This window comes from Leuconostoc fallax, from assembly GCF_004354645.1.
Classification (GTDB): domain Bacteria; phylum Bacillota; class Bacilli; order Lactobacillales; family Lactobacillaceae; genus Leuconostoc_B; species Leuconostoc_B fallax.
Genome location: NZ_PUFI01000014.1, coordinates 62672 through 120342, shown reverse-complemented (window position 1 = coordinate 120342; position 57671 = coordinate 62672). Strand labels below are relative to the sequence as shown.

Genomic DNA, 57671 nt, shown 5'->3' with positions numbered 1-57671 from the left:
ACACTTATCTCACTGCTGGTATTTCATCAAATAATAAGTAAAATAAAAAACGTTCAAATAATGAACGTTTTTTTACTGTTCTAAATTTGGTTTATAAAAATGACGATTGTCTAATCCAAAAATTCTGTCCGAAAAATGTCCAGTTTCTGTTTTATCCAATGCGGCGCTCATCATTTCAATACTAGCATCAAGCTCATCTAATCGATGCAATACTTCTGCTTCCATAATCATTGGCCTTACTGGTGAACCATATTCAAGTAAACCATGATGCGCTAAAATAACATGACGTAGCAGAATCATATTTTCGTCTTCTATATCAAAATTCAATTCTCGAGCTGCCAGGACAACTTGCTCATCTAATAATGTGATGTGCCCTATTAAATTACCTGGCACAGTGTATTGTGTCGCAACTGGTCCGCTCAACTCTAAAACTTTTCCTAAATCATGCAATAACGCTCCTGCTAATAATAATGATTTATTAATTTGCGGATATTGTGCAACAACACCATTTGCTAGTCGTGCAATTGAAAGAGAATGATACGATAACCCACCCGCAAACGCATGATGATTACTTTTAGCGGCCGGATAACGTAAAAATTGATCATGATAATCTGTAAAGAGCTTACGAATCAATCGATTCCACATTGGTTGTGTTACTGCTAAAACATAATCATTTAATTCATTTTGCAATTCAACTTCTTTAATAGGTGCATGTTGCATGAAATCACCAGGATTATCCGGTTCCCCCGGTTGATTGGCTAAACGTAAATGCGTAATTTGTATCTGAGGTTGTTCACGATAGCTACTCCGTTTCCCCTCTAATTTTACGATTTTACCAGGAATAAATTGTGCAACTTGATCGTCACTTGCATCCCATAAGTTACCTGAAATATTATCAGAACGATCTGAAAACACTAAACTCAAATAAGTTTTACCATTCTTTGTTAAACGCACATCAGCATTCTTGATTAGTACAAAACTATCAACAGTATCCCCATCCATATATTCTTGAATTAATTTAGCCATAAGTAACGTCCTTCGTTAAATTACAAATATTTTTGGTATCAAACATCGTAGCTTCTGTTGTCCAATACAGCACTTGTTGTCCATTAATCTCATGCATTAGCATGTTAAGAATGCTTGCCTTGCGTTGACCGTCAAAATTAACAAAACTATCATCAATCAATATTGGCATTTGTATAATATCATTAATGACGAATGCAAGTGCTAACCGTAATGCGACATATAGTTGTTCACGTGCACCAGTAGATAATTCAATCATCTCAAAAGCAACATTAGTCTGTTTTACCATTACCATAATTTTATGATCATCAAAAATAATTTTATTATATTTATGCTGTGTGAGTATCTCAAAAAAGTATGTTGCTTTCTCTAACATTTTTGGGAAACGATTCTGTGATGCTTTAGAAAGTGCTTGATCAATCCAATTTGAGCTTAATTTCAAGGCCAAATATTCCGTAAAATCATCTAAAATTGCGGTCTTTTGATTGGCTACTTCTTGCTGTAACGACATAAATTCATCATCACTCGTTAGTCTTGCTTGATTAGCTTGCTGCTGTGCAAGTTGTCGCTGTAAATCAGATAATATAGTTCGCTCTTTTTGTACCCCTTGCTTTAGATGATCAATATTTTGAGACAAAGCCATTTTATCATCATAGCGACTGAGTATCTGTTGTTCTTCAACCGTGATTTGACTATTTAAATCAACAAGACGTTGCTGTTGTTGTTGCTGTTCTTGAGACGCCTTATATTGCACTAATAGTTCGTTGACATCGACAAGTTTATATTGATGTAATAATTCTGATAAATCATCTTTTCTTTTTTGTAGCGTTGACTGTTGCAATTGTATGCTCATTAAGCGCTCATTTTCATGTGTTGCTGATAATGCCGCTTCATTTTGTTCTTCAATTTGACGTTTCTGCAATTCATTTAATAACTGGTTAATCAATATTTCAGGTCGTTCATTTTCATAATGCGTTTCAATACTATCTTGTACAGCATTCAACCTTTGTTCGATAGCAAAGCGCTGACTATCAATTAAATTATCACATTGATCAAGCTTTTCATCGAGCTGTGGCAGTTGCTTTAAATCGAGTTGTATATCTAATATTTGCTGTTGGTTTAACGGCGCATAGGCTTTTAGAATATGATTGATTTGCTGCTGGTGTTTCTTTTGTGTTTGCCAAAAATAACTGCCAGATCCCACTGCCAATACTAATAAAATTATGGCAAAGTATGGATTAAATATGAAGCTAGCTGCACCTAACACACCAAATATGCCAGTTAACCACCATAACTTACGATTATAGCCATGCGTCAATTGTTGTTGCTGTTCTGTTGACAATACACTAGGTACTTCATCTGAAAATTGACGTTCAATGTCTTCAATTGCTGTCAAAATTTCCTCTTGCTGTCTTTCAGTTTGATGATAATCTTGAACATCAGTCTGTATTTGTAATAACATCAAGCGTAATTGATCATAATCAAGATCACTATTTTTAGGCTTTTTCGTTATATTCAGTGCCTTCTTTTCTCGATCAATGCCTGCTTGTAAATGATTAATTTGTAAGTCCAACGATTGCGCTTGGCTGACATCATTCTGAGAAATAATCGGTATCGCTTTCAAACGTGCTATTTTTTGACGTAATTGCTGTAATTGATAAAATAAATCATATTTTTGTAACAATAAATATTGATTTTGATACTGTTGATCTGCCAATTTTACTTTATTTTGCTGTTTTTTGATTGCTTGATTCGTATCATCAATTTTATTTTGTAATGCTGTATAAGCTACCAAGTCCTCGCTTTTACTTTCAAGTGTTTTTTGCGTTGTACGATAATGTTGCATCTCTTGATTAATAGGTCGTTTAGTTGATCGCTTAGCAAATAATTTATCAGCTGCCTTATCTAAATTTTGTCCAACATCTATCCATTGTGTACTCCCCACAGCACCAATATTGAGTAATAATTTCTGAAAATCTAACTCTGTTAATGTTTCAATGCGGTTTAAATCACGTTGATCAAAATTAAAAATATGATCAAATGTTTCTCGTGTTAATGGTGAAAGTTGCTCTGACAGCCATTTTTCTGGGCTAACAACTTCCTGATTTGCTGTTAAATTTTGAATTTTCAATGTCGTTTTAGTACGACCAATCCTGGTGATACGGAAATCTTGATGATCAGCTTCAATAACTAAGCTACCGCCATATTGACTACCATCCTTTGGTGTATAAAGATTTTGATGCGCTTTCTTACTTGGATAACCAAATAAGACACCAACGATGAAGGCACGAATTGTTGATTTTCCCGATTCATTCGGACCAGTGAATACCTGTAATTGACGATCCACTAAAAAATTTTGCTTTGACCAACGTCCGAACCCAATAATTTCTATTGCTTTAATCCTCATGGTTTTGACGTCTTTCTTCAATTATTTGTTTCATTCTTATTTTGATACTATCCATCCCCACGCCATCAAGAAAAAATTCACGGATATCAGTTGGGACTTGATTTGAAAGATAATCATCAATTCGAAAATGATGATCAATTTCATTAAAAGCCTCTTGCCAATATTGCTGGTCAATATTATCTGTAAAAGATAATACGTCTTTTGGATTATAAATTAATTTCACAACCCAAATCCGATCCAGCTCTTCTTGTCTTAATTTATCTAAAATAATATGACTGTATAGTCGTTGTTTAAAGCTTTCTGGTAAATGATTGGCCTGAATGATGACAGATAATAATGTCATTTTTTCTCTAGGAAATGTTGCTAAATATTGAATGAGTTCATCTTCACTACTCATTTCATCAATGCACAGTGTATCCCATAAAATTGGTGCTACCGGTACAAAATGTGGTATTAATTGTTGATTGTTTTCTTCAACCAAATAATAACCTTTTTCACCGGTTTCTTTACGATTAAGGCCTTGCATGTTACCAGAATAGCCAATGAAAGGGACTTGATTTAAAGTTTGTCTAACATGAATATGCCCTAGGGCCCAATAATCATAACGTTTGGCTAACATATCACTCACATTAAATGGTGCATACGCATCACCTTCGGTACCAACCGTACCATGATACATACCAATATGATAATCAACCTGCCGATCGCGTATAGGAAAATCACCTGCTAATCCTTTGGTTTGTCTTTGCGTTTGATAACTAAAGCCAGTAATGGCAACTAATTTATCATCCTGGGTTGACAGTTGATAAGTATGGACATCCTGATTAAAAACATGAACATTATCTGGCCATGGTAAATGAGGCTGCGTATCAGCTGCAAAATCATGATTACCAAAACTAAGATAAACAGCAATTTTAGCTGTATTTAATCTCTCAAACTGAGTACTCACGACATCTTGAATAATCGGACTCGTTTGTGTTGAATTATATAAATCACCAGGCAATAAAATAAAGTCAACTGCTGAATTGATTGCTTGATCGATCATGGTTGTAAAAGCCGTAATTGTGGCATTTTGTATTTGTTTTTTTAATTCATATGGTAATTGTTGATCCAATCCAGAAAATGGATTACCTAAATGAACATCACCTGCATGTATAAATTTCATTTCACCCTCATCTTGAACAAATGTTCGTTAGTTAAATTATATCGATTTCAGGTTATTAGCTCAATAAAAAAACCGCGAATAATCGCAGTTTTTTACATTTTTTCTAATCGAGCTATCCGTTCTTCTAAAGGCGGATGTGTGTCAAATAAATGTTGCTTATTTTTAAGCGGATTACTAATATAAAGTGCCGCTGAAGCTGAATCGACATCTTTCATTGGCCGTGCGCGCCCTAATTTTTCTAAAGCACTAATTAGTCCCTGAGGGTTTCGTGTAAGCGCCACACTACTAGCATCTGCTAGGTATTCACGATTACGTGATATTGCCATTTGTACTGCAGCCGCTGCTAATGGTGCCAATATCATAATGACAATAGAGAACACAATAAGAATAATTTGCAAACCGCCGCCACCTTCTCGGTTATTATCACGACGATCGCCACTACCCCATAACCACCAGTTAGATCCCATGTTCACTAAAAAGGTAATAGCAGCTGATAAAGCCAACGCGATAGTTGATATTCTAATATCATAGTTTCGTATGTGGCTAATTTCATGTCCAATAACACCCTCTAATTCACTACGATTCATAGTGCTCAATAATCCTGTCGTTGCTGCAACAGCTGATTTTTGTGGGTTATTCCCCGTAGCAAAGGCATTAGGACTTTGGTCATCAATAATAAAGACACGCGGCATTGGCACCTGAGCAACCATCGCCATATCTTCAACTGTATGCCATAATTCGGGTGATTGATCAGAACTGGTAATCTCATGCGCATTATTCATCGCCATAACAACACTGGTTGAATTACTAATCATAATGGTCATATAAATAACAGCAATGATGATACCAGCAATAATACCAAATTCCAACGATCGCCAAAGGAGATAACCAACAGCAGCGCCAACAATTGCCACAAAAATAATGAAGGCCACTAACAAGACAATCGTTTTTCGCTTATTGGATTGTATTTGTTCAAATAACATTAAAATTCAACTTTAGGTACTTCTTTTTCAGCCTCAGGAACCTGCAAAAATTCACTAGGTTGAAAATGATGTACCTTCGCTACCATGTTACTTGGGAACGACTGTAATTTCGTATTATATGTGGCAGTTGTTGTATTGAAAAGTTGGCGAGAATAAGCAATCTTGTTTTCAGTATTGGTTAGCTCTTCTTGAAGCTTGTTAAAATTTGTATTGGCTTTTAAATCTGGATAAGCTTCTGCACGAGCAAAGAAGCCAGAAAGTACACCACTTAGCTCATTAGAAGCTGCCATTGCTTCTTGAGGGTTAGCAGCAGCCGCAACATCTTGACGAAGACGTGTGACCTTTTCTAAGGTTTCGCTTTCATGCTTGGCATATCCTTTGACGGTGTTGACCAAATTAGGAATTAAATCATTCCGGCGCTTAAGTTGGACATCAATTTGACTCCAAGCTTCTTGAGTGCGCATTCTTGCTGTAACTAATCCGTTATATGTGACAATCCATACAAAGGCTATGACAACAACAATGGCTATAATTATCCACAATGTCATAATTTACCTCTTTCTTAAATTACATTATATTATACGTGAAAATAAAGTTAACCGCTATAAAAAGAGTCAAAACTAGCGTTTCGACCCCTTTAATACTTACTTCTTAAGATTAGCGTATGCCTGTGAGATTGGCTTTGTTACCAAATCATTTAACTCACCAAGTAAACTATTCAATGCCTGTTCCTTTGACATCAACTCACTAATTAAAGTGTTCTTTTGCACTTGGTTGGCAACTGCATCCCATTCTTTTTCCTGATCAGCAGTTGGTTGTTCTTGAGACTGCATCATTTGTTGTACTGTCATTTGGATGTTTTGAAATTGTGCAAATAATACTTTTGATGTTTCATCATTTTGCACTGCTTTAAAAGCATCTTCCCATTCAGTATACTGGGTTGTTTTTTGTAATGCTGTTGCCATTTCATTAGCGTTATCATAAATATTAATCATATAATGCCTCTTTCTTGTTTTTAGCGATTAAATAATCCTTTAATAGTATCCCAAGCTTTGCCGGCTTCGTCAACTGCTTTATCGACACCATTATTAAAATTATCTTGGAATTTTTTCCAATTATTACTTGAACTACTACTATTGCTTTTTGTTGTCACATTCGGATTCGTCACATCAAAACTTGTTTGATCCGTATTGGGTAATATCTGTTCCATATAAGTTTTGGCTAGAGGCCCAATAGTTGATGTTAATCCAATTGGCAACCATTGCCCCTTCTTATCAGAATCAAATCCCATCCAACTGGCTGCAACAATATCTTTGGTATAGCCAATAACCCAAGAATCCTTTGATGTATACTCAGACTCTGTGTTCGTCGGATCTTCAGTTGTTCCCGTTTTACCAGCAATCGTATAGCCGGCTGGTGATGCGCCAACTCCTGTACCATTAGTATACGTCCCAAGCATCATTCGTGTCATATTATCTGCAACCTTCGAACTAATGACACGCTTTTGCGTTGCTTTAGTATTGTTAACAATGGTTTTACCTGTTGCATCTACAATCTTAGTAATATAGTGTGCCTCACTCATTACGCCATCATTAGCAAAAGCCGTATACGCTTGAGCCATCTGTTGTGGTGATACCCCACCCGACAAACCACCTAAGGCTAAGGCTAAGTTTTTATCTTTCTTGGTCACTGGTAATCCAAACTTTTGCGCGCTTTCATATCCAACATTCACACCCATCTTATTCAAAAGATAAACAGCAGGAATATTGTAGGAGTTTGCTAAAGCGGAATACATTGGCACCTCACCTGTTTCAACATTTAGCGCGTTATTAGGTGAATACTTATTCGTCCCAAAATTCATTTTGTGGTTTGGTAATTGAGAATTAATGGTATAGCCACGTTGCAATGCTGGTGCATAAACAACAATCGGTTTAATGGATGATCCTGGTTGACGACGCGATTGAACCGCACGATTGAAACCTCTAAATGTATGATTTTCTTCACGACCACCTATGACAGCTCGCACACCACCTGTCTGTGCATTTAAAATTACCGAAGCAGCCTGAGCATCATCCTGATTAGAAAATAGTGCATTCTGTTGATAATCGTCTTGCAGATTGGTTTGATCTGTTTGATTTAGGGTTGTATAAATTTTATAGCCCCGATTCATGACGTCTTTTTCACTTAAGCCATACATATTAATCGCTTCATCAATAACTGCATCAAAGAACCAAGGATACTTATAATTACCAGAATCATCATAAGTATCATTCAGAACAATTGCTGCTGATTTGGCCTGATTAGCTTGTGCCTGTGTTAATTTTTTATTCTCAACCATTGTTGACAATACCAAATTACGTCGTAATTTAGATCGTTGTGGATTATCAATCGGATTATAACCACTCGGATTCGTCAGCATGCCAGCAAGCGTAGCTGCTTGTGATGTCGTTAATTGACTAGCATGCACGCCAAAGTATTTTTGTGAAGCATCTTCAACACCCCAAACACCGTTTCCAAACCAAGCATTGTTCAGATACATTGTAAAAATTTCATTTTTAGAATAAATCTGTTCAACTTGCATGGATAAGAACAGTTCTTTGGCTTTTCGTTTAAACGTCTGATCTTGACTCAAGTAGGCGTTTTTAACTAACTGCTGCGTTAGTGTTGAGCCACCACCAGATATGGCTTGAGAACCTGTTAGTCGATTCTTAACAAGTGATACTGCCGCGCGTGCTAGTCCTCTAATTGAAAAACCGTGTTCGTGATAAAAATTACGATCTTCAACAGATAACACGGCATCTCTCATGTTTTGGGAAATATCATTATACTTCACATATGACCCTTTTTGAGAATATAATTCACCGGCTTTAGCACCATTATCATCATACACATTCGTGGTTTGCGATAATGTAGCTTGTAAATTTTCAACACGTGAGGTCTTGGCAATTGCAATTAGATAAACGCTAGCTGCCAGAAATACCGTCAAGAATAACGCAATTAAGGCTCGCCCAATTTGCCAGCGTCGCCAAATCGGTCTCAATCGTCGCCATCCACCTTGCATAACTGATTTAAATCCACGTCCCAACTGTTTCATAATACTCACTCATGTTGTGCCAAATAAGGCAACCACTTGTTGTAAAGTGTTTTCGCTTCTTGCTCATCGTGACTTGTCACATAGATTGTGTCAAATCCTGCTAATGTCCCAACTATTTCTGGTAAATGAGCATCATCCAATACACCGGCCAAAACATTACCACTAGAATCAGTTGTTTTAATAACAATCATAAATTGAATATGTGTCATTTTTACAGCATATTCACTAATTGCCGTTTCGATTGCTTCTGTTTCAATGACGTCAGGTGTTTCTACATCACTCTGGCGTAACACCTGATAACGTAGATTACCTAGACTATCTTTAGATCGTACAATATTTAGCGCACGGATATCACGCGAAATCGTTGTTTGCGTTGTTTTATATCCTTTTTCAATTAATGCAGTCAATAATTCTTCTTGACTACCAATACTTTGTTCATCAATTAATTGTAAAATCAATTGTTGTCGTTCTGATTTGGTCAAAATTTGAACCTCCTACATACCGCTTAATGCATGATTACATTTCTTCAGGTGCTTTAACACCTAATAAGCGTAAGCTTTCTTCCAGAACTATTGCCACACTGTTAACCAGTGCTAGACGTGCATTCAACTGATCATCCTCGTTTAAAATACGAGAATTAGCATAATACTTATTAAAAGCACGTGATAAATGCAAAGCGTATTTAGCAATAATACTTGGCTCTCGTCGTTGCCAGGCCTGACGAACAACTGTTGGGAATTGACCTAAACTCGTCACAACATCCCAAGTTGCTTGATCGTCTAGGCTCAACGATGCCATATCAACCTCTTGCTGTGCCTTACGCAAAATAGACAATGCACGTGCACGCGTATACTGAACATAAGGACCAGTGTCGCCTTCAAAACGCACAACTTCTTCTAAACTAAAGTCAAAATTATTTGTTCGATCATTCATTAAATCGTGGAATACCACTGCGCCTGCACCAACTTTTTCAGCTACTTCATCTTTATTAGCCAACGTTGGATTTTTTTCTTGAATTTGCTTCAAAGCTAACTCATGCGCATCATCTAATACATCTTTAAGTAAAACAACATCACCTTTTCGTGTTGACATCTTTTTACCGTTGAATGTAATCAAGCCAAACGCAATATGTTCAACATCATCTGCCCATTCAAATCCCAGCAATGACAAAACAGCTTTCATCTGACGGAAATGTTCACGCTGTTCGCCACCCACAACATATAAACTTTTAGCAAAATTGTATGTATTCTTACGGTATAATGCAGCAGCTAAATCACGTGTCATATATAGTGTTGCACCATCTGAACGTTTAATCATTGCTGGTGTTAGATTTTCATCAACTGTTGACAAATCAACAATTTGTGCACCTTGACTTTCAACTAACAACTGTTTTTCATTTAACAAATCTACGACTTGTGTCATTTTATCATTATAAAAAGCTTCGCCGTTAAAAGAATCAAATTGAATATCTAAACGATCATATATTTCCGTAAATTCCTTTAAAGATTCATTACGGAACCACTGCCACAATTCGTGGGCCTCAGCGTCACCATCTTCTAATTTTTTGAACCAAGCACGACCTTCATCATTTAATGATTCATCAGCCTTAGCTTTTTCATGAAATTCAACATAGTAACGTAGTAAAGTCGCAATTGGATCAGACTTCACTTCTTCTTCTGAACCCCATGTTTTATAAGCATAAATCAGCTTACCAAACTGTGTTCCCCAATCACCTAAATGATTAATTTTAACTGGTTGGTAGCCATTCTTCTGAGTGATATTAGCTAATGCATTCCCAATCACTGTTGAACGCAAGTGTCCCATAGACATTGGCTTTGCAATATTTGGTGATGACATATCAATTGTGATATTTGCTGTTTGTCCATCATTATTATCACCAAATGTGTTCTTTTTTGATAAAACATCACTTAAAATATCCTGAGATGTAGATACCTTATCCAAAAAGAAATTAACATATGGGCCTGTAGCAACAATCTTCTCAAAACCTTCTTGATTAATTGTTGCTACAATATCAGCCGCAATTTGTTGTGGTGCTTTGCGTAATGCTTTAGCTAATGTAAATGTCGGAAATGCTACATCTCCTAATTGAGATGATTTTGGTGCTTCCAATTTTTCAGCTATTGTTGCTGTGTTTAAATCGGGTAATACGTCTGCCAACGCAGCAATAATTTTTTGTTGTCCAATCATTCTATAAATCCTATTATTCTAATAAATTTCAATACATTATACACTTTTAAAAATTGACACACATTAAGATGCAAACAATAATCTATATCGTTTTAATAACCTAATAAAAATCGCTCCTTGTCCTTTACAAAACAAGAAGCGAGACAATGCTCAAGCGTCATTTCATTCAAATTATCTCAAAGCACGCTTCAGTGACGGTTACGTACGCATTGTTTGTTTCCTAGCATTGCATTTATTTAAAATACAAACTAATGATGACCTGATATTATTGATTATCATCAGCCTTTGGTTGAGTCGCCTCAGCAGGTGCTTTTTTAATCACTTCTACATCGCTCATCTTAACCACTGCACGATGATTCATCTCATTGACTGTGGGCTGATCTTCTGGATCATTTTCAGTGATAACCACAAGCAAAGAATTTTCGTAAATCTTCTCAACTTCACCAGTAAATGGCTTTTCTAAGTTACCATAGGCTGGCGCTAACAAGATGTCCCCGATATTAAATCCAGAGTTATTTTCTACTTCTTCTGACATGTCTGCCTCCAATTAAACTGTGCATTAACGACTAATTATAGCAATTTTAGTACAAAAAAGCAAAATTAGCGTGCTGATTTACCACGCTGCAATAATTCACCAACGACTGGGATTTGACCTAATGTTGCCATATCTTTACCATCTACAACAACCATATTAGTTGGTGCATTGGCTAAATCAGAGAACGCATTGATTGATTGGTTTTGGAAGTATTTGTCATCTGCATTACGTAAACCGGCCTGAACAGTATCAATACGATAACGTTCTGCATCGGCACGCGTCTTTGTTGCATCAGCTTCAGCTTTAGCAGTCGCAATTAAGGCATCATTCTTAGCCTTTACTGTCAAATCAATTGAGCGTGCTTCTCCTTGGGCTTTAGCAATCGCTGCAACACGTTCACGATCAGCTGTTAATTGTTTGTCCATTGCTTGTTGAATTTGTGGTGATGGTCGTAATTCATCAATATTGATTCGATCGACGTTAATACCATATGTATTCGTTAAATCACCAATCGCCTCAGCTAATTGGATATTAATTTTTGTCGTTGATCCCAACGCTTCATTCAGTTCCATACGTCCAATAATATCACGCAAGTGACCACGCACTAATTGTGCCATTGATTCAACAGAGTCCGTGTTTTCGTACATATACTTAACAGGTTCAGTCACGTGATAATTCAATGTCACACTCGCCTTGATATCTGCATTATCAGCTGTAATCACAGAATAATCAGGTAAACGCAACGGCCGCATAGCCAAACTAACATTGCGAATACGTTGAATAAACGGCACGTAAAAATGTAATCCCGCATCTTGGCGTAATTTGTACTTCCCCAGTTGTTCTCTTAATCCGACGTTGTTTTGAGGTACTATCTTAAAAAATAACATCAATTACTCTCCTTAATCTCCCGTAGTGTCAATATGTTACCGTTCGATTCAATAATGACATATTCAGCGTCATGCTTTGCCTCATCTGCATTATCGATTAAATAACGATAATAAATACCAGCTACCTTAACCAATCGACTTTCTAAATCAATATTTTCGCCATGCACTGCTTGCCCTACAAATTGCCGATCTTCAAATGACTGCGGTTTTAACCCATCCACAATCACTTGTTGCAAAAAATTATTCACCGAGCGATTTTCCAAAGCCGCACGCCGTGCAATCTCTTCATGTAATGCGGGATCAATACGCAACGGAATATGCCCTGATTTAGTTGTATCTTTATCTTTCATATCTTAATGATATCACATAAATATCATTATGGTATATAAATATGATTATTTGTAATAAAAAATAAGCCTAACGGCTTACTTTACAATGCAATATTGATATTCAGTTATTAAAATAGCAGCCTCACTATACATTAATTTAATATACGATGCTGACCATAATAACTATCGTAAATCACGCTTCTATATATTTAAAAAGTCAACTGCTTCACAACAGCATAATCACCAATATATGGTACATCTTGGCCATTAATTTTCTGATACGGATCTTCACCCTTGCCCGCAACAATGACAATATCTTGTTCCCCTGCTGAAGCAATGGCTGCATGAATTGCTTTAATACGATCCATTTCAAAATGAACAACAACATGATCATTATTAATATGGCACGCAATTTCATTAGCAATATCAGCTGGATCTTCATATTGCGGATCATCAGCAGTCAAAAAGACAACATCAGCTAATTCACCGATTACTTTTCCAAAATCTGCACGTCGGCTCACCCCTTTATTACCAGGTGATCCCACAACAACAATGACTTTACCAGTTGGATATTTACTTTGGGCAAAACTCAATAAGGCATGCATCGAAGCATAATTATGGGCATAATCAACAAAAGCAACACCATGACTTGGAATTGGCATGCTTAACATTCGTCCTGGAATAAATACTTCGTCTAACCCTTGCACCATATCTTGATGCTTAGCACCAGCAAATCCAGCAATCATGAGCGCTGCTAATGCATTACTTTCATTAAAATCCCCCGGTATGTTTAACCGATAATGTCCGATAATTTCTGATAGTTGCTCAACTTTATGTTGCTCGGAAACTGTAAAATGACTTTCATGAATAGCGCTATCGTTTGATATAAAAACATAATCACCCTGATTTTGACGATTAGAACTGTAAGTATACAAACTTTTACCAGCTTCATGATTTTGCTTTGCATGTGAAAATATTTCATCATGATGATCCGTTTCGTCATTAATCACAATCGTATCAGAGTGATCTAACAACATTAATTTATGTGCTAAATAATCTTCAAATGTCGGATGTTCATTAGGGCCAATATGATCGGGAGATATATTGAGAAATGTTCCAACGTCAAAGTGTAAGCCATACACACGATCTTTTAAGTAGGCCTGCGAACTCACTTCCATAATCAGATGTGTCATACCATTATCGACAGCCTGGCGCATATCTTTAAACAACTCATAAGATTCTGGCGTTGTTAAATCAGATTTCTTTTTATCACTCGCTTGCGGTCCTGTAATCCGATCAACAGTGGAAAAGAGAGCTGTGCGATTCTGTGTTGCATGTTTTAAAATATAATAGGCAAAATAAGCTGTTGTAGTTTTACCCTTAGTTCCCGTAATGGCACCAATCCATAACTTATCTTGTGGTCGATCAAAGAATTCCGCTGAAAGTAATGAAAGTGCTTGTTGCGTGTTACTGACAATCCACTGTGGGATATCAATGTCTAAGGGCTTAGTTGTTACAATTCCCGTAATACCTACTGCATTTTCAAGATATTTAGGATTGAAATTTCCCTTTACAACAAATAATGTATTGGGTTTAACCTGTCGTGTATCGTAATGCAAAAAGTCAAAGGTTAATGTCTGGCCTTTTGGTGCCGTTTTTAATAACTGATGTGTATTAAGTATGGCTTCAATTTTTTTAGATGTTAATTGCATAAAAACCGCCTCTGAAAATATAGTATCAAAAAAAGCAGTACAATTGTTGACTGCTTTGGATAAATTAAGCCATTATTTTATCTAAATCACGTGTTTCAATCTGAGGAACTGCTTCATCTAAAATAGTACGTACCTCATCAGTTGCATGTGTTTCCATTAAAGCTTGCCGTAAACCAGAAGCATGGGGAAAGCCACGCAAATAAATCTTAAAGAACCGCTTCAAAGCCTCAAAGTGTTTAGGTGTTACCGTTGCGTTAACCTCATCAAATAAAGTTAATTGACATTTTAGCAATTCGATAGATTCACGTAATGTATGACTTTGTTGCACCTTTTCAAAAGCAAAGGGATTTTCAAAGATACCCCTACCAATCATTATGCCATCAATACCCGGATGTGCTTTAGCAATCGCCAATCCTTCTTGTCGATCTTTAATATCACCATTAAATTGAATCAGTGTCTTTGGTGCTAGCTCATCACGCATTGCTAATATTTCATCAATATATTCATAATGCGCTGGTACTTTAGACATTTCTTTACGCGAACGCAAATGAACTGTTAATACTGCAACGTCTTGTTTAAGGATAAGCGGTAACCATTCACGAAACTCTAATGGTGAATTAAAACCCAAACGTGTTTTAACAGACACAGGTAAAGGTGTTGATTTTGCAGCTGAAATAATGTCACAAGCAAGGTCTTGATGTCGAATCAAATCAGAACCACCACCGTTTTTAATCACCGTACCGTCTGGACATCCCATATTCAAATCAACCGCTTGATAACCCATTTCTGGCAACAACTTCACAGCACCAGCAATATCATCTGGACGCGATCCCCATATTTGCGCAACAGGTATTTGTTCGTCAGGCATATAAGCTAAGCGACCTTGCACGGAAAACTTAGCCTTGGGATGGACCATTGAACTTGCATTAGTAAATTCAGTATAGTATACATCTGGACTAGCTGCTTTTTCGACTACTCGGCGAAATATTGTATCTGTTACAGCTTCCATTGGTGCCAAACTAAAAAAAGGTATTTTTTGAGCTTGGTTATGACCCTTCTGTGCGTTTTGCACAATTTGTTGCCAATAACTACTCTGAGATTGATTAAATGCTGCTGACATGATTTCTCCTTCTTACTCAATCCAAGTAAATACATAAAATAAATTTTAACATAGTCTCTGATACTCATGCACAAATTTGATTATGATGTGATATAAAAACAGCACACATTTCGAGTGCTGTTTTTAAAATGATAATTGTTTTAATAAATTTTTGGCTGCTCGACCACGATGGTGGTATGCAACACGTTGGACTATTGGCATCTGTGCCAAGGTTAATCCATTTTCAGTCACCAACAGCCGATCAAGCCCCGCAGCATAGTCACCCAACTGATGATTTAACATATGAATACCACTTTGACCACTGCTTTCCAAAACTTGACCATCCGGTTTGACCAAAACATAGATAGCTGTCATATGTGCGCTATTATTAATAGCTGGATTATCGTACAGTTGTGCAATATACGCATTCTCATTCTCGGTACCCTTAATACCCAGAGCTTTAAAATCACGTGATGTTGTGACGCCAAATTGGTCAGGAAATGCATCTAAAAATAAGCCACTATCATCTGCGAGTATATAGGCATCCGGCAGTAGTCGATGAATAAATAATGCTTTGGTTTTTGCATTTTGATGTAAATCTGTTGTTGTTTCTTTTGGAAACACTTGTTCTGCTAATAATTCACGATAATTGATGACGTCAACCTGATACTCGGCAAACATGCTAGCTATTTCTTGTGTTTTGACTGTGTTATTTGAAGCTAAAACTAATTGCATATTATCGCTCCCGATTTAGTGCACGTAATGTGTAAAAACTACCTGTAACCACAATCATTGCCTGTGATGATTCACGTGTTCGCATTGCAAGAGATAACGCTGCAGTTGGATCATCAGCAATCTCAACATCGATATTTGGATAATTTGTCAAAATATCTGCTGCTAATTCATCCCCAGAAAGCGCTCTTGTTGGATTACTTGGCGTTAATGTAATGACCCGTTGTACGAAAGGAACAATTTCATCTAGCATTTCATGGTAATCCTTATCTTTCAAAACACCAATTACTAGTGTTGGTTTGAATTTGAGATGCCATGAATTAATGGTTGATACAAGTGCCTGAATACCATCTACGTTATGGGCGGCATCATACAAAATGTTATTTTCCCCATCATAGTCCATGCGGCCAATCATACGGGCATTATGTAATCCGATATTTAAATCTTCTTTGGATGTCTGGTAGCCATACAACCGCAGTGCTGCCAAAACTTGCAAAACAGTATTTAAATTATGCGCTTGAAACATACCGGGTAGGTTGAGTTGGTACCCACTGTCATCATCAATTTTGAGTTTCAAACCATTTGGAGAAGTGTTTTCAACAATAATATGACCAATTTTACCAGAGAACCATTCTGCACCTACTGCTGCTGTACGAGCCTTTAAAACATTTAAAGCTTGAATATCTTGACCCGCATAACTCACAACACAAGTGCCGGGTTTAATTAAGGCCGCTTCATTTTGTGCAATCTCTTTGACATTATGGCCCATCAAATTTTCATGGTCCATACTAATTTTTGTAAATACCGTTAGTTTGGCATTATCAATTGCATTAGTTGCATCACGCAAGCCGCCTAAGCCGGCTTCAATAATGGCAATGTTAACCGATGAAGCTTCAAAGTAAAGCAATGCAATCATCATAAAATACTCAAAATAAGATAAATCATTGGTCGATTTACCATGTTTTAACAAGGCATCTGTCACCTGTTTAAAGTATATTAAAAAATCGCGCCGCGTAATTGGCTCACCATTTAAGGTAATTTGTTCACGATCGTCATTGACATATGGACTTGAAAAATGGCCGACTTTCAACTGACTTGCATTAATTACTGCAGATAAGATAGCGCCGGTTGAGCCTTTACCGTTAGTACCAGCGATTTGAATCACATCCATCTGCTGTTCTGGATGGTCTATCCAGGATAATACTTCCTTTAAAAAAGGCACTCTATTATCCTCTAAAACGCGCCATGTTTTATCCATTTTCTTGATTGTTGCTTTATATTTTGCTACAAGCTTTGCTTCCGCCTTAGCTTGTTGTGTCATTATCTTCCCCAAAATACTATCCTCAAATCATTATATCTCAAGACATTCTATCACTTTATCAGCACATCTCTTATGAAAATTTGATTACAAAAAAACAGCTTGCGCTGTTTTAAATATGTTTAATATTAAAACCGGTACGTTCTTGAATAGCATCAAGCGCCTGTAGGTATCGCGCATAATATCCATAAGGATCATCAGCACCACCTTTAGCATCCAGTACCACCACTTTATCCGTAAAGCCGTATTCTTCAATAACAGTCATGAGTTCATTATGGAATAACTGTCGTGAATCAATATCTGCTTCTCCCATATTGCGGAAGCCATCATTAACATAAGGTGTTACAGGTGGAATAACCAAAATCAAATCAATCAGCTCTTCTTCAATTGTATTATCAAATAATGGCTTTAACTGTTTGTTCTCCGCCGCAGTAAGCCATAATTTTGCGTATACCTTAGTCACCATTGCATCAGTATCAAAAAAAGTTAAACCGTTATTTGCTGGACTGTTAATTTCACGTGAATTGGCATCATATTGCCCTTGAATCAGACGAATATAATCTTTGACAATTAACTCATCATCACTCACATTAGAGCGTTCCTGATACTCACGTGCATATTCCTCAGAAAAAGGTGAATTACTTGTCCGCGCTAAACGACGTACTAAAGTCGATTTGCCAGTAGATGCAGACCCCATAACTGTAATTTTTTTGGTAAAATGCCGGCGAAAAACACGGTTAATAAAATCCCAATTGTCAATCGGATTTTGTCGAATATCAGTAGCTGAAATTTTCAAAACCGTCCGATCCATCAAACTGACCTTAAATTGTCCATCTTGAGGTAAACGCTTTTCCAATTCTTTTTTATACGATAACTCACCTGTATAAAATGTAATTTTAGCATTTGGATTAACGATGTTACGGCGAACAACATCCACTAACTTTGCCGTCCACACATCCCAACCATCAGGCATAGGTGGCATATCATCTTCGTTAATATAATCCACTTTAATATCTTCTTCATCCGCAAAGGCTTCACGCAAATAACGGAATCGCTTTTCTACAGATAAACCAATTTGGTAACCACGATCGCCTGTATATCCTGACGCTACAACGAGCACACCATCATTTAAGGCAGCTGCTTTATAAATTTCAGCCTGATGGCCAACGTGCATCGGTGCTAATGTTCCAAAGAAAACACCAATCTGGTCACCTTTAAGATCATCCTTATATAAATTTCCTGCAATCATTCTTGCCATAAAATCGATCAACGCCCCTCATAAAATGAGTGTATGACATTGCCTCCAACTATCTCACTATATTTTTGTTAACTAGTTTACGCCACTGAATAATACCATAAATGGCATTGATTGTTAATGCTAAATTCATACCCAACATTGCCCATGCACTTGGGTCAGCATGTCCTGTCCAAGCACGTGTCCAAAGTATGATTTCAACGAGATCGAAAAGTAGCCAAACATACCAAGATTCTGCGAATTTAGCAGTCTGTAAAATTTGTGCCCCCATAGAAATTGTTGTCGTTAAACCATCCATGTAGGGCTGTCTTGATCCAGCCTGTTGCAAAATCATACCAACAATTAACAAGATAATAATAAAGATAGGTAGAACCCATAACCACTGTTTTAGCGTCATATATTTTGTTTCTACAACTTCTTGTTGATGCTGCTGGGACTGTTTAGAAGTCTGATCTTTTTGCATAAAGCCCAACCAGGCCGCAACACCAATAAATTGCATGATAACCCAAAAAGCACTTAAAGCAACTTCACCAAATAATTGTGATTGAAAAGCTAGTGGCATATACATCGCAGAGTAAATTAATCCCCAGAAATAGTTGGTGATTCTCCCTTTAGCTACCAGTACAACCGTGATAATATTCATGATACCTGTTGTTAAACCAAACCAATCAAAATTACCATGTTGCCCAACACCAATAAGCCACACCGTTAGTTGCAATGCAAGCAGTACCAATAATAAAGTAGCTTCTGCCAGCGTCCAGCCAATGAACAATTCTTTCAAAATATTAGCTGGATTAAAGTAGCGCCAAAAACGTTTCCCAATCGTTTCTTTGCTCATCATCATTCTCCCAATAAATTTTACAACTAGTATAACAATTTTGAGCCATATTGTGTTTTATTTCATTGCTTGGTACCACTAGCTTTACAACATTTAACTTAATCAAAATTTCTAGCAGCATGAATTGCTTTCGGTTTTAATGAAGAAAAGGCTGAGACAAACGCTCAATAAATTTGACAGTGCAAATATTAAGAACACGATACTTGCGCCAAAAGAACTAATCAATATAGGGAAAATAAAACTAATACCAAAATTGGTTAACCAAAGAACGGCTGTTGCAACCGACATAAAACGTGCTTCTACTTGTATAGGGAAAAGTTCAGCTAACATCAGCCAAGTTCCTGGACTAACTACTCCTTGATGACTAGCTAAGAACAAAGTCATCCAAAGCACAACAAGGACATTTGTCACCGATTGTGAGAAAAAATGCAATTGCATGGTAAGCGATAATAAACTCATGAAGATAGCATTTCCCATTAATCCAGTAATGAGCATCCTACGATGATTGTGTGTCGCCAATAATCTTGTCCCAACTATACTTGCAATTAAGGACGTTACACCAACCAAGATATTACTATAAAGCGATGTCCCTCTCGTCATTCCTACCTTTTCTAATATGACAGTACCGTAATACATCACCGTATTCACACCTGAAATTTGTTGAATAACTGCTAACAAAATACCGATAACTAATAGATACTTTAGGGCTGGTTGTCGTAATATTTTTTGCCAACTTATCAACGGTTGATCTTGATTAACTTGGCGTTGCTTGGCACGAGCAATCGATTGTTTAGTAAAACCTAATGACAATAAAATGTCTCTTGCTTTTTTAACGTGTCCTTTTAATGATTCCCATTTTGGACTATTAGGAATTGTAAATGACCCGATCCACAATAAGATTGCTGGTACCGCTGCGGCCATAATCATCAAACGCCATACCGCATGCCAACTACCAAATATATTACCTAAAATAGCATTCACAATAAAAGCAATCAGTTGACCTAATACAATAGAAATTGCATTTCGATTAATATTTTTAACCTGTAGGGATGCAGGTGAAATTTCAGCTAAATACATCGGTGACAAACTTGAAGCTGCACCTACCGCTAACCCTAACAAAAAACGAAAACTAATGAGTATACTCATATGCACAGAAAAGGCGCAACCAATTGTTGACAATGTGAAAATAATAGCAATCCAACGTAACGCACGTTGTCTACCATATTTATCTGCAAGAGTACCAATCGATAAAGCACCAATACACCCACCTAATATTAAGGCACTAGAGACCATGCCTTGTGCCCCAGGCGATAAGTTGAGCTGGTCCGGCAAGCTCATAAAGGCTAGCGCACCATTAATCACACCCGTATCATAACCAAATAAAAAACCACCTAATGCAATGACATAGGCCGAATAATTCAATACATGATTATTTAATCGTAATTTACTACTATCATCCAATTGATTTGCCTCTCTATCTTTCAATCCCAAAACCAGTTACATTGCAACTCTCTATCTATAATCTAATATACGCTTAATTAATTAGGAGTGGTTAATTTAGCATTACTGTGCCAAATAAAAAAGCAGTGATATTATCACTGCCCTAGTTTAATTAATTCGCCTTAATGATTGATAAATTAATATCAATGCTAATTGTAAAGCACCAAATATAATGACAAATTCAAAACTCTGCATATTCATTTGGCTAATAATAATTTGAAAAGTTTCACGCCAATTGGTTAAGACTTCCCATGAATTCAGACGTAAAAAGCGACCTAAGTACATACCATATGCTGACAGTAGTGAGAAAATCCCGTAAAAAGCACCTTGCCACAATAAACTATCTCGTTCCACAAACGTTTCATAAATCATTTCGATACTACGCATCCCCAATAAGACACCAATGAAAATCCCCATCGCCAAGACAGCGTAATTAAAACGGATTGCACCAACAGTTGTACCAATACTATACAAGTGGACAAAATCCGTAATCATATACATCGTATTGGGGTAAAAGATTAACCATATGAAGCCTAAAGCAAATTTAATCACTCGATTGGGTACATATTTAATTAAAATACTCACGTCAAAAGGTATCAACGCCAAACACACATTTAGGATTAAAAAGTTATAGACGGTTGGAAATAGCCATATCACAATAAAGAATAAAGCAATGAGACTATGAATGATAATAAGTGGTTTCTTCAAAATATACTACTCCCCAATAAAATAATCACTTTAATCGTATACGCTTTTAAATAATTGAACATTAAAATTAATGTCTATACATATCAATTATCGGCGACGATGCCTAACAAAAGTAAAGAAGTGTAATAACCCCGCTAACAACAAGAAGAAAATCAAAACAAAACTAATATAAGCTAACCAGAAAACTGATGCTGAGAATAGATGTAAAAATATATTTTGAATTCCCATTGTAACCAATGTTGTGACAGCAATCATACCAAAAAGTAAAATATAGCGTTTCAAAGTTTCATCGTCCTTTCGATCTGCATGTGCTATTTTTTGAGCCAAGCGTTGACATTCTTGTATTTTTTTTGGCCGTAATTCATGGTACTGCCATGTCCCTGTACCAACAAATTCACCTTTTTTAATGAGACCAGCACTTGTCATTACTCGGTCAATCGTCACAAAAGTTTGGTCTGTCGCACCTGTTACAAAATTTTCAACAGATGATGTAAAACAAGTGGTCAAACTAACATAATGCTTATTTTTAAATTGCCCAGGTAATGTATCCATTTTTTTAGTCATCCTGACCATACGAAAACGCATACAATCAAAAAAATACTTCATCACACCTGACAAGCCTGACCAATATGTGGGTGCCGCAATAACCCAAACATCACACGCCGCCATTTTAGCTTCGATAGCATCCAAAGCTGGACATTTATCATGCATTGTATCGGGATAAATATCATAATCTCTTAAAAAAACAATTTCCTTTTCTGCTGAAGCTGGTAACGCATCTAGTACAGTATCCAAGTACTGTCCTGTTATCCCATCTCTTTTATGCGACCCAAGAATTGCTAAATACTTCATGATTACCTACTTTATATGACACTTTCTATTCTACTTTAATCTTAATTATAATTGTAACATTGTGCATTGCGTATGCTGTACAAAATAAAAGACGCTGAGTTGCTTCAGACGTCTTTTTAAACAATAGCTGTTAATAATTTTTGTAAATGATTCGCTTGATTCATCGAAAAAATATGAATGCCATCTACATCATGCGCAATGAGTGCTTTGATTTGTTGTGCAGCATAGTCGATACCAGCCATTTCTAATTGTGATGCTGACTGATGTTTACTCATCAGTGTCATTAATTGGTCTGGTACAGGCTGCCCCGTCATTTTAGGCACCCACTTTAATTGTTCAGCATTAGTAATTGGCATAATGCCGGCAACAATAGGAACTTGAATATCATGTTGTCTGAGTAATTCAACGACACGCAAAAAGTCACGATTATCAAAAAACATCTGTGAAATGAAAAAATCAGTTCCTGCTGCTATTTTGGCCTCTACATTTTCCAAACCTTTTTTCGGATTATCTAAAATGTGTTGGGGATGAATGGCTGCGCCGACACAAATATCATGTGTTGCTTTAATGGTTTCAATTAATGCAACACTTGAAGTAAATGATCCTGATTCAGCTTCACCATCACCGCGTATGACTAAAAGATTCTGGATACCTTGTTGCACTAAATGGCTTAATTGATCTGGTAATGTATGTGGTGTTTGTCCAACGGCTGGTAAATGTTGCAACACAGGCATATGATATTGCATTTGAATATGATGCGCCAGTTGTGCAACGCCGTCATCAGATGTTCCCATATGATTTGTTATGCTGACATAATCAATCGGTAGCTGATTCAAATCCAATGCTGACAATACCATACTGGCACTCATATGATTTTGACTGTTACTTTGCGGTGAAAGTTCAACTGATATTAACGGCCGGGTTGTTAATTGGTAATATGCACTAATTTTCATAAAAAATTAGACAATATGACGTTCGAAAGGATCTGAGCTAATTCCCTCCGACAAGATTAATTTTGCCCATTCTTTAGCAGAGAAAAGACTATGGTCTTTATAATTACCACAACTTTCAATATAAGCTGCTGGTACTTCAGTAATTTCATCACTTGCAATTTTTTCAAGTACTTTTTTCATCACTTTGGCTAATTCTTCAGGAGAATACGTTACCCAACTAATTAAATGAAATCCTGTACGACAACCAAATGGTGACATATCAATAATACCATCCAATTCGTCACGCACTAAGCCAGCGAATAAATGTTCCAGAGTATGTAAACCACCTGTTTCAATCGATGTTTCATTAGGTTGTACCAAGCGAACATCGTAATTCGCAATTGAACCACCTTGTGGTCCTTGTTGCTCTTCAATCAACCGCACATAAGGTGCTAAAACTTTAGTATGATCTAATGTAAAACTTTCAACTTCTGCCATATTATTTTTGCGCTAATCATTTCGTTTATGGTTAACGCACTCCTTTCTAATCTTCGAACTGTTATGTGTAACAGTAATTACCACATATTCTACACCTATTAACACGAGAATTTGGAATTTTTTTATATCAGTAATACCAAAAATAATGCATAATTTTTTTATTTAGCCCAAGCACGTGCAAGCGGCTTAATTTGTGTTTCAAAAAAACGTGCTTGAGATATCAACAACGTTTTATCGGTGAAGCGAATAATTGTTAAAAAATAGCCAAAATTCAACCATAGCAAATGTAAGCTCATCGCCTCAACATCAGCATCTGACTGTAACACACCCTGATGTTTCATTTGATTTAAATAGTTGGTGATATACGTTTTGAAAACTAACGGTACTTTTTCAGATGCCGCTTTAACCTGTGGTAATTCGAAAGTTGCTTGCAACCCCACTAAAATGATTTCACGATGGTCTAATTGGAACTTTTGAAAACTGTCGGAAATCGTTATTAAATCCTGTTCCAATTCACCTTGCAATTGAATATTATCAAACACACGATCGATATCTTGAATATGGCGTTTTACCACACTATCCAATAAGCCATTTTTATCATGAAAATTTCTAAAAATAGTACTAGGGTTAACACCGGCTTCTTCTGCGATTCGATTAAACGTTGTTGATTTAAAGCCAACCTCTCCTAATAGTTTGATAAAAGCATTTAAAATTTTATCTTGCGTTGATTCAACTGCCATTGTGTCACCTTCTTTAATGTGTATGTACTCATTATAACGTAATTTTTCATCTATAATGCAAGCAAGTACTTGCATGCATTATAGATAAATGCTATTCTTTGTTCTAGTGAAAAGGAGAAAAAGATGAAATTCAAACAATTTTTACTGAGTAAAGGTGTCATTGGTGCGTTTATTGTCGTACTTTTTTACGGTCTATTAATGGTTGGTATTTATTTTTCAGGGTATAAAGCAGTACCTGATAAGATTGACCGCCTACCTGTTGCCATTGTCAATCAAGATAGTAACAGCCAAGCCCTACAAAACCAGTTAAAAGATAATTTACCATTCAAGCACGTAAAAACAAATTTGTCATTAAATGATGCCAAAAAGCAACTCAATGATAGAAAAATTTATCTCATCATTAATATTCCAAACAAATTCAGTGATAATTTAGCTAATTTGGGACACGATGAGCAAGCGCAATTAAAATTTTATATTAATTATGCGAATCCAATGACTGCTGTATCAGCTATGGAAACTGTTACCAACCGAATTGGTAATCAGGTTCAAAAAAATATCCTACTGCAACAAGGCAAAGCTATTCTATCAGCTAGCGCTGCCAAGCAGTTAGAACAAACAACGACAGCATCGATTAAAGCAAACCCTGAAGCTAAGGCAGCAATTTTAGAAAAAGCAGATGCTACTAAAAAAACAGTTGCCAATGATATTAATAATACTTACGATCAAGTTAAAAATAGTTACACGTATAGCATCGTTAAAATGCATCGCGTACCAAAGGGTATGAATCATAGTATGGCGCCGTTCTTTTTGACCCTATCCTTTTACATTGGTTCGATGATTGCAGCTATGTTGATTGTCACATCGTACAAAACTTTTGCACAAACTATTGGTAAATGGCGCGCTTATTTATCAACGCAAATAGCGATTGTATTGATTGCTTTAATTGCACCACTTTTTATTGTCGGTTTAAGTCGTTACATTAATCATTTCGACACTGCTACTTACTGGGGATTATGGTGGAATCATACGCTCGAACTATTTACTGCACTTAATTTCAACTTGATTTTCTCATTAATGTTAGGCCAATTAGGTATTATGATTAATATGCCATTCATGCTAACACAAGTTGTATCGGGTGCCGGATTGATTCCACAAACAATTTTGCCAGAATTTTTCAAGGGATTAAGCTATATTTCCCCTTGTTACTACGCTATTAAAGGTAATTTCAACATTTTATATGGCGGACCAAATGTCACAACAATTTGGTTGCAACTCGGACTACTAGGTTGTGCAGCAATTATTTGCCAGCTCGTTGTGATCGCATTACAAAAAAATCACTCATTAGCCATCAAGCGTTCATAAAATTTGTTCATATCAATGCAAAAATAAAAGGCATACTATTCTGTATGCCTTTTAATATTTATGCTAATGGTTTTCAATATCACTTATTGTTTTTTCAATCAATTGTGCTTGAAATTCAGCAGTGAGCTGCTTTTGTAATGCTGCTTGCTTTGCTTTATCCGTCATCAATTCTGGATTTTTGCTCATAGCAGCCTTCATTTTATTACCGATAAATTCAGCTGCTTGCGTTTTAGCTTGTTGCTTAAATTCAGAACTCGTCAGCTTTTGTTGTAACATTTTAGCCTGACTTGTGGATAAAGTATGCCAATTTTTTGGCAAATAGAATGTATTGGTTCTTTTAACTAAAATATGGTTGTTATCTGCAATACCAAACCAGAAACGATAAGCCTTTGACTTATAACGCCACCGTATCTCTGTTGTTTTTAGCTCAGCTTTGTCAACATTATGCTGTTTAACGTGACTAGTTGTGAACTCATTTGCTTGTGTGTGGCTAACTTTTTTTGAATCATCATGTTTTGAATAAATATAAACATTTTCTTTACCAGCCGTCCCAATTGGCTGAAACAACAACATATCTAAGCGACCAGTACGATCAGCGGAATAAATTTGTTGCGTTTTCACTGTTTCAACCTTTTCCATACCATAATGGCTGTGGTAGTTAGCCACAATAGCGAACAGTGAGATAATGAGGATAACACCAGCAATACCAGTCGCTATTAAGCGTGTGGTCATTTTATCAATGTAAATAAATGATATAAAGAATGCAATCGCACTGATGACTAATAACCCAATAATCATTAATTTACTCCTTTCTGGTGTGTTGCACTACTTTTCATAAAGAATGCAATCACGAAACCAACAATACAAAAGATAACGGCAACCCAGAAAGCACCTTGATAGCCTGCCATTGTTGCGTTGAGTGCACGCACTTTATATTCAAGGGGTTCAGATGTTAACAAATGCTTACCTGGCATTTGACTTTTGGTAACGTTAGCCAATACTGAAACCAACACTGCAGTTCCAATCGAACTCGCAATCTGACGTACGGTGTTGTTAACAGCAGTACCATGTGAGATGAGTTGTGATGACAAGGCATTCATTCCCGCTGTGGTAGCTGGCATCATAACCATTGAAATACCAAACATTCTAACGGCATACAAGAACACAATATAGATAATTGGCGTTGACTTAGTCAATACGACAAACGGTAATGTCCCTGCTGTTAATAAGAATAAACCAGCAATTGCCAAACGTCGTGCACCAATGCGATCAAAAGCTTGACCGGTAATCGGGCTCATAACAGCCATCATAACGGCACCTGGTAATAGCAATAACCCAGAATTAAAAGCACTCATGCCATGTATCATTTGTAAATACAATGGCACGATCATTTCAACACCGACCATAGCAATCATTACAATTGAACTCAAAGCAGTGGCTATTGTAAATTCTTTGGATGTAAATACGCGTAATTCTAAGAAAGGCTTTTCCATTTTTAATTGACGCCAAACGAAAATTGAAATCACAACAATTCCGATAATTAAGGAAGTCAAAACAATTGCTGAACCCCAACCTTTGTCTCCTACGGAAGAAAAGCCGTATAACAATGCACCAAATCCAACCGTTGAGAGGCATAATGATAGCCAATCAATTTGTGATTTTGCCGTTTTTAATACCGGTTTCATAAAGAAGAACGCTAGGACGATAACCAAAGCAACAATAGGAATAATCATCCCAAATAAATAGCGCCATTCCCATGTATCAATAATATATCCAGATAGCGTTGGACCAATTGCAGGTGCAACACCGATAACAACACCAGCCAATCCCATCGCCACGCCACGTTTATTCGCTGGGAAGATGGATAGCATAATGTTTTGCAATAGCGGCATTGAAATACCCACACCGACAGCCTGAATTAAACGACCAGATAGCAAAACACTATAACTGGGTGCAGCCCAAGCTAATATTGTCCCCACTTCAAAAATAAGCATGGCACTAATATAGAGCCATTTCGTATTAAAACGTGTTGATAACCACGCTGATACCGGTATCATAATACCATTAACCATCAAAAATCCAGTGGTTAACCATTGAACTGTTGACGTTGAGATATCAAATGCTTTCATTAAAGTTGGAAAAGCAGTAGCTAAAATTGTCTGGTTTAGCACGGTACAAAAAGTTCCGACTAATAATACAATGACCAACATTAGCCGATTGTATGATTTTCCTTGAGCATCAAGAGCTTTTGACACAATCAATACCTTCTTCCATTAGTAATTCGTGTTGTTAAATTATTATATTTAGTAATAACACTGTAACCTATAATACCACCATTATCACGAAAAGTGATAATCAATATTATAAATTGTCATATTAATTATAATAAAGTATAATAAAATTGGAGGTTGTTAACATGACTGAACAGCAAGTACCGCACACAACGATGAGATTTCAAAGTTTCACAGATGCGATGATGCAAGAAAATAATGTTTTAATTGGTATTTCAGAATTAGCCAAAGCCACTGGTGTAACCCCTGCTCAATTACGCTATTGGTTAGCACAAGGTTATATTCAAAGTGCCGGTGAAGATAAGAAAAATAAATTCACTTTTAGTACCGTATTTAAAGTACGTAGTATCAAAATTTTCCAAAGTGAGGGCTACACGCTTGCTGCTGCAGCTAAGCATGCTGCTCAATATTCAACATTAGCGCATAAAATCAAGCAAATTATTTCCGATAGATTGATAAGTGTTAATGAAGATGGTAGTGATGTCATCATTGATTTTGGACCTTTTGACCCCAATCCCGATCATCATCTAATTGCTAGAGTAGCAACAGATAAAACAACTTTTGAACTCAATTAATTATTAACGTTATAACATTTTGCTTGACGGCTGATCTGTTTATAGCGTATATTAATAGCAATTATTAATGAGGAGTTAACTATGGCACCCAAATATACTATATTTTATTCTGCTTGCTGCAGTACGACACGTTTTCGATGTTGTACTGCTTATTGAGCATGAACTATTTGGGTAAACATCATCCGATAGTTGGCTTGTTTTAAAAGCAGACCAATTATTGAAAGCGTAAAAATTCTAGCGAATTTTTGCGCTTTTTCTTTACCCTTTTTAATGAAAGAAGGACAACTATGCTAGTCAAAGATACCTCACAACTCATTGGTCATACACCATTAATTGATTTACAAATCGATATACCCAATCACAGCAGAATATTTGCAAAGTTAGAGATGTTCAACCCTGGTGGTAGCATCAAAGATCGTCTTGGTCAATTTCTTATTCAAGATGGCCTCAATCGGCAATTAATTCATGACGGCACAACTATTATCGAACCTACAGCTGGAAATACCGGTATTGGTCTGGCTTTAGCCGCACAACAGTACCATTTACCAACAATTTTAGTCGTACCCGAAAAATTTAGTTATGAAAAACAACAACTCATGCAAGCTTTAGGTGCAAAAATAGTCAATACACCATCAAAAGATGGCATAAAAGGCGCTATTGCTAAAGCAAAATCACTACATGCTATGTTGCCTAACAGCTATTTGCCAATGCAATTCACCAATCCCGCTAACCCTGAAACTTATTACCAAACTATTGCGCCAGAAATCGCAGAAGATCTAAAGGATATACCTATTACAGCCTTTGTAGCAGGTGCTGGTAGTGGCGGTACTTTTACGGGCATTGCAAAATACTTTAATGAACACAATAGTCATATTCAAAATATCGCTGTTGAACCTGAGGGATCAATTTTAAATGGTGGTAAACCGCATGCCCATCGCACAGAAGGCATTGGTGTTGAATTTATCCCACCGTTCTTTAAAAATATTCGTATTGATCAAACGTTGACTATCAGTGATGCCGATGCTTTTTATCAAGTACGTTCTGTCGCAAAGCAATTAGGTCTTTTTATTGGTAGTTCAAGTGGTGCAGCACTGGCAGCAAGTCTAAAAATGGCCGAAACACTACCTGATCATAGTCATATCGTGACAATTTTCCCAGATAGCAGTGAACGCTATATGAGCGAAAATATCTATGCAAAATAAAAAGGAGTCAATCATGAAATTTAACACACAATTAATCCACGGTGGCATTAGCTCGGATGTAACAACTGGTGCTGTTTCTGTCCCAATTTACATGGCGTCTACTTTTAAACAAACTAAAATCGGTCAAGCTAAATATGAATATTCACGTTCCGGTAATCCAACACGTGAAGCAGTCGAAAAACTAATTGCTCAATTAGAAAATGGTGATGCTGGTTTTGCCTTTGCTTCAGGATCTGCAGCAATCAGTACTGTTTTCACACTATTCTCATCAGGCGACCATATTATTGTTGGTAATGATGTCTATGGCGGGACATTCCGTTTAATCGATAATGTTTTGAAACGCATGGGTCTTACCTTTACAGTAGTTGATACGCGTGACTTATCAGCAGTACAAGCAGCTATAAATGACCACACTGTTGCCATTTATTTTGAAACACCAACTAATCCCTTACTCCGTATTACCGATATTAACGCTATTACAACTATTGCCAAACAACACCATCTATTAAGTATCGTGGATAATACATTTGCTTCGCCTTATATCCAAAAACCACTGAACTTAGGTGCTGATATTGTGATTCATAGCGCTTCAAAATATCTTGGTGGTCACAGTGATTTAATTGCTGGTTTAGTCGTCACAAAAACCGCAACAATTAGTCAAAAAATTGGCTACTTGCAAAATGCAATTGGTGCAATCTTGGCACCGCAAGAAAGTTGGCTATTACAACGTGGTATCAAAACACTTGGACTACGCATGCAAGCCCATCAAAATAATGCGCAAAGTATCTTTAATTATTTAAAGCAACGTCCTGAGGTAGCTCATATCTATTATCCAGGCAATCCAGAGCATGCGGACTATGCCCTTGCAAAACAACAAATGGTTGGTTTTGGTGCAATGATTGCCTTTGAATTGCAACCCGGTTATGACGCTGAAGCTTTTGTAGAAAACTTACAGCTCATCACCTTGGCTGAAAGTCTGGGTGCTTTGGAAAGTTTGATTGAGATCCCAGCAAAAATGACACACGGTGCTATTCCCCGCGCAATACGATTAGAAAATGGTATTCGAGATGAGCTTATTCGTCTCTCCGTCGGCGTAGAGGATAGCAGTGATTTACTGGCTGATTTGACACATGCTTTTGATCAAATCATTTAATACTGGAGGTCTCATGTTTGCATCAGCTAAATCTATATTGAAGCGGGATCCAGCTGCACATAGCCTGCTCACAGTCTTATTAACCTACCCTGGTTTACATGCGCTTTGGTACCATCGATTAGCCCACTGGCTCTATAAACATCATTTATTTTTATTAGCTGAAATAATTAGCCGATGGTCGACTAAAAGGAACGGTATTGTCATTTCACCTGGTGCGCAAATTGGCAAACGTGTTTTTATTGACCATGGTATCGGTGTTGTCATTGGCGAAACAGCAATTATTGAAGATGATGTTACTATTTTACATGGTGTCACCTTGGGCTCACGGCAATCACATCATGGTCAACGCCATCCCAAAATTAAACGTGGTAGTTTTATTGGTGCACATGCACAAGTATTGGGTAATATCACGATTGGTAGCAATAGTAAAATTGGCGCAAATGCTGTTGTCTTACAAGACATTCCAGATAATAGTACTGCCGTCGGTAATCCTGCCTATATTGTTAAAGCCAAACCAGTAAAAATAAAAAAAATCACCAATATTCATTGGTGATTTTTTTATTCTCATCAAATTATTTTTGAATTGCCCAATGATTAATAGGACCAAATTTATGGCCAACTTCAATTTCGTTTGCAATAGCATTATGTGTTGCTTTCTTTGCAGTCCTAATTGACTGCTCAACACTTTCGCCTTTGGCCAGACATGCCGTAATAGTTGCTGAAAGTGTATCTCCGGTACCATTAATACGTTGTGTCTTGATAAATGGTTCGGATAATGTAAAATGTCGACCATCTGCTAACAAAACATAATCAACTACTATTTCTTGATCGTCGTTATCATGACGACCCTTTATCATTACATTTGGAACGCCTAACTTTTGAATACGCAATGCAGCTGTTTCAATATCTTGCATTGACATAATCTGCATGTCTGCTAAAATTTGTGCTTCATAGAAATTAGGTGTCGTAACGGTTGCTAGTGGTAATAATTGTTGCTTAAGCGTATCAATGGCTTCTACTTCTAACAAACGATTACCATGTTTAGTTGTAATAACAGGATCAACCACAAGTGGTCCAAAATCAACGCGTTGATAGTTCTCTACAACAGTATGCATAATTTCAGTGTTAGCTAGCATGCCCGTTTTAGTTGCTCGGATATGAAAATCATCAGCTAAAGCATTAAACTGTGCAGTAATAAATTCAGTGGGCATATTTTGTACAGCATGAATACCATAAGAATTCCCTGCTACTGCAGCTGTTAAAATTGTCATACCATATGTGTTTTGCACAAAGAAACTGTGTAGATCAGCTTGAGCCCCCGCTGACCCATCACTATCTGAACCTGCAATTGTTACAACCTGTATTTCTTCTACCATGAATAATGTCCTTTTGTCATTACTTTATCATAAGTGACGTTTGAATCGATTTAATATGAATCGACATAAAAAATACCGCCTGATAAAATGATTAGGCAGTGTTTTTATCAACTGGATACTTTCTTGAAATATATATAAATAGTAAAATGTTATGAGTAACCGCCTGATATCTCACAAGAAGATATATTGCAAGTCATCAAAATAATGACTTACTTCAAAACTTTAAAGCGATCCTCATCAGCCAGATAGTCTTTTTCGCCAGCTGGCGCTTCAATTGAACCGAATGGCATTTGTGCTCTCAATGTCCAAGACGCTGGTAAATCAAATGTTTTCTGAACTGCTTCATTAATTAATGGATTATAGTGTTGGTTGCTAGCCCCAATATCATTAGTTGCCAACGCTTGCCATATATTAATTTGTGCATTACCAATTGCTTGCTCAGCCCAGTTGGCAAAGTTATCAGCATATAATGCATAATCGTTTTGATATTGTTGTACAACAGCCTCATCTGTAAATAATAGAATAGTACCAATACCAGCCTTAAAGCTATCGATTTTAGCACGTGTCTTAGCATAGGCCGCCTCATCTGGTACTTCCTGTTTAAGTGCCTCCGCGACGATTTCCCATAGTTGATCAGAGTGTTCATTAAATAAAATAACTGCACGGACCGTTTGATTGTTAAATGCAGTAGGCGATTCTCGAATAGCAGCTTTAATTAAAGATGCCACTTCTTCATAAGGTGTTTCAACGTTCTTACCCAAGGCATAAATTGAACGACGTTTCTTAATCGTTTCGATATAGTCTGTATTCATCATATGACACCATTCCCTTTTTATAGTATACTTATTTTATACATGTAACTATACATGTTACAGCTAAATCATAATCTATTTCCCGCCACTTTGTCAAGAATAACTTTTAAAAAGTCAGTACTTATTAACAGAAAGCAGATATTAAACTATGAAAAACTCTACTAAGCTTAGTGATGCCATGCATATTCTAACCTATATTGCAATTAATCCAAATCATGATTTATCCAGTACACAAATTGCTCAAAGTGTTAATTCAAACCCTGTTGTCATAAGACGTATTATGTCACAATTGAAAAAAGCAAACCTACTTTTGTCAGAGAACGGTAAAGCCACACCTAGCCTTGCACATGATTCACATAATATTAGTATGTTAGATGTCTATCATGCAGTTGAAAACGAGCCCACTTTCTTAAAAATAGATGATCAAACGAATCCTAACTGTCCTATTGGTAGCCAGATCAAAACAGTTCTAGATACTGATTATACAAGCATTCAAAAAAAGGCAGAACAAGAAATGGCAACGATTACCCTTGCGGATGTTGTGAACCGAATTCATCTCGATAAGCTATCTTAATGCCGAAAAAATATTGCTTACGATTTTAAATAATATCTTTTTTACTACTAACATTTATACCGTTATTCCTATAAATTAATAACCAACAATATAAAAGATAGCTACTATTTCATATCATAAAGCTGTTATAGTTTCCACTACTCATCAAGCTATAATACCCTGATACCTGTTATAAACTTTAACCAATTGTCATATAAGGATAACGTTCATGCATATCAATATTTTAGAAGACAGCATCATCCAGCAGCAACGATTACGACAATATCTAGAGGAACTTATACAAGAAAATAACTGGCTTTGTCATGATATCAACACTTATTCCCGTTCAGAACAATTACTTCAAGATTTACCTACTAAAGGGTCACATGATGTATACTTTTTAGATATTGAAATCAAGGGTTCAGATAAAAAAGGACTACACGTAGCACAAGCAATTAGAAATAAAGACCCCTACGCTACAATTATCTTCGTCACGACACATTCTGAATTCATAGCACTCACTTTCCAATATCAAGTATCCGCACTTGATTTCATTGATAAAAGTCAGAACTGTGAGGCATTTAAAGAGCGATTAAAAAAATGCTTATTACATATCCTGTCACAAAATGAACAGGAACCCTCTCTAGATTTATTTAAATATCATACTGCTCAAGCACATTTTCAAATACCATTTCAAGATATTTTGTACTTTGAAACCCTTTCAGGATCACGACAAATCGTTCTGGTTGCCAAACATAAGCGCATTGCATTCAACGGCAAAATGCAAGATATTGAAAATATGGATAACCGCTTTTTTCGTAGTCATCGTGGTTTTATTGTTAACATTGATAATATTGAAAAAATAGATAAACGTAACAAAGTGGTTGTTGTGAGAAATCACGCCACGTGCTTAATTTCTCGACGCAAAATTAAAGCATTAGAATTACTTCTATAATTTATATAATAAAAACTCAAGCCATTTCAGGTAGCTTGAGTTTTTATTATGATAGCGTAAAATAACTTTTTAAAGTCGTTAGAATCTATTTAAAGATATATTTTCTGATTAAACGAGGTAACAACACAATCACTGCCGTCTGTCCACCTGCAACCTTTTCAAGTTGAATATCATTTAACTTATTGAATTTTGAAAATGTATGATTTTGCATATTAATTACCACTCCTTAATTTATTAGTATTGTTGCGCAACAACTATATTTAATATAAACTAGCTTTCAGCCTATTACTTCAAAACAACACGAATGGTGCTGATTGCGCGCTGAATGGTTAAAATCAAATATCAAATAACATTTTTTCAGTACATAACATGCTAGGTTTTATTGGAATTGAAGTGACGTCGTCATAAAAAAGGATATCCGAAAATTGGATACCCTTTTTATGGTTCGAGACAATCATCTCAAAATATCAATCAAATTCTTGTTACTTGCTGTTTTGGCTGGCAAAATACCAAATACTAAACCAACAATAGTTGATGTTCCAAAAGCTAACAAGAATGTTGAGAGCGATACACTTGCTTTAAACGGCAAGAATGCAGATACTCCCATTGCAATACCTAGGCCACTTAGATAACCAATCATACCACCGCTCAAAGTTAGCAGGATGGCTTCAATCAAAAACTGCCATAATATCTGTTGTTGAGAAGCACCGACAGCCATCCGAATACCAATTTCTTGAGTACGTTCGCTAACGGCAATATACATCATATTCATAACACCAATACCAGCAATAAATAAAGAAATACTAGCAACTGCCACAATAAAATAAGTAATGCCCTTAATCACATCACTAATCCCCTTAAGCATCGCGGCTGTATCATAAAATTCGTATGATCCGGCATTATGCTGCGAACCACTATCATTCAGTTGATTGGTAATTTGTTGTGTTGCCTTAGATACATCAGTACCCGCAACAAATGTTAACTTTAGTGTGTTAGCTGTTACATTAGCATTATTCACGTCAAATATTTTTCGTGGTACAACGGCATCATAAGTATGATAGCCTTCACGTTGTGCATCATTACTAATAACACCAACTATTGTATAAGTAGTCCCATTCAATTCAATCGCTGCATTTAAGGCATTTTGAACACTTTTATAACCTTTTTTAGCAGTTGATTTGCTTATCAACGCCACAGGATTGTTGACTAAAATATCATTTTTTGAAATACCTCGACCGGCAATCAAATGTTCACTATTAGCCTCTTGGCTCAAATAAAGTGTTGATGAAATCGTTTTACTGTTAATTGTGCCTTCCGCTGATAAAATACCATGATCATCTGATTGTATCTTAACCTGTGTTAATTTATTATTTTCTCGTACACGAGTGAGATCGTTATCATCAAAACCTGCAGTTTTGCTATCGTCTTTTGGCACAAAGTTAATTTCTGTTGACTGTTGTCCACTACTACTAGCTTGTAAATTTTTCATCATGGCAACGCGCGCACCATCGCCTAAAGCTAAAATAGTAATAACTGCCGCAATACCGATAATAATACCAACCATTGTTAAAATACTACGCCTTTTATTCGATATTAAAGATCGAAAAGCACTCACAAATAATTCACGTACCTTCATGAATTACCTCCTCGTCACTTTGAATACGACCATCTAATATTTTAATTAGGCGATTAGTTTCTTGGGCAACTTGTGCATCATGTGTCACCATAATCAGTGTTGTGCCGGAATCATTCAACGCCTTGAATAAGGTCATAATTTCCGAAGAGGTTGCTGAATCCAGCGCACCGGTTGGTTCATCAGCAACCAAAAATTTTGGATTGGTAACTATGGCTCGTGCAATGGCAACGCGCTGCTGTTGTCCACCCGACAAATTTTTAGGTAACTTATGGTAACTGTCTGGTAGTCCAACTTTCGCTAATACTTCGTTCACGCGTTGAATAATGTGCTGGCGTTTTAATCCCGCGTAGAGCAAAGGCAAGCCGACATTCTCACCAACACTTTGATTCATAATCAGCTTGAAGTTTTGGAAAATAAAACCAACTGAACGATTTCGTAATTGTGCGTGTTGTCGACGATTAAGACTATTTACTATTACTTCTTGAAATGTATAATTACCATCAAATTTTTGATCTAAGAAACCAATAATATTAATTAGAGTTGACTTTCCTGATCCTGATGGTCCCATAATAGCGACAAATTCACCAGCTTTAATATGCAAATCAATGTCATGTAAAATTTGATAATTTTCATTACCTTGACGATAAGTTTTGTTAATCGCTGATAAATTAATCATCTATTGATTCACCATTTTTCAAATGACTATCAGGATTGAGCACTATTTTCTCACCCTTTACAATACCTGAATTCACAATAGTACTTGTTCCTGATTGCGTAACGTCTGCTTTAATACGACTAGCTTTACCATCAATTACTTTGTATATATTGTTTTTATAAATTGCAGATTTAGGTATTTTGATATCACGCTGCGGTATCTCAACTTTTATACTTTGCCCATATAAAAAGTCTTTTTTTACATTAGCTGTAAAAGGATAATATGTCGTGCCTTTACCGTCACCATTTGGGATTTGTTGAATTTTATCTACAGTTGTTGATTGTGTTGGTGAACCGTCAATACCACTAACAACTAATTGATCCCCACTATGAATCTTATGATAATCATATTCTGAAATATTAGCCTGTAATATTTTCTGTGAGGCATTCAATGTTAACGCTGGAATACCATCTTTTGTATTATTATCAACAGAAATAATACCATCAAAAGGTGCCGTCAAATTTGTCGTTTGTTTATTCTGTAACTCTACTAATTTATTTTGCGCCTCTTGTAATTCAGCATTTGCATCATTTACTGTCTGTTGCGCTTGCACAACTTCCCCTTTTAATGAAGATTTTGTGTCAGTATTTGCTTGCCCGTACCCTTGTTGGACATTCTTTAATGATGTTGCTGCATTTGTAGCAGCTCTATTCGCTTTATTAATAACATCATTTTGTGCATCGATGGCATCTTGAATCTCAGTATTGGTAACAGTTAATAAAACATCCCCATTTTTTACAACTTGTCCATCAGTTACATTAAGTGTCTGTAATTTACCTGACGGTACATTAAGTGTCTGTGTTTTACTAGCCATCACTTTTCCGGTCATAGTAAGTGCCGGTGTATATGTCGCGACATAAGTTTGGTAGCCTGTTTTTTGGGTTGACTGTGTCTTCCCCGTTATTTTATTGTACGTTGTTAGGCCAGTTACTGCTATCAATCCCACAGCCACAAGACTGCCTGTCGTAATAAGTGCAATTTTTGTCCGTCGTTTCATGATACTCCCCTAGGCTTTATGAAAAAATGACAATTATTGTCCCATGAATACCTTAAAGTTCAACGCTAATGTCAAAATGACCATAATAATAACGTAAATAATTTGTGTACGTTTAGTAATCGTATTATTTTGACGCAAAATAAATGTGAAGAGAATTGCACTTACCACACCACCAATAATCGCAGCAATGCCATTGTCTGCTTTATACAAGTTCAGAACGATAATGGCAAACACATTAATAATCATAACGGGTAATTGCGAAACGATAGTTGCGTACCATGATGTCATAAACGTTACCGATTGGGCTTCTTCTTGCCCCAGCTGTGATAGCCAAATAAATAATTTGTTAATTAGTGCTGAAACCAATGTAAAAATAAAAGTACTCAATAACCCTACAATAAGGATCATTGGTAACAATTTACTATCAAGCTTCATGCCGTCAACTTCATTTGTATTAAGTATATTAATTGCAGTAATTCCCAAAGCTACTAATGTACCAACAATTGCAATAATAACCTGATTTTTCTTACTCATTCATTCATCTCCGCTTCTCTTTAAAATATAGATATTTGTTAATAAATGTTCACTATTGCTCAATTATTAACATTATTGAATACAAAATAGTATATCAACTTTTCCCATATAACTATGCCAATACTTTTTGCCATTAATCAGATTGTGCCCATTATTCTTTATCGACAAAATTCACACTTTATGCTAAACGTTTATCATTTTTATGACAAACAGCGCAAAATTTGATACACTTAAAGCTGATTTGAAAGGCTTTATATGAAAATTAATACGATACAACAAACACTTAAAAATATTAGAATAAAAAATAACCTTACTCAGACAGAGTTTGCACAACAAATTTTTGTTTCTCGTCAAACTGCTTCTAATTGGGAACGCGGGATTAGCACACCACCAGTTTCTGCCCTAAGTATCATTGCCAATACTTTTAATGTAGCGCTTCCTGAATTATTAATGGCACTTGAAGGTAATCAAGCAAATAGTAATCATTCTGCTGAGCGGCAAATCATTGCGAATGCTTTTTTATCCATATTGTCACGTACTAATGGTACCTATTGTGATATGGCAACAATTGTTCAAGAATCAGGTATCCATCCCCATAGAGCCAAAACGTTATTTCGTAGTCCATCAGACATTTTACAATACATCGCGCAACAGCTTGATGCACAGGTAGTCGCAGCCTTATCCACCGCTACTACAACCGACCCATTTGAGATGATTGCTGATACAGTACTACCTGTTTTGTATGACAATAACCACACACTAAAAGTGCTCTATTCCGGCAACTATGCCAATGGTGAATGGATTTATTTTTTAAAAAAAGAATATATTAAATGGGCAACACCATTTTTTGATCATTATAACTTGAATACGGCACCAATCACGCGAACTTTTGCCATTGAATTAACCGTTAAAATGACATTATCCATTATTTCAACTTGGCTAACACAGCCACTGCCAACACCGCCCGAAGAATTTCGCCAAACCTTTTTACACTTAACCAAAACCCCGCTTACAAAACTCGTTCAATCATAACTCTTGAAACAATATCTAACAATAAAAGCACTATTGAACTTAAAGTATAGACTCTAAGTTCAATAGTGCTTTTGCTATACAAAAATACACCAAATGAAAAGGAGCATGGCACCTAGTTCCTATGGCAAAATAGCAATTGGCCGTACCCAACCAGCAGAAGCTTTGTAAATATTAACAGGTTGACAAATAATCTTAAAACCATCGTCTGGTAATAAATGTAAATTCCCCATTTTTTCCCCTTTGGCAATAGATATCAAGATGAGCTATATATTATAAACTAGTCCTCTTAAAACAACTAACACCGATTTAGCACTATGTGCCGAATAGGTGTATAAAAATCACTTCTTTTTAAACATTGTGAATCCCATAATTGTTTTACCTCTATATCAATATAAGTGATCCCTATTGCTTGTGAAGACAACTATTAACGTTGCGTTCGGATTCATTTCAGACTACAATTTCTACTATTCTATCAACAAGGAGATTTGGATATTGAAACAGACGAAGCACATTGCATTTAAGCATGACATATTACGTTATGCTACTATGATTGCACTCATTATGGGGGCCGCCTTATTACTATTGAATGCCACTGGCCAGGCATCACCAGAAATGGTTGGCATGGCAATTATCTCATTCACATTTGGATTGCAACATGCTTTTGATGTCGACCACATTGCCGCCATCGATAATATGACACGTAAAATGCTAAATGACGGAAAAAATACACGCGGCGTTGGCTTTTATTTTTCCTTAGGGCACTCATTAGTTGTTATTATTATGGCGCTCATCACTGTTTTGCTTGTTGAATGGGCAAAAAATACAATGCCAATATTTGAAGCATTGGGTGGGGCAATGGGTACACTAATTGCAGCAATTATGCTAATTTTTTTAGCCGTCGTCAATTCATTCATCATTGTCAATATTTGGTTAAACTTCAAAAATTCACAGCAAGATACAACATTAACCAGAAATGATAGCACATCAAAAATCAATAAAATCTTTCTTAAACTGCTCAATCTAATCCAGCATAATTGGCAAGTTATGATTGTCGGCTTCCTATTTGGCCTAGGGTTTGATACGGCAACGCAAATTGCAGTACTCGCTTCTTCTGCAACAGCCACAAATTCAGGCGCTGCTTGGTATGTATCTCTCTCCTTTCCGCTATTTTTCACAGCCGGTATGTGTTTTATGGATACATTAGACGGCCTCTTCATGAGTTCTACTTACAAGTGGGTCTTTTCATCCCCCTATCGAAAAGTATATTTCAATTTAACGATTACTGGTATTTCAATTTTAGCAGCCGGTTTTATTGGGTTTGCTGATCTAATTCAAGCACTGAGTGCTTTGCTTGATTGGAACAACGGTTTAACAAGTTGGGTGCAAGCACTTGACTTCAATCAGCTCGGCTTTATTCTCGTTGGTTTATTTGCAATAAGTTGGATTATCGCATTAATCATTTGGCATAGTCTCAAACTATCGAATAAAGATCACGGGTCTATTATTTAAATGTCATTTAAATAATATCGTTCAAAAAATATAAAATCATACCTTGCCCATGGTATTCTTTACTTGATATTAAATGTTACTTGCCATGGTATATTCTAGGAATTATTCCTGAGGTTAATTATGGATTTAGGTTTATTAACGTTATTGTTCTTTGGTGTTAATATAGATTTCTTTATTTTGCTCCTCGTATTACTACAACGCTATCACTTTACATCAGTATGGTTAGGCTATTCATTAGGCGTTCTGAGTAGCTGGATTATCGGTGCGCTCCTAGGACAAACTTTACAACTCTTGATTCCTACCTGGTTCATTGGCCTACTTGGATTGATTCCCATTTGGATGGGATTCCACGATACCGATAGTACCGATAAAGATTTTAAATACAAATCTGGCAGCTTAGCTGTTTTTTCATTATATCTTTCTGCCTGTGGTGCTGATAACTTGGCGGTCTATGTCCCTATATTGTCAACCATGAGTTTACTTGCAACCGTATTAACTGCTGGCTATTTTATGTTATTAGTATTTTTGTCGTTAATTATCGCTGATCGTTTCGACAAAATAAAAGTTGTGGATCACTTTCTTCAAAAGTATGGTTCACTCACGACTCGCATTATATACATCATGATTGGTGTTTTTGTTATTATCGAAAGTGGTCTAATCAGAGTTATCATACATTCTATATTTTAGAAATAAATAAAAATCCTACCAAAAATTTGGGTAGGATTTTTTGTTAAGGTGATGACGAGAGTCGAACCCGCGATGGCGGTTTTGCAGACCGCTGCCTTACCACTTGGCTACATCACCAAAGTATAATATTGCACTATGCTTATCGTGAATACACATAACACAACATTACCTATTTTACTGAATAATCTAAGAAAAAACAATCATTTTTGTAAAAACATTAACAAATTTCTAAATCGTCATCATATTCTCATCCAAGCAAACGTTCTTTTGAATAAATTGACGGTATAACTACTACTCAAAGTCGCTAAAATAAATATTACAGGCAAAAATTGAATCAAATAACGACTTCGACCACCTTCAAAAATTAACAAGTACACGAAAGCACCTATTATTGATAATCTCAGTACTTGAGCCAACTTATGATGATAATTAAATCCAAAAGCCATTAAACCAAGTATAAAAATCCAAATCCATTGTGCAATATATCTAAAATCTGCCACATACTTCCCCTTAGGGTAAACTAAGTTTTTGAAGAAGCGAGATTTATCCTGTTTATCTAATTTAGATTGGATAAAATGGCCTTCAATTAGCCAGGCAAAAGTACCATCGCTCGTATTTTTATTATGTTTATGCAGTAAAAATTTTAGATAACCAAAAATACCAAGTTTAGCAAGGCGTTGCTTCAAAATATTTTCTGAATATGTCACTTTATCTTCATATGCTGAGCGTTTAGCCATTTCGATATTATCTTTAGGGTTATAGCCACCATCCCCAGAAAGGCCCATGCTAATAAAGTGAATTGGTGGCATGTTGTCACCTTTCCTAATTTGAATATAGTCCTGCTTGTTAATTTGTTGTTGCCCATAAGTTACCGTTACAAACATAGTTAGTAACATCAAGGTAACCGCACTAATACTATAAATCAAAATTTTGAACTGCTTTAAATATAGTGCCCTTAACATACCTAACAATTCAATTAAGATAATTGCAACAACAGGTACGATAGCCGATGGTTTGATAAAATACGTCAAAGCTACTAAAATACCACCTAATCCCATTATTAGAATAGATGACATACGTTGTTGTCGTTGTGCGATAACATAGCACAATAGATAGCTCGACACCAACGGTAGTACCCATGTGTCTGAGTATGGCACAATAATCATCGGGAAGACCAACAAAAAAATGGATTGCAGATATAATGCCCAAATCACTTTTGTCCGATCGATAATACTAATAGTGATTGTATTTAATATAATGGATATATCAACCAAAATTAAAGTCACTATATCAAATAATAACCATGAATGGTTACTAAAATATACCGCAATATGATGTTGTATTAATAACAACGGTAAATTATTAGTACTTAAACTAAAATAAGAAACCAGCTCATCATCAGTCGTATTCGTTAATGCACTATGAATAGCACCCGGATCAAAACCAATTGCTGGATGTGTCGCAAAAACAAAGAGCAGTTGTAAACCAACAACCAACATAAAAAGAATTGGTGCCGTTATTTTACCTTTAATATAAAATATAAAGTTAAAGCAATACCTAATTCTTTTATCAATCACTATGCCAATAATTGCGCCAACAACTAACAAAATAAAAGCGATACTTAACCATGTTGTTTTTTCACCAATCACTTGACGCGCCACATTATCACCTAAAGTCAAATTAGGCGATACTAATGCAAAATATAAGGTTAAAAAAACAAAAAAACTAAATAGTGCTAGAATAATTTTGTTTATTAGGCTATAGGCGGTAGATTTCAGTGCCATTCTGTCTCCTTACCAATCATTATTCTAATGAAATACAACATGTCCGAGTTGGTGACTCAGAAACTTCAATACGGATAAGGTGACAACTGATATCTACTAATGACTGAGATAAACGATCAAAAACAAAATCCGTAAAGTTTTCTAATGTCGGATTAATTTCGTTAAATGGTGCGACATCGTTAAGTGTTTGATTTGAGAAAGCTGATAATTGTTGTTCAATAATCGCTTCAACAACTTCAAATTTTACTAAATCATCACCTTCTTTTACTTCGCAAATGATTTCCCAAGTATGTGGATGGACAACGCCTCTCCCACTATCCCATTGAACAGCATGACTTGCATTGAGATAGGTTTTAAATTTATAACTACGACTCTTCATCATATTTCTTATTCCTTTTTTTAAAACGATCATAATCATGCCAAACCACTTGTTTCACTGATTTTTTTTCATCTGCAAAACTTCTAGATTGCCATTGTGCAGGGATGATAATGGTATTAATAATGCCAATAAATCGTATCATTGCACAAAGCATATTGTAAGTTGGCAATGTAAAGATAACCCACCATTTTTTTCTAAAAAATCGGCTTTCTTGATCAAAATGGCGTAACAAAATACTAATACTAATAAAATTAATTAATGAATTGAACACATATAACAAGTACATGAAAATAATGGATAACGCAATAATGAGCGGCGAATAACCAAAGAAGATTAAAACAAATAACGCAGCAATCCAAATCGTTCTTGGAAAAATGAATGTATGATCAAACATTAAGCGACCCACCATAAAGTTCTGAAAGAAATCAGTTATTCTTAGTGTGTCTTTCATAAAATGTCGTGTTACTTCGATTTCGCCACGTTGCCACCTTTGCCGCTGAACGTATAGTTCATCCAACCCTGAAATAGGTTCGACATAAAAAATTGCATCATAACAGAGCTTAACTGCGCTACCTAAGCGTTCTCGCAGTTGAAATGTCATATCGGCATCTTCTCCAACTGTCTGCGTATTATACAAATAAGTGCCTAACAACGCTTCTCTACGAAATGCTGAAAATGCACCTGACATCGTAAACAATTCATTGCGCGCTGATTCAATATTTCGACCAGCCAGAAAGGATTGCGCATATTCATAATACTCGTTATTGCGTAATATGCTCAAGAAGATATTTTTAGTAGCATTGATATCTTCTTTTTTAGTCAGAACTGTTCCCGTTACTGCAGCATCATGTTGATTATTTTCAAAATGCAAAACTAGATTGTATAACGCATTTTCTTCTAAAACGCCATCTGTATCCAGGTTGACAATATATTGCCCGGTACTATTATAGATGGCAGCATTCAATGCTTGTGACTTTCCCTTGTTGGTATTCATCCATTGAATACGTAAGTCAGAAAACGCTTGTTGTGCACGGCTGTATTCATCAAAACTACTGTCGGTACTATGATTATTAGCCACAATCACTTGAATTAATTGATTCGGATAAGTGGAATTATGGATTGAAGCAATACATGCATAAAGTGTTTTTGAGGAATTATAAACAGGAAGAATCACCGAAATCATCGGCAATTTTTCAGGAACAATGATGTCTTTTTTGGTATACCCTTGTTTCATGAGTGTTAAAAAATGCCACGAAGTTGGTAAAATTTCAAACACAATTGGAATTAATAACCATGTTAACCAAAAGCCCATATTAAAAATTAAATGGTCAAATACAATATTCATTTATCTGATCTCCTGCTGCAGACCACGTCCAAATTTTTGAATAATTTGGCCACGGGTAAATACTTGATAATATAATATAATCGCTAAAATATAGAAGATAATTCGGCCAAGAATAGAGTGTGCGACGTAGAAAGCATCTGAACCGAAATAGTAAATAACAATGGCAACAAACGATAAACGAATAATATTTGCCAAAAAAATCCAAATTGTCCCAGCAACCATTAAGAGAAAACGATTTTTCAGTGTATATACAGGATAAAAAGCAATTAATGAACCAAAAGCCATTGTTTCAATAATTCCGGAACATTCATAATCAATAAATAATAAATTCATATGTTGATGATTCATGATCTCAATCAAATGTGATGCATAATGCACACTAAAAAGACCTGTTAAATACCCGACAACACTGACGCCTTTGGTTACAATAGTTGAAAATAACCATATACCATAAGGTTTACTCAATAAAGCTAAAATAATAAACAAGCCAATACTACCAACTAAAAAATAAAAAGCATGGGTTTTCGCACGTTTCAAAACAGACAATAAATATAACCAAACAATAATAATCAAAATAATGGTTGTTTTCAAAATCATATCGTTGCTCCATTTTTTCGTAAGCGATACTTTTTCATTAACGGTAAGCTAATGACAGCCATCCCTAAGCCAACCATGGCAATCAGAATTGGTCCCGAAGAAGCACCAGAATAATCAGCTGAAACATTACCGTTGAAGAAAATCGTGCCACCATTACTGCCATGGAAAGTGATATTTGTTTGTGATGGTAAATCACTGCCATATACTTCTTTAACTGTAGCCATCGGTATTTTTAGTTCCCAGCGATCATTATACTTACCGTTAGCAGCTTGACGTTCAAGGTACCCATCGCCTACACCATTAACTGATTTATACGAATTGGCATCGTAAATATTACCGACAGAAAAATGGACCGAACTATTATCAGGGCGATAGCCTGGAAAATAAATTTGCACGTACATGTCATGCCCGCCAATTGAAAGATAATAACTACCTGACTTAGCATCGTAATCATTCGTCGATTCCTTTGAATCCGGACTAAATAATTTAGGTGCCATACTCATGTAAATGTAAATATTATCTTCGTCAACAAACAAGCCTACTTGACGCATATTATTGGGATAACTCGGGCTTGCCGCAAATTCTTGAACAGAACCTACACTACCCCAATCCGAAAAATTACCATCGATATTAATACTATTGGCACTAGCAGTATGCGATACCAATACAAATCCTAAAACCAAGCCCACACCTAACAAAATGTAGTCACAAATTACTTTTTTCATAAGAACTCCTACTATTACAAATATTCAGTATAACTTAAAAAGACGAGCCTTGGTAGCCCGTCTACTTTTCTTTTACCATTATTATTTGTAAGCTTCGCGCAAGGACTAATAACCAAGCTAAGGCAGTAAGTATGCTGACCATCTTAAAAATATAACTCGGCTGATAGCCAATTTCAAAAATATTGGCACCTTTCTGCTGCTTTACCTCAACTGCACCAATGATATTGGCCTTTAATCCTCGACTAGATATGCGTTTATGATTAAACGTCGTCACACTATGCGTATATTTATAAACTGGTAGAATAACATTTCTCACTTGATTACCTTGCCAGGATAATACCAAATGCTGTTGCTGGTTAACTGATTTATTGACCTTAATATTGTTTAAGAATGTTGCTTTAATATTTGCACGATATGGTTTGAAACTATTTTTTTGCCATAAATTACCTTGTTGCTGAATCGGTAAATAATCTGGTGTGCCCTTTTGAAGAATCGTAAATGGTTTTCCAAGATTTTTATCTTTAAAAGCAGCTCGAATAACGTCAGGATTTTTATCTTTATATATAATCTTATTACGGTAGGTTAGAACGTTATCCGACAACCACTTTTGGCTAATTGTTACCTTCTTTTGAAGGTTGAATGTCGTTAATAAAACCACAATCAGTACCATGACCGTTGTTAAATGGCTTATTTTTTGACCAAAGTTACTACTCAAAGTCAGACTTACTGCCAATAATAATAGAACGTTCGATAATATAACAAGCCTAAAGGGAAATTGCAAAAAGGAATACAAAACGGGTAAGTGCTTGCCAATTGTATTCCATGGCATTATATCACTGGATAACAATAAAAAAGTAGCACCAACGTAAGTTAAAACACGATTAGTAAATGATATGAAAGATGCCCGTTTGAATACTAATAACAATTGTATCGCAAATAAACAAGAAGAAATAAGGCCTAAAGTACCAAAACTATCATGGCCCCAACTAAAACTCGTTGCGACAGCCTGTAAATCATACTGTGGATATGGCTTTAGTAAATTATCGGATCCATAAATATCCAACATACCACCCCAGATATTACCGGTTAAGATAATCGTTAAACCCACTGCTAAACAACCATCACGCACGAAAGCAACCTTATGTCGCGTTGTAAAAAGCCCCACTAAAGCAAATGGTATTAACACTAGTACCGAAAATAAGGCGCTCAACATATGAGTTTGTATCATAATGGCCATAACAATAGCTAAGGCACCGTAATGAATTTTAGCATCTTGGCGTTTTAACATTGGCAACGCCTGCATAATGACATACGGTATTAAGACCGCGCCCCATGCGCTAAATTTCTGTGAATCACTCCATGCCGTTACCCAATAGCTGTTCATATAAACAATCGCCATTAACGTTGCAACATTATTCTTCGCACCGGCGTATTTGGATAACTTATAAAAGCCAAAACCAGCTACAAAATTGAGTAAAATATTTGTAATGATTTGGTACTTAAACCAGCTATTAACAAGTGCAAGCACCGCACCATTCAAGTAAGCAACCACAGGACCATATAAAGCATTTACAATTCGGCCGCTTTGATTAAAACCATATAAACTCATGAAATAGCTAAAGTGCCCAGTTTTTATTTGCATCGCCGTGTCATAGAAGCGATTAAAATGAAATATCGAATCCGCACCCAAAATAATAGCATGAAAATAAATTTGTGGCACAATCAACAAAATACTAAACAACAAAATGATCAGAACTGATTGTATCTTATGTTGTTGAATGGACTTGGTTAGCCTTCTCAAGATACACCTCCTGATGTCTCCATTGAAATTCATATTAAGCAGCTGATATTCAATATATCTTAGCCTAATTTATTATCGCGTAAAATGCGGTCCATTTCCTTTTGCATTTCAGGTGTCTTAACCCATTCTTCCCAACCATCATATTCTAATGGTAATGCCTCGTAATGCTCATTAATGTACTTTTCCACAGCCAATACATGCTGTGTTCGCGGAATATTCACTTTCAGTATTCGAACTTCTTTAATGTAGCCGTGATCTGCTGCATATTCTGCTCGACCATTGTGAGGAATACTCCCAAGTTCATAATACTTCGTACCATCTAAGCGCGTTATTTCTTCTATTAAGTTGAATGTTTGATTGCCCATTTTATTTATCTACTAGTACTCCTACATTAAATATTAATCATTTCATTTTAACACCATATTTTTAGTTAATAAAAATCGAATATGATTAAATAGCTTTATAGCACCAAATCCTATTAAAATGAACCAACTGATGACCGTCAATCCACTCATATAACGGAATGCACGACTAGGCCGGTAATCTATCTTAAAAGTATTTTTGCCTTTTACCTGTTTAACTCTAACGGCACCTACCACTGTTGTTTGAACCTTTGAATTATCAAGCGCCTGATGATTCAAAGACATTTTACTATCAGCATATTTATAAACAGGCAATGTAACAACTTTTTTGCTATTACCCTGCCATTTTAATATTAATTGATTATGGCTATCAATTGATTTTGTTACCTTTAGGGGGTTAAAAAATGTTGCCTTAATATTTTCATTATAGGGATGGAAATTATTATCATCCCATAATTTACTATCTTTATGAGCTGGTAAATAATCAGGTGTACTTTTTTGTAAAATCGTAAAGGGTTTCCCTAAATTATCGTCTCTAAATGCAGATCTGATAACTGCAGGATCAGTTTTCTTAAAGTTAATATTTATCCTATTCGATAATACATAATCTCCATTCCAACTTTTACTGATTCCTGATAAACCTTGAAAATTTAAAGTAAAAAATACTATAGACAATACACTCACAATAGCAATTGGAAGATTAACTGTTTGAAAATTTTTAACCAGTTCTATCTGAGATAACGTCAAACTAATTGACAATAGAAGCAATATGTTCGAAATAACAACCAATCTAAAAGGAAATTGTAAAAACGAATCAAGCGCTGGAATGCTATCACCAATAATATTCCAAGGTATAAGACTACTAGAGATTATTAAAAATAATGTACCGATTATGGTAATTAACTTGTTTTCAAAAGAAATTAGAGATGTTTTTTGAAGAACAAGTACAATTTGAGTAATGAATAAAAATGATGATAAGATACCCAATTTACCAAATGAATCACCACCATCCAGTGATAGATTAGTTGATAATGACAATAAATCTGTTTGAGGATGAGGTTGAATTAATTTATTATTACTTGAAACGTCTAAAAATCCCATCCAAACATTTCCGGTTAAACATAATGTGAGCAATACGGATGCCACACCATTACGCATAAACAAATATTTTTCAGACGTTAAATAAAACCCTACTAACGCAAATGGTATCAATAAGCAAACAGCAAATACAGCACTTAACATATGCGTCTGAATGACTATTGCCATAACAATAGCTAAAGCTAGTATATTAATTTTGGGTTGTCGTTTACTAATCATGCCCACGGCTTGCATAGCCACGTATGGCATTAAAGATGCCCCAAACGAAGTAAATTGTTGCGAATGACTCCAACTTGTAATCCAGTATGTGTTCATATACAAAAAAGCTATTCCAATAGCAATTTCATTATGACTACCTAATTTTCGAGCGAGCTTATAAAAGCCAATACCAGATACAATATTAATCAAAATCCCAGATAATACTTGGTACTTAAACCAACTTCCAGATATTAACAATAGTAGTCCATTCAAGTATGCAAACATAGGACCATATAATGCATTTACAATACGCCCACTTTGATTAAAACCAAATAAACTCATAAAGTAGCTATAGTGTCCTGTTTTAATTTGCATAGCTGTATCATAAAAGCGATTAAAATGAAAAATTGAATCGGCACCAAAAATAACTGATTGATCATATATTTGTGGTAACATCATCATAATACTCAATAAGATGATAATTGAAATTGACTTTAAGTTTGACTTTTTAAAAAAATGAATATACATTTTCACGTAGCTAACTCCCCAACAAAATAGTTATATCCCATAAAAAGTCTACCATATTAATCCCTATCAAACTAACCCCATCTTTGTAATATGATATTTTAATTTAGCTTATTTGCTGCTGCTTCGTCCACAATAATCGTCACACTATTATGTTTCTGCAAAATTGAAGCAGGCATCTCTTCAGTCACCGGGCCATTAATCATTTTTGAAATAGCCTCTGCCTTCGATTCACCATAAGCCATTAACAGAATGTGTTTAGCAGACATCACAGAAGCAATACCCATAGAAATCGCCTGTGTAGGGACATCTTCTGGCTTTTCAAAGAAACGTGCATTCGCTTCAATTGTTGATGGTTGTAAATCAACCACATGCGTTTTACTCTCAAAAGATGTTCCAGGTTCATTAAAACCAATATGACCATTATGCCCAATACCCAGTAATTGTAAATCAATTGGATGTTTGTCTATAATTTGGTCATATTCTTTAGTGGCTAATGCTGTATCCGTTTTTACACCATCAGGAACATATGAATGTTGAAAAGGCTTTTGATTAAATAATTGTTGTGTCATAAAATAGCGATAACTTTGCGGATTATCCCCTGATAAACCTAAATACTCATCCAAATTAATTGAGATACTATTTGAAAAATCTAAATCACTATTCCGCAGTACTTCATATAGTTTAATAGGTGTTGAGCCAGTTGCTAAACCAAATACTTTAGCATCATTTTCTAACGCCTGCTTAAATATATCAAATCCAATTTGTGCGCCTTCTATTTGATTTTTAACTTTAATTATTTTCATGATAATCTCCTATATTGGTCTATACCAATATATTAACATGTTCATGACCTTTTCTCAAAATAAACGCTTACAAAAAAAGAGTAATTCTTCAGAATTACTCTTTTTCATATATTGGTATCTTATTGTCATGGTGTTTAACTTTGGAAAGTGTCTTCTTTTCCATTAGAACGTATTGTATATTATTACCTTGTGTCATCTGCGTACCGGCAGTAATTATTCGATAATTATTAAATAAATTTTGACGATTAATTGGTGCAACAGATGCTTTAACGAGCTTGGGACTCACCTTTTGATTAACAGGAACTCGCACAACAACATAATCTACTCTTTTATCATTTAAAGTATGATTAAATGAATGATACATCTCTGGTAATTGTTCATACGTCATATTTAAACGATGCCAATAAGGCGTATTGGGTACACTATTAGCTGATAGATAAAAACCGCTATCCAACGTATTAACCATTAAAATACTAGGCTTATGATATTTTGCATGCATTATTTTTGCAAAACGCTCCTGAACACTTTTAGATTGCCCATTAAAAGCCTTCTTCTGATCAATAATTGGTGCGCTTCGTAAACTACTATTATTCACAAAAGGTGCCAATACTGTCACTGCACAAATAATCAGAGGTAACATTCGACGAGATGTTAGTAACATTCTAGCATCACTAATTGCTAGCAGCCGTATAATGCCTGTCACTAGAAATGGAAATAGTACCAATGGATAATAAGTTCTAAAAATATGCTGTTCCGCAACAAATATCAGAGACACCAAACACATGACAATTTCTAAAGTTATCGCCTTGTTCTTTAGTCCCAAAATGCTCCAGCACACAACAAGTATTAAGGTTGCAACAAAATGGTCTCCGACAAGACGTGCTAGTATGCGAATCAGCTGTACTATCTGGAATACAAATCCATTTTCATTAGCACCGTAAGCATTTAAATTTTGATAAAAATAAAAATTAATCAATTGTGGCAATGCATGGTTCATACTAAAAATCAACGCAATAATAGCAGTAACTAAGCCAAAACCAGCTAAAGAACATAAAATGACATACAACAATTTCAAAAAATGTTTATTAATTAATAATGCAACTGCCGTCCAAATAAAGAATACAACGAAGGGCGCAATTAAAGAATACTTTGACCAGAAAACAAGTGCAAAAGCGATACCAACAAAAAAGAAAGATAATAATGAAATATGCTCAATATGACTCTGGTACTTAATATAAACAAGTAATACAAACAGAATCGGTGCAAAGGCAAATTCTTCTGGTGATCCGCCTAAGACAAAGGCATTATTACCAAGTAAAGCGGCCGGTCCAATTAACCCAAGCCATTCAGGTTTCAGATAGCCAATCTTTAGATGCCGTGCCATATTAAATGTAATGAAATAAACGAATAGTACATTGATGACTTCAAGAATAAATAAACCGAAAAAATTAGTGGAAGAAATAAATGCGGCTAATGCATATATGCCATATAATACTGGTCCACGCTGATCAATGATATCTCTAAAAGGTAAAACGCCTTCATGTATTGCTCTACCCATAGTCATCATAGCATTCGTGTCCAACCATTGATTCGTATAAAAGACTGGTGAAGCGCCAATACTAAACAAACCCAATATGATTAACAATATTATCGGTATCATAATTGAGATAATTCTAGAAACTTTCATTATTTGTTAGCCCCATCTAATAAATTATCTTGAATAATAAATCTTGGGCGGTGCTTCACCTCATTGAAAACTTTACCAATATATTCACCTAGAACAGATAGACTGACTAACTGGACACCACCAATAAACCACAAAGACACCATGAGAGACGACCAACCATCTTTGGTATTACCACCGACATGTTGGACTAAAGTATACAATGTCATCACAATTGAAATGAATACAGTGATAATCCCCAAACTAAGAATTAATCGCATTGGCGCCACAGAAAATGATGTAATACCATCCCAGGCAAAGAGTAACATCTTCTTTAATGGGTATTTTGAGGTACCCGCTTCTCTCGGCTTTCTAGCATAGTAAACTTTAGTGCTCGGAAAACCAATTTTAGGTACAATACCGCGCAGAAAGAGATTACTTTCTTTGTATTCTAGTAAGTGTTCTACTGCTCGCTTAGACATGAGACGATAATCAGCTGAATCTGGAACCATTTCCACACCAATTTTTTTCATCAAAGTATAGAAGCTCTCAGCCGTTGTTCGTTTAAAAGCAGTATCTGTTTTACGTGAATTACGCACACCATAAACCACATCATAACCTGCATGATATTGCTGTACCATTTCATAAATAGCATTAATATCATCTTGTAAATCAGCATCAATTGTTATAAAAATATCGCCATAATCCAGTGCGGCAGTTAAACCGCCTATAATGGCATTTTGATGTCCAAAGTTTCGACTAAAATTGATTCCTGTAATATGCTCATTCTTAGCTGCATTATCAGTAATAATTTGCCAAGTAAGGTCTGCTGAACCATCATTTACCACTAATAATTTGCTAGATGAGGCAACCTCGCCATGCTTAATTAACGTAGTTAAAACTTCATCTATCTCGCCTAGTGATTTGTTAAGCATCTCCTCTTCGTTATATGCAGGAATGACGATCATTAATTTTGGAATTGTCATTTCTATTTCCCCCTAAATATTTATTTAGCACTATGCCTCATTAAATTATTTTTAAAATGATTACGAAAAAAATTAATGAGATAAATCAAAATAAGTGCTCCCCATAGTACTGCTATAAAAATAACTAATCCAATATAAGTTCTTGGTGTAAGATGATGGACCGAGATAACCGCTGATTTTATATTTTGATCAAGACTGATTGCTATATTTCCATGTGGGGTCGCTGAATACTTAACCTGTTTACCGTTAACCTTAACATTATACTTTAACGAACTATAATTCCAGATAGGAATAGTTAACGTACCACGTTTTACATCTTTTACTTTTAATTTAATTTCTTGATTAGTAGTTGGTAATATTTTGAATACTTTCTTCTTATCGTTATTTTCCCCAATATGTCGATATGTATTCATCACAACCTTACTAGGTTGCCAGGGATTTTTTTTATTGTTCCCTGCCACTCTAGGAGCATAATCAAAATAAGCTCTAATACCATTGAGAGCTTCGATATTCTCATTCGAAAATTTAATTCTACTTTGTATCTTGGTAGAAGTATAAAATGTTTTTTTCATATACGTTGGTTTGGATAACATACTTTTATCTATTCTTTCTGTGTTTCCCAAGAAAGATAAGAATGTTATAACGGATAGAATAAGTAACAATTTATGAGTAAAATCCACTTTTTTATTATCTCTTAAAAGATAAGCCATAGCTAGTATAATGAAAACACTAAACCATGGTAAAAATCGCCAAGTTGGGGCTTGAATTAATGCAATCGGTGTATCTTTCAAAAATACCCAAGGAAAAATTTGAGAACCCAGTATGAGTATGCTTATTGATAGCATTAAAAGTAGTCTTGTGTCTTTATTAGTAATATACCAATGACTGAATAAATATATTGATAAGACTAAAATACTTAACGAAATATATGTATCCCATCGAGATACTAGCGAAGTTGTTAAAATATCTAATAAATCTTTTGTATACGGATACTCTGAGAAAGGTAATTTAATTGGTGGTAAAAGGCCAGATTTCGATATATAAACTATTCTATATAATATAGGTGAGCTTAAGATAAGCACTATTATTATAGCAGATAGTAAATGTCTGACAATCATACCGATATTATCAAAATAATTCTTCCATAGATATCCGACACATAAAATTATCAAAACAGTAGATGCAATAATTGTTGATATAACATGCGAATAAACAATTAAGCTCATTGTAATACCAAAATACAATGATAACTTATAGTTAAATTGAGTACTTTTAAGGATTTCAATACAATACACTATCAATAATGGGAATAATGCATAAGCTATACCTGAGGCTAATTGTCCATAATGAAAAGATAACAATGTAACACCTGAAAATGAACTAACATAAGCAAGTAGAATAGATTCTTTAATATTTTTAGTTATCAAGTAACAAGCTCTGGCATGAATAATCCAGGTCACTATCATCACTAAACCTAGAATTAATTGCCATTGATGCACTGGTGATAGCCACGATGTAACCAATATAAATGGCCATAATGTAAAATCGGGATACATGCCTGATATAGCCTGCCCTGTATGTGAAAAGCTATATATATTTGTCCATCCCGGTATATGACCATTTAGAAATGACTCTCTAATTTCAAATACTCGACTCACATGAAAAACTGAATCGTTAATACCCGAAAAAAAATCATATCTCACGCGAAAAAAGATGAATACAATACTTACTAAAATTATTACCAATAAAAATAATAATTCCTTATTCTTTAAATTTTTAAACATTATTAATCATTTTCCGTTTCTATCATCCAAAGTTGATTCAGGATAACAGTGTATTCTATTTTATTACACAAATACTGTATGATTGCTTACTCACTACTCAGCCATCTTGATTACCTTAATATTTTTAATTCATATCATACGTTTCTTCAAGCAACACCCATTTATTATCTTGATTAGGTAATCTAACTAAAAGATATGGCCCGGAAAGTATCTGATGATTCATTTCTGAAACTTGTACTTTAGTCTTGATAACGTCATATAAATCATTGTTACTACTATTAAAATTACCTTGAACACAAAAATCACTTGTGTTCCACGACCACTGCACGGCACCATCAATTATTTTAACACGCTTTAATTTGTTATCACTTTCTTCTTCAACCCAACTATTAGAAAGCCGACCTAACAGTAAATCTATTGCGTTTTCAGTAGCTCTACCTGTATCCCATGTGAGATACTTATCTTTCATTTCTCGTGTTGGTAAAAAGTCATGAGTATCCTTAGAAATCACTAAATCAATGGCATCACACAAACTATCATATGTCATTAATTTAGTTGGTAATAAATTATCATCTATTAACCCAGAGTTATTACTAACACTAGAAAAATCGGGTGTATATCTCAAAATTGGACGGTTTAGCAATGCAAAATCAAAAATACCAGCACTATAATCTGTTATTAATACATCACTTAATAGATATAGTTTTGTAGTATCTTGTTCGCTCGACAAATCTATCACAAAATCATGATATTGTGATAAATCTGGTAGTTCATCGAATGTATGGGACCACTTAACAACCAACTGTATTCTATCACCAAATTTACGCTGTAAATCCTCTATATCAAAACGTACTTTTGCTTGATAATGGCCATGTCTAATAGCATCATCATCCCGCCAAGTGGGCTCATAAAGAAAGACAGTTTTACTATCATCAATATTAAACTGTCGGCGTAATTGCTTTTGATAATTAGTATTATCTTTTTCTCGAATTAATACATCATTCTTGGGATACCCTGTAGCAAAAACTTGATGTTCTTCTAATTGATATCCTGATATTTTTTGCTGTGACGCAAAAGTGCTATTCGATAATGTATAAGTCCATTGACTAGCATTAGCTAATATTTCCTTCACGTAGTTATTTCTAGTTTTCCCAGCCGAAATCACTTTCTTAATATCAGCACCAATTAACTTTTGAGATGTTCCTTGTCCTGTTTGCAAAACAACAATATCTTGTGGCGGTTGCCATCCTGATAAGAAATCATCATTTATTACCCAATATTTTGCCTTACTTAACAAACGTATACTACGATATTGTTCCATAGATAAGGTTTTGAAGCCTTCTTTTTTAAATAACGATTGATATTGATTATCTTTAGCTAGCCAAAGCAATTTATAGTCAGGGAATTTAGCTTT

Annotated in this window: 57 protein-coding genes and 1 tRNA gene (2 of these 58 running past the window's edge); 11 read left to right on the top strand and 47 right to left on the bottom strand. The window is 35.5% G+C overall.

Annotated features, from left to right (window positions below; genetic code table 11):
• On the top strand, window positions 1–41 hold the 3' end of the coding sequence (locus C5L23_RS04865; protein WP_010007881.1) for a peptidylprolyl isomerase. The gene continues 865 nt to the left of window position 1, outside the view; only the last 41 of its 906 coding nucleotides appear in the window; its start codon lies off the left edge, out of view; it ends in the stop codon at window positions 39–41.
• 31 nt (window positions 42–72) lie between these two features.
• Here the strand turns inward: C5L23_RS04865 and C5L23_RS04860 are convergent, their stop codons facing one another.
• The 24 genes from C5L23_RS04860 to C5L23_RS04745 form a co-directional block, all read right to left on the bottom strand.
• On the bottom strand, window positions 73–1026 hold the full coding sequence (locus tag C5L23_RS04860) for a 3'-5' exoribonuclease YhaM family protein (RefSeq protein ID WP_010007882.1): 954 nt from the start codon (window positions 1024–1026) through the stop codon (window positions 73–75).
• Window positions 1019–3430: an ATP-binding protein gene (locus tag C5L23_RS04855; RefSeq protein ID WP_010007885.1), complete on the bottom strand. Its 2412-nt coding sequence runs from the start codon at window positions 3428–3430 to the stop codon at window positions 1019–1021. Before C5L23_RS04855 ends, C5L23_RS04860 begins: the two co-directional genes overlap by 8 nt.
• Window positions 3420–4595, bottom strand: coding sequence for a metallophosphoesterase family protein (locus C5L23_RS04850; RefSeq protein WP_133264371.1), 1176 nt, complete (start codon window positions 4593–4595; stop codon window positions 3420–3422). The genes C5L23_RS04855 and C5L23_RS04850 overlap by 11 nt, the downstream gene beginning before the upstream one ends.
• 92 nt (window positions 4596–4687) lie before the next feature.
• Complete coding sequence (gene htpX / locus C5L23_RS04845) at window positions 4688–5578, bottom strand: zinc metalloprotease HtpX (RefSeq protein WP_010007891.1); 891 nt, start codon at window positions 5576–5578, stop codon at window positions 4688–4690.
• Window positions 5578–6126: a LemA family protein gene (locus C5L23_RS04840; protein WP_010007893.1), complete on the bottom strand. Its 549-nt coding sequence runs from the start codon at window positions 6124–6126 to the stop codon at window positions 5578–5580. Before C5L23_RS04840 ends, htpX begins: the two co-directional genes overlap by 1 nt.
• Before the next feature lie 96 nt (window positions 6127–6222).
• Window positions 6223–6573 (bottom strand): YlbF family regulator, encoded by a 351-nt coding sequence (locus C5L23_RS04835; protein ID WP_010007895.1) that lies wholly within the window; start codon window positions 6571–6573, stop codon window positions 6223–6225.
• 20 nt (window positions 6574–6593) lie between these two features.
• On the bottom strand, window positions 6594–8672 hold the full coding sequence (locus C5L23_RS04830) for a PBP1A family penicillin-binding protein (protein WP_010007896.1): 2079 nt from the start codon (window positions 8670–8672) through the stop codon (window positions 6594–6596).
• Between the two features lie 5 nt (window positions 8673–8677).
• Window positions 8678–9157, bottom strand: a complete 480-nt coding sequence (locus C5L23_RS04825) for an arginine repressor (protein WP_033192916.1) — start codon at window positions 9155–9157, stop codon at window positions 8678–8680.
• A gap of 31 nt (window positions 9158–9188) precedes the next feature.
• Window positions 9189–10880 (bottom strand): arginine--tRNA ligase, encoded by a 1692-nt coding sequence (argS, locus tag C5L23_RS04820; RefSeq protein WP_133264370.1) that lies wholly within the window; start codon window positions 10878–10880, stop codon window positions 9189–9191.
• 265 nt (window positions 10881–11145) lie between these two features.
• Window positions 11146–11415: a hypothetical protein gene (locus tag C5L23_RS04815; RefSeq protein ID WP_010007902.1), complete on the bottom strand. Its 270-nt coding sequence runs from the start codon at window positions 11413–11415 to the stop codon at window positions 11146–11148.
• Between the two features lie 65 nt (window positions 11416–11480).
• Window positions 11481–12302: an SPFH domain-containing protein gene (locus tag C5L23_RS04810; RefSeq protein WP_010007903.1), complete on the bottom strand. Its 822-nt coding sequence runs from the start codon at window positions 12300–12302 to the stop codon at window positions 11481–11483.
• On the bottom strand, window positions 12302–12652 hold the full coding sequence (locus tag C5L23_RS04805) for a toxin-antitoxin system HicB family antitoxin (protein ID WP_010007904.1): 351 nt from the start codon (window positions 12650–12652) through the stop codon (window positions 12302–12304). Before C5L23_RS04805 ends, C5L23_RS04810 begins: the two co-directional genes overlap by 1 nt.
• A gap of 188 nt (window positions 12653–12840) precedes the next feature.
• The gene (murE, locus tag C5L23_RS04800; protein ID WP_133264369.1) at window positions 12841–14343 is read right to left on the bottom strand and encodes a UDP-N-acetylmuramyl-tripeptide synthetase; all 1503 of its coding nucleotides are present in this window, start codon (window positions 14341–14343) and stop codon (window positions 12841–12843) included.
• A gap of 64 nt (window positions 14344–14407) precedes the next feature.
• Window positions 14408–15463: a tRNA dihydrouridine synthase gene (locus tag C5L23_RS04795; RefSeq protein WP_133264368.1), complete on the bottom strand. Its 1056-nt coding sequence runs from the start codon at window positions 15461–15463 to the stop codon at window positions 14408–14410.
• A 123-nt stretch (window positions 15464–15586) separates the two neighbouring features.
• Window positions 15587–16177, bottom strand: coding sequence for a non-canonical purine NTP pyrophosphatase (locus C5L23_RS04790; RefSeq protein ID WP_010007908.1), 591 nt, complete (start codon window positions 16175–16177; stop codon window positions 15587–15589).
• A gap of 1 nt (window position 16178) precedes the next feature.
• Window positions 16179–17495, bottom strand: a complete 1317-nt coding sequence (locus C5L23_RS04785; RefSeq protein ID WP_010007910.1) for a bifunctional folylpolyglutamate synthase/dihydrofolate synthase — start codon at window positions 17493–17495, stop codon at window positions 16179–16181.
• Window positions 17496–17604: 109 nt separating this feature from the next.
• Window positions 17605–18750, bottom strand: coding sequence for a nicotinamide-nucleotide adenylyltransferase (locus tag C5L23_RS04780; RefSeq protein ID WP_133264367.1), 1146 nt, complete (start codon window positions 18748–18750; stop codon window positions 17605–17607).
• Window positions 18751–18799: 49 nt separating this feature from the next.
• Window positions 18800–19585, bottom strand: coding sequence for a nicotinamide riboside transporter PnuC (gene pnuC, locus C5L23_RS04775; protein ID WP_010007911.1), 786 nt, complete (start codon window positions 19583–19585; stop codon window positions 18800–18802).
• A 111-nt stretch (window positions 19586–19696) separates the two neighbouring features.
• Entirely contained in the window at window positions 19697–21046 is a 1350-nt protein-coding gene (locus tag C5L23_RS04770) for a sugar porter family MFS transporter (RefSeq protein ID WP_010007912.1), read from the bottom strand.
• Between the two features lie 147 nt (window positions 21047–21193).
• Complete coding sequence (locus C5L23_RS04765; RefSeq protein ID WP_010007913.1) at window positions 21194–21793, bottom strand: DUF1361 domain-containing protein; 600 nt, start codon at window positions 21791–21793, stop codon at window positions 21194–21196.
• A gap of 87 nt (window positions 21794–21880) precedes the next feature.
• A complete protein-coding gene (locus C5L23_RS04760; RefSeq protein ID WP_133264366.1) occupies window positions 21881–22645 on the bottom strand; it encodes a flavodoxin family protein in 765 nt (254 codons plus the stop codon).
• 116 nt (window positions 22646–22761) lie between these two features.
• Window positions 22762–23598 (bottom strand): methylenetetrahydrofolate reductase, encoded by an 837-nt coding sequence (locus tag C5L23_RS04755; RefSeq protein WP_081458718.1) that lies wholly within the window; start codon window positions 23596–23598, stop codon window positions 22762–22764.
• Window positions 23599–23604: 6 nt separating this feature from the next.
• The gene (locus C5L23_RS04750) at window positions 23605–24075 is read right to left on the bottom strand and encodes an S-ribosylhomocysteine lyase (RefSeq protein ID WP_010007917.1); all 471 of its coding nucleotides are present in this window, start codon (window positions 24073–24075) and stop codon (window positions 23605–23607) included.
• Between the two features lie 158 nt (window positions 24076–24233).
• Entirely contained in the window at window positions 24234–24815 is a 582-nt protein-coding gene (locus tag C5L23_RS04745; RefSeq protein ID WP_170168012.1) for a TetR/AcrR family transcriptional regulator, read from the bottom strand.
• Window positions 24816–24938: 123 nt separating this feature from the next.
• Between C5L23_RS04745 and C5L23_RS04740 the strand changes: the two genes are divergently transcribed.
• Window positions 24939–26177 (top strand): YhgE/Pip domain-containing protein, encoded by a 1239-nt coding sequence (locus C5L23_RS04740; RefSeq protein WP_133264364.1) that lies wholly within the window; start codon window positions 24939–24941, stop codon window positions 26175–26177.
• Window positions 26178–26240: 63 nt separating this feature from the next.
• Here the strand turns inward: C5L23_RS04740 and C5L23_RS04735 are convergent, their stop codons facing one another.
• On the bottom strand, window positions 26241–26975 hold the full coding sequence (locus C5L23_RS04735) for a DUF4811 domain-containing protein (protein WP_133264363.1): 735 nt from the start codon (window positions 26973–26975) through the stop codon (window positions 26241–26243).
• Window positions 26975–28432, bottom strand: a complete 1458-nt coding sequence (locus C5L23_RS04730) for an MDR family MFS transporter (RefSeq protein ID WP_029508667.1) — start codon at window positions 28430–28432, stop codon at window positions 26975–26977. The genes C5L23_RS04735 and C5L23_RS04730 overlap by 1 nt, the downstream gene beginning before the upstream one ends.
• 161 nt (window positions 28433–28593) lie before the next feature.
• Between C5L23_RS04730 and C5L23_RS04725 the strand changes: the two genes are divergently transcribed.
• The 4 genes from C5L23_RS04725 (at window position 28594) to epsC (ending at window position 31951) form a co-directional block, all read left to right on the top strand.
• Complete coding sequence (locus C5L23_RS04725) at window positions 28594–29043, top strand: MerR family transcriptional regulator (protein WP_010007923.1); 450 nt, start codon at window positions 28594–28596, stop codon at window positions 29041–29043.
• A 287-nt stretch (window positions 29044–29330) separates the two neighbouring features.
• On the top strand, window positions 29331–30245 hold the full coding sequence (locus C5L23_RS04720) for a PLP-dependent cysteine synthase family protein (protein ID WP_010007925.1): 915 nt from the start codon (window positions 29331–29333) through the stop codon (window positions 30243–30245).
• Between the two features lie 13 nt (window positions 30246–30258).
• Window positions 30259–31398: a trans-sulfuration enzyme family protein gene (locus tag C5L23_RS04715; protein ID WP_010007926.1), complete on the top strand. Its 1140-nt coding sequence runs from the start codon at window positions 30259–30261 to the stop codon at window positions 31396–31398.
• A 13-nt stretch (window positions 31399–31411) separates the two neighbouring features.
• Window positions 31412–31951 carry a serine O-acetyltransferase EpsC gene (gene epsC / locus C5L23_RS04710; RefSeq protein ID WP_133264362.1) on the top strand — a complete coding sequence of 180 codons (540 nt, stop codon included), beginning with the start codon at window positions 31412–31414 and terminating at the stop codon, window positions 31949–31951.
• 19 nt (window positions 31952–31970) lie between these two features.
• On the opposite strand, the gene thiD is transcribed toward epsC, so the two are convergent.
• Both thiD and C5L23_RS04700 read right to left on the bottom strand, forming a co-directional pair.
• Entirely contained in the window at window positions 31971–32774 is an 804-nt protein-coding gene (gene thiD, locus C5L23_RS04705; protein ID WP_010007928.1) for a bifunctional hydroxymethylpyrimidine kinase/phosphomethylpyrimidine kinase, read from the bottom strand.
• A gap of 209 nt (window positions 32775–32983) precedes the next feature.
• Window positions 32984–33586 carry a nitroreductase family protein gene (locus tag C5L23_RS04700; RefSeq protein ID WP_010007929.1) on the bottom strand — a complete coding sequence of 201 codons (603 nt, stop codon included), beginning with the start codon at window positions 33584–33586 and terminating at the stop codon, window positions 32984–32986.
• 148 nt (window positions 33587–33734) lie between these two features.
• On the opposite strand from C5L23_RS04700, the gene C5L23_RS04695 reads away from it, so the two are divergent.
• A complete protein-coding gene (locus C5L23_RS04695) occupies window positions 33735–34160 on the top strand; it encodes an Rrf2 family transcriptional regulator (protein ID WP_133264360.1) in 426 nt (141 codons plus the stop codon).
• A 208-nt stretch (window positions 34161–34368) separates the two neighbouring features.
• Entirely contained in the window at window positions 34369–35094 is a 726-nt protein-coding gene (locus C5L23_RS04690) for a response regulator transcription factor (protein WP_133264359.1), read from the top strand.
• Window positions 35095–35179: 85 nt separating this feature from the next.
• Here C5L23_RS04690 and C5L23_RS08630 read toward each other — a convergent pair whose 3' ends face one another.
• The 5 genes from C5L23_RS08630 to C5L23_RS04670 form a co-directional block, all read right to left on the bottom strand.
• Window positions 35180–35305: a hypothetical protein gene (locus tag C5L23_RS08630; protein ID WP_010007933.1), complete on the bottom strand. Its 126-nt coding sequence runs from the start codon at window positions 35303–35305 to the stop codon at window positions 35180–35182.
• Between the two features lie 243 nt (window positions 35306–35548).
• Window positions 35549–36730 (bottom strand): ABC transporter permease, encoded by a 1182-nt coding sequence (locus tag C5L23_RS04685; RefSeq protein ID WP_010007934.1) that lies wholly within the window; start codon window positions 36728–36730, stop codon window positions 35549–35551.
• Window positions 36717–37406, bottom strand: coding sequence for an ABC transporter ATP-binding protein (locus C5L23_RS04680; RefSeq protein ID WP_010007936.1), 690 nt, complete (start codon window positions 37404–37406; stop codon window positions 36717–36719). The genes C5L23_RS04685 and C5L23_RS04680 overlap by 14 nt, the downstream gene beginning before the upstream one ends.
• Window positions 37399–38442 (bottom strand): efflux RND transporter periplasmic adaptor subunit, encoded by a 1044-nt coding sequence (locus tag C5L23_RS04675; RefSeq protein ID WP_133264358.1) that lies wholly within the window; start codon window positions 38440–38442, stop codon window positions 37399–37401. Before C5L23_RS04675 ends, C5L23_RS04680 begins: the two co-directional genes overlap by 8 nt.
• 33 nt (window positions 38443–38475) lie before the next feature.
• A complete protein-coding gene (locus tag C5L23_RS04670; protein WP_010007939.1) occupies window positions 38476–38976 on the bottom strand; it encodes an MFS transporter in 501 nt (166 codons plus the stop codon).
• Window positions 38977–39231: 255 nt separating this feature from the next.
• Here C5L23_RS04670 and C5L23_RS04665 point away from each other — a divergent pair, with 255 nt between their 5' ends.
• The 3 genes from C5L23_RS04665 to C5L23_RS04655 all read left to right on the top strand — a co-directional run bounded on the left by C5L23_RS04665 (window position 39232) and on the right by C5L23_RS04655 (window position 42204).
• On the top strand, window positions 39232–40008 hold the full coding sequence (locus tag C5L23_RS04665; RefSeq protein WP_133264357.1) for a helix-turn-helix domain-containing protein: 777 nt from the start codon (window positions 39232–39234) through the stop codon (window positions 40006–40008).
• A gap of 489 nt (window positions 40009–40497) precedes the next feature.
• Window positions 40498–41517, top strand: coding sequence for a HoxN/HupN/NixA family nickel/cobalt transporter (locus C5L23_RS04660; RefSeq protein WP_420813007.1), 1020 nt, complete (start codon window positions 40498–40500; stop codon window positions 41515–41517).
• 120 nt (window positions 41518–41637) lie between these two features.
• On the top strand, window positions 41638–42204 hold the full coding sequence (locus C5L23_RS04655; RefSeq protein ID WP_010007941.1) for a cadmium resistance transporter: 567 nt from the start codon (window positions 41638–41640) through the stop codon (window positions 42202–42204).
• A 46-nt stretch (window positions 42205–42250) separates the two neighbouring features.
• Here C5L23_RS04655 and C5L23_RS04650 read toward each other — a convergent pair.
• From C5L23_RS04650 to C5L23_RS04585, 14 genes are all read right to left on the bottom strand, one after another.
• Window positions 42251–42321: transfer RNA gene (locus C5L23_RS04650), tRNA-Cys, on the bottom strand.
• Window positions 42322–42443: 122 nt separating this feature from the next.
• A complete protein-coding gene (locus tag C5L23_RS04645) occupies window positions 42444–43988 on the bottom strand; it encodes a TIGR03766 family XrtG-associated glycosyltransferase (protein WP_133264356.1) in 1545 nt (514 codons plus the stop codon).
• A gap of 19 nt (window positions 43989–44007) precedes the next feature.
• Window positions 44008–44370, bottom strand: coding sequence for a 6-carboxytetrahydropterin synthase (locus tag C5L23_RS04640; RefSeq protein ID WP_029508674.1), 363 nt, complete (start codon window positions 44368–44370; stop codon window positions 44008–44010).
• Window positions 44354–45712 carry a TIGR03111 family XrtG-associated glycosyltransferase gene (locus C5L23_RS04635; RefSeq protein ID WP_133264355.1) on the bottom strand — a complete coding sequence of 453 codons (1359 nt, stop codon included), beginning with the start codon at window positions 45710–45712 and terminating at the stop codon, window positions 44354–44356. The genes C5L23_RS04640 and C5L23_RS04635 overlap by 17 nt, the downstream gene beginning before the upstream one ends.
• The gene (gene xrtG, locus C5L23_RS04630) at window positions 45713–46306 is read right to left on the bottom strand and encodes an exosortase family protein XrtG (RefSeq protein WP_193617329.1); all 594 of its coding nucleotides are present in this window, start codon (window positions 46304–46306) and stop codon (window positions 45713–45715) included.
• Window positions 46306–47034 carry a Firmicu-CTERM sorting domain-containing protein gene (locus C5L23_RS04625; RefSeq protein WP_010007949.1) on the bottom strand — a complete coding sequence of 243 codons (729 nt, stop codon included), beginning with the start codon at window positions 47032–47034 and terminating at the stop codon, window positions 46306–46308. The genes xrtG and C5L23_RS04625 overlap by 1 nt, the downstream gene beginning before the upstream one ends.
• Before the next feature lie 61 nt (window positions 47035–47095).
• The gene (locus C5L23_RS04620; RefSeq protein WP_133264353.1) at window positions 47096–48835 is read right to left on the bottom strand and encodes a glycosyltransferase family protein; all 1740 of its coding nucleotides are present in this window, start codon (window positions 48833–48835) and stop codon (window positions 47096–47098) included.
• A 59-nt stretch (window positions 48836–48894) separates the two neighbouring features.
• The gene (locus C5L23_RS04615) at window positions 48895–49200 is read right to left on the bottom strand and encodes a hypothetical protein (protein WP_010007952.1); all 306 of its coding nucleotides are present in this window, start codon (window positions 49198–49200) and stop codon (window positions 48895–48897) included.
• 42 nt (window positions 49201–49242) lie between these two features.
• Window positions 49243–50955: a hypothetical protein gene (locus C5L23_RS04610; protein WP_133264352.1), complete on the bottom strand. Its 1713-nt coding sequence runs from the start codon at window positions 50953–50955 to the stop codon at window positions 49243–49245.
• Between the two features lie 164 nt (window positions 50956–51119).
• Complete coding sequence (locus tag C5L23_RS04605; protein WP_010007954.1) at window positions 51120–51824, bottom strand: glucosamine-6-phosphate deaminase; 705 nt, start codon at window positions 51822–51824, stop codon at window positions 51120–51122.
• Between the two features lie 94 nt (window positions 51825–51918).
• Window positions 51919–53511, bottom strand: a complete 1593-nt coding sequence (locus C5L23_RS04600) for a hypothetical protein (protein ID WP_010007955.1) — start codon at window positions 53509–53511, stop codon at window positions 51919–51921.
• Complete coding sequence (locus C5L23_RS04595) at window positions 53511–54473, bottom strand: glycosyltransferase family 2 protein (protein WP_010007957.1); 963 nt, start codon at window positions 54471–54473, stop codon at window positions 53511–53513. Before C5L23_RS04595 ends, C5L23_RS04600 begins: the two co-directional genes overlap by 1 nt.
• A 20-nt stretch (window positions 54474–54493) precedes the next feature.
• Complete coding sequence (locus tag C5L23_RS04590) at window positions 54494–56257, bottom strand: hypothetical protein (RefSeq protein ID WP_133264351.1); 1764 nt, start codon at window positions 56255–56257, stop codon at window positions 54494–54496.
• Between the two features lie 124 nt (window positions 56258–56381).
• Window positions 56382–57671, bottom strand: partial view of a bifunctional glycosyltransferase/CDP-glycerol:glycerophosphate glycerophosphotransferase gene (locus C5L23_RS04585; protein WP_133264350.1) — the final stretch only. 3609 nt of this gene lie beyond the right edge of the window; 1290 of the gene's 4899 nt are visible here — the last part of the coding sequence; its start codon lies off the right edge, out of view; the stop codon is at window positions 56382–56384.

Excerpts from the sequence above, each read along its gene's own strand:
- C5L23_RS04600 (WP_010007955.1), bottom strand. The coding sequence starts at position 53,511 with ATGAAAGTTTCTAGAATTATCTCAATTATGATACCGATAATATTGTTA.
- C5L23_RS04685 (WP_010007934.1), bottom strand. The coding sequence starts at position 36,730 with ATGAAGGTACGTGAATTATTTGTGAGTGCTTTTCGATCTTTAATATCG.
- C5L23_RS04755 (WP_081458718.1), bottom strand. The coding sequence starts at position 23,598 with ATGAAAATTAGTGCATATTACCAATTAACAACCCGGCCGTTAATATCA.
- epsC (WP_133264362.1), top strand. The coding sequence starts at position 31,412 with ATGTTTGCATCAGCTAAATCTATATTGAAGCGGGATCCAGCTGCACAT.
- htpX (WP_010007891.1), bottom strand. The coding sequence starts at position 5,578 with ATGTTATTTGAACAAATACAATCCAATAAGCGAAAAACGATTGTCTTG.
- pnuC (WP_010007911.1), bottom strand. The coding sequence starts at position 19,585 with ATGAGCAAAGAAACGATTGGGAAACGTTTTTGGCGCTACTTTAATCCA.
- C5L23_RS04745 (WP_170168012.1), bottom strand. The coding sequence starts at position 24,815 with ATGGCAGTTGAATCAACGCAAGATAAAATTTTAAATGCTTTTATCAAA.
- C5L23_RS04795 (WP_133264368.1), bottom strand. The coding sequence starts at position 15,463 with ATGTCAGCAGCATTTAATCAATCTCAGAGTAGTTATTGGCAACAAATT.
- murE (WP_133264369.1), bottom strand. The coding sequence starts at position 14,343 with ATGCAATTAACATCTAAAAAAATTGAAGCCATACTTAATACACATCAG.
- C5L23_RS04810 (WP_010007903.1), bottom strand. The coding sequence starts at position 12,302 with ATGTTATTTTTTAAGATAGTACCTCAAAACAACGTCGGATTAAGAGAA.
- C5L23_RS04610 (WP_133264352.1), bottom strand. The coding sequence starts at position 50,955 with ATGATGATGTTACCACAAATATATGATCAATCAGTTATTTTTGGTGCC.
- C5L23_RS04840 (WP_010007893.1), bottom strand. The coding sequence starts at position 6,126 with ATGACATTGTGGATAATTATAGCCATTGTTGTTGTCATAGCCTTTGTA.
- C5L23_RS04760 (WP_133264366.1), bottom strand. The coding sequence starts at position 22,645 with ATGAAGTATTTAGCAATTCTTGGGTCGCATAAAAGAGATGGGATAACA.
- C5L23_RS04625 (WP_010007949.1), bottom strand. The coding sequence starts at position 47,034 with ATGAAAAAAGTAATTTGTGACTACATTTTGTTAGGTGTGGGCTTGGTT.
- C5L23_RS04735 (WP_133264363.1), bottom strand. The coding sequence starts at position 26,975 with ATGATTATTGGGTTATTAGTCATCAGTGCGATTGCATTCTTTATATCA.
- C5L23_RS04780 (WP_133264367.1), bottom strand. The coding sequence starts at position 18,750 with ATGGCAAGAATGATTGCAGGAAATTTATATAAGGATGATCTTAAAGGT.
- C5L23_RS04590 (WP_133264351.1), bottom strand. The coding sequence starts at position 56,257 with ATGTTTAAAAATTTAAAGAATAAGGAATTATTATTTTTATTGGTAATA.
- C5L23_RS04790 (WP_010007908.1), bottom strand. The coding sequence starts at position 16,177 with ATGCAATTAGTTTTAGCTTCAAATAACACAGTCAAAACACAAGAAATA.
- C5L23_RS04850 (WP_133264371.1), bottom strand. The coding sequence starts at position 4,595 with ATGAAATTTATACATGCAGGTGATGTTCATTTAGGTAATCCATTTTCT.
- C5L23_RS04680 (WP_010007936.1), bottom strand. The coding sequence starts at position 37,406 with ATGATTAATTTATCAGCGATTAACAAAACTTATCGTCAAGGTAATGAA.
- thiD (WP_010007928.1), bottom strand. The coding sequence starts at position 32,774 with ATGGTAGAAGAAATACAGGTTGTAACAATTGCAGGTTCAGATAGTGAT.
- C5L23_RS04690 (WP_133264359.1), top strand. The coding sequence starts at position 34,369 with ATGCATATCAATATTTTAGAAGACAGCATCATCCAGCAGCAACGATTA.
- C5L23_RS04645 (WP_133264356.1), bottom strand. The coding sequence starts at position 43,988 with ATGGCACTGAAATCTACCGCCTATAGCCTAATAAACAAAATTATTCTA.
- C5L23_RS04595 (WP_010007957.1), bottom strand. The coding sequence starts at position 54,473 with ATGACAATTCCAAAATTAATGATCGTCATTCCTGCATATAACGAAGAG.
- C5L23_RS08630 (WP_010007933.1), bottom strand. The coding sequence starts at position 35,305 with ATGCAAAATCATACATTTTCAAAATTCAATAAGTTAAATGATATTCAA.
- C5L23_RS04675 (WP_133264358.1), bottom strand. The coding sequence starts at position 38,442 with ATGAAACGACGGACAAAAATTGCACTTATTACGACAGGCAGTCTTGTG.
- C5L23_RS04750 (WP_010007917.1), bottom strand. The coding sequence starts at position 24,075 with ATGGCAGAAGTTGAAAGTTTTACATTAGATCATACTAAAGTTTTAGCA.
- C5L23_RS04640 (WP_029508674.1), bottom strand. The coding sequence starts at position 44,370 with ATGATGAAGAGTCGTAGTTATAAATTTAAAACCTATCTCAATGCAAGT.
- C5L23_RS04740 (WP_133264364.1), top strand. The coding sequence starts at position 24,939 with ATGAAATTCAAACAATTTTTACTGAGTAAAGGTGTCATTGGTGCGTTT.
- C5L23_RS04715 (WP_010007926.1), top strand. The coding sequence starts at position 30,259 with ATGAAATTTAACACACAATTAATCCACGGTGGCATTAGCTCGGATGTA.
- C5L23_RS04665 (WP_133264357.1), top strand. The coding sequence starts at position 39,232 with ATGAAAATTAATACGATACAACAAACACTTAAAAATATTAGAATAAAA.
- C5L23_RS04830 (WP_010007896.1), bottom strand. The coding sequence starts at position 8,672 with ATGAAACAGTTGGGACGTGGATTTAAATCAGTTATGCAAGGTGGATGG.
- argS (WP_133264370.1), bottom strand. The coding sequence starts at position 10,880 with ATGATTGGACAACAAAAAATTATTGCTGCGTTGGCAGACGTATTACCC.
- C5L23_RS04835 (WP_010007895.1), bottom strand. The coding sequence starts at position 6,573 with ATGATTAATATTTATGATAACGCTAATGAAATGGCAACAGCATTACAA.
- C5L23_RS04815 (WP_010007902.1), bottom strand. The coding sequence starts at position 11,415 with ATGTCAGAAGAAGTAGAAAATAACTCTGGATTTAATATCGGGGACATC.
- C5L23_RS04655 (WP_010007941.1), top strand. The coding sequence starts at position 41,638 with ATGGATTTAGGTTTATTAACGTTATTGTTCTTTGGTGTTAATATAGAT.
- C5L23_RS04860 (WP_010007882.1), bottom strand. The coding sequence starts at position 1,026 with ATGGCTAAATTAATTCAAGAATATATGGATGGGGATACTGTTGATAGT.
- C5L23_RS04855 (WP_010007885.1), bottom strand. The coding sequence starts at position 3,430 with ATGAGGATTAAAGCAATAGAAATTATTGGGTTCGGACGTTGGTCAAAG.
- C5L23_RS04695 (WP_133264360.1), top strand. The coding sequence starts at position 33,735 with ATGAAAAACTCTACTAAGCTTAGTGATGCCATGCATATTCTAACCTAT.
- C5L23_RS04725 (WP_010007923.1), top strand. The coding sequence starts at position 28,594 with ATGACTGAACAGCAAGTACCGCACACAACGATGAGATTTCAAAGTTTC.
- C5L23_RS04615 (WP_010007952.1), bottom strand. The coding sequence starts at position 49,200 with ATGGGCAATCAAACATTCAACTTAATAGAAGAAATAACGCGCTTAGAT.
- C5L23_RS04700 (WP_010007929.1), bottom strand. The coding sequence starts at position 33,586 with ATGAATACAGACTATATCGAAACGATTAAGAAACGTCGTTCAATTTAT.
- C5L23_RS04605 (WP_010007954.1), bottom strand. The coding sequence starts at position 51,824 with ATGAAAATAATTAAAGTTAAAAATCAAATAGAAGGCGCACAAATTGGA.
- C5L23_RS04785 (WP_010007910.1), bottom strand. The coding sequence starts at position 17,495 with ATGACACAACAAGCTAAGGCGGAAGCAAAGCTTGTAGCAAAATATAAA.
- C5L23_RS04805 (WP_010007904.1), bottom strand. The coding sequence starts at position 12,652 with ATGAAAGATAAAGATACAACTAAATCAGGGCATATTCCGTTGCGTATT.
- C5L23_RS04720 (WP_010007925.1), top strand. The coding sequence starts at position 29,331 with ATGCTAGTCAAAGATACCTCACAACTCATTGGTCATACACCATTAATT.
- C5L23_RS04635 (WP_133264355.1), bottom strand. The coding sequence starts at position 45,712 with ATGAATATTGTATTTGACCATTTAATTTTTAATATGGGCTTTTGGTTA.
- C5L23_RS04670 (WP_010007939.1), bottom strand. The coding sequence starts at position 38,976 with ATGAGTAAGAAAAATCAGGTTATTATTGCAATTGTTGGTACATTAGTA.